The organism is Polyangium sorediatum, from assembly GCF_029946465.1.
Lineage (GTDB): Bacteria > Myxococcota_A > Polyangia > Polyangiales > Polyangiaceae > Polyangium > Polyangium fumosum.
In genome coordinates this window covers 173,015-221,253 of sequence record NZ_JARZHI010000013.1, presented here as the reverse complement: position 1 = coordinate 221,253, position 48,239 = coordinate 173,015, and the positions used below count along the sequence as shown (strand labels likewise).

34 protein-coding genes and 1 pseudogene (1 of these 35 cut by a window edge) are annotated in these 48,239 nt (G+C 68.9%); 16 read left to right on the top strand and 19 right to left on the bottom strand.

Features of this window, described 5'->3' with window-relative positions; genetic code table 11:
* Window positions 1-130 precede the first annotated feature (130 nt).
* From QHF89_RS17785 to QHF89_RS17745, 9 genes and pseudogenes are all read right to left on the bottom strand, one after another.
* Window positions 131-325 (bottom strand): annotated as a pseudogene (locus QHF89_RS17785) (class I SAM-dependent methyltransferase); the annotation flags it as partial.
* A gap of 134 nt (window positions 326-459) precedes the next feature.
* Window positions 460-1,629 carry a porin gene (locus QHF89_RS17780; protein WP_136969236.1) on the bottom strand — a complete coding sequence of 390 codons (1,170 nt, stop codon included), beginning with the start codon at window positions 1,627-1,629 and terminating at the stop codon, window positions 460-462.
* A 175-nt stretch (window positions 1,630-1,804) separates the two neighbouring features.
* Window positions 1,805-2,413, bottom strand: coding sequence for a hypothetical protein (locus QHF89_RS17775; protein WP_136969237.1), 609 nt, complete (start codon window positions 2,411-2,413; stop codon window positions 1,805-1,807).
* Window positions 2,410-3,009 (bottom strand): RNA polymerase sigma factor, encoded by a 600-nt coding sequence (locus QHF89_RS17770; RefSeq protein WP_136969238.1) that lies wholly within the window; start codon window positions 3,007-3,009, stop codon window positions 2,410-2,412. Before QHF89_RS17770 ends, QHF89_RS17775 begins: the two co-directional genes overlap by 4 nt.
* A 188-nt stretch (window positions 3,010-3,197) precedes the next feature.
* Complete coding sequence (locus QHF89_RS17765; protein ID WP_136969239.1) at window positions 3,198-4,724, bottom strand: complex I subunit 4 family protein; 1,527 nt, start codon at window positions 4,722-4,724, stop codon at window positions 3,198-3,200.
* Between the two features lie 22 nt (window positions 4,725-4,746).
* Window positions 4,747-6,309 carry a complex I subunit 4 family protein gene (locus tag QHF89_RS17760; protein WP_284720621.1) on the bottom strand — a complete coding sequence of 521 codons (1,563 nt, stop codon included), beginning with the start codon at window positions 6,307-6,309 and terminating at the stop codon, window positions 4,747-4,749.
* 2 nt (window positions 6,310-6,311) lie between these two features.
* Complete coding sequence (locus tag QHF89_RS17755) at window positions 6,312-8,477, bottom strand: NADH-quinone oxidoreductase subunit 5 family protein (protein ID WP_136969240.1); 2,166 nt, start codon at window positions 8,475-8,477, stop codon at window positions 6,312-6,314.
* Window positions 8,470-12,405 (bottom strand): putative inorganic carbon transporter subunit DabA, encoded by a 3,936-nt coding sequence (locus QHF89_RS17750; RefSeq protein WP_136969241.1) that lies wholly within the window; start codon window positions 12,403-12,405, stop codon window positions 8,470-8,472. Before QHF89_RS17750 ends, QHF89_RS17755 begins: the two co-directional genes overlap by 8 nt.
* A 7-nt stretch (window positions 12,406-12,412) precedes the next feature.
* Entirely contained in the window at window positions 12,413-13,873 is a 1,461-nt protein-coding gene (locus QHF89_RS17745; protein ID WP_136969242.1) for a complex I subunit 4 family protein, read from the bottom strand.
* 193 nt (window positions 13,874-14,066) lie between these two features.
* Here QHF89_RS17745 and QHF89_RS17740 point away from each other — a divergent pair, with 193 nt between their 5' ends.
* Entirely contained in the window at window positions 14,067-15,707 is a 1,641-nt protein-coding gene (locus QHF89_RS17740; RefSeq protein WP_136969243.1) for a SulP family inorganic anion transporter, read from the top strand.
* Window positions 15,708-15,817: 110 nt separating this feature from the next.
* On the opposite strand, the gene QHF89_RS17735 is transcribed toward QHF89_RS17740, so the two are convergent.
* The gene (locus QHF89_RS17735; RefSeq protein ID WP_136969244.1) at window positions 15,818-16,480 is read right to left on the bottom strand and encodes a hypothetical protein; all 663 of its coding nucleotides are present in this window, start codon (window positions 16,478-16,480) and stop codon (window positions 15,818-15,820) included.
* Window positions 16,481-16,752: 272 nt separating this feature from the next.
* Here QHF89_RS17735 and QHF89_RS17730 point away from each other — a divergent pair, with 272 nt between their 5' ends.
* Entirely contained in the window at window positions 16,753-17,877 is a 1,125-nt protein-coding gene (locus QHF89_RS17730; protein ID WP_232379819.1) for a diacylglycerol/lipid kinase family protein, read from the top strand.
* A gap of 49 nt (window positions 17,878-17,926) precedes the next feature.
* Window positions 17,927-18,250: a TMEM165/GDT1 family protein gene (locus QHF89_RS17725; protein ID WP_136969245.1), complete on the top strand. Its 324-nt coding sequence runs from the start codon at window positions 17,927-17,929 to the stop codon at window positions 18,248-18,250.
* Here the strand turns inward: QHF89_RS17725 and QHF89_RS17720 are convergent.
* The gene (locus QHF89_RS17720; RefSeq protein WP_136969246.1) at window positions 18,241-19,554 is read right to left on the bottom strand and encodes an inositol-3-phosphate synthase; all 1,314 of its coding nucleotides are present in this window, start codon (window positions 19,552-19,554) and stop codon (window positions 18,241-18,243) included. The two genes, QHF89_RS17725 and QHF89_RS17720, sit on opposite strands and share 10 nt — an antisense overlap.
* Window positions 19,555-20,244: 690 nt before the next feature.
* On the opposite strand from QHF89_RS17720, the gene QHF89_RS17715 reads away from it, so the two are divergent.
* Complete coding sequence (locus QHF89_RS17715) at window positions 20,245-21,081, top strand: phosphocholine cytidylyltransferase family protein (protein ID WP_136929774.1); 837 nt, start codon at window positions 20,245-20,247, stop codon at window positions 21,079-21,081.
* A gap of 7 nt (window positions 21,082-21,088) precedes the next feature.
* Here QHF89_RS17715 and QHF89_RS17710 read toward each other — a convergent pair whose 3' ends face one another.
* Complete coding sequence (locus QHF89_RS17710; protein ID WP_284720620.1) at window positions 21,089-21,820, bottom strand: TIGR04282 family arsenosugar biosynthesis glycosyltransferase; 732 nt, start codon at window positions 21,818-21,820, stop codon at window positions 21,089-21,091.
* Between the two features lie 214 nt (window positions 21,821-22,034).
* On the opposite strand from QHF89_RS17710, the gene QHF89_RS17705 reads away from it, so the two are divergent.
* The 5 genes from QHF89_RS17705 to QHF89_RS17685 all read left to right on the top strand — a co-directional run bounded on the left by QHF89_RS17705 (window position 22,035) and on the right by QHF89_RS17685 (window position 30,325).
* A complete protein-coding gene (locus tag QHF89_RS17705; RefSeq protein ID WP_284720619.1) occupies window positions 22,035-23,306 on the top strand; it encodes a hypothetical protein in 1,272 nt (423 codons plus the stop codon).
* Window positions 23,307-23,362: 56 nt separating this feature from the next.
* Window positions 23,363-25,942, top strand: coding sequence for a HEAT repeat domain-containing protein (locus QHF89_RS17700; RefSeq protein ID WP_136969249.1), 2,580 nt, complete (start codon window positions 23,363-23,365; stop codon window positions 25,940-25,942).
* A 241-nt stretch (window positions 25,943-26,183) separates the two neighbouring features.
* Window positions 26,184-27,752 (top strand): vWA domain-containing protein, encoded by a 1,569-nt coding sequence (locus QHF89_RS17695; protein ID WP_136969250.1) that lies wholly within the window; start codon window positions 26,184-26,186, stop codon window positions 27,750-27,752.
* A gap of 271 nt (window positions 27,753-28,023) precedes the next feature.
* The gene (locus tag QHF89_RS17690) at window positions 28,024-28,899 is read left to right on the top strand and encodes a hypothetical protein (protein WP_136969251.1); all 876 of its coding nucleotides are present in this window, start codon (window positions 28,024-28,026) and stop codon (window positions 28,897-28,899) included.
* 7 nt (window positions 28,900-28,906) lie between these two features.
* Window positions 28,907-30,325, top strand: coding sequence for an RCC1 domain-containing protein (locus tag QHF89_RS17685; RefSeq protein ID WP_136969252.1), 1,419 nt, complete (start codon window positions 28,907-28,909; stop codon window positions 30,323-30,325).
* A gap of 39 nt (window positions 30,326-30,364) precedes the next feature.
* Here the strand turns inward: QHF89_RS17685 and QHF89_RS17680 are convergent, their stop codons facing one another.
* The 3 genes from QHF89_RS17680 to QHF89_RS17670 form a co-directional block, all read right to left on the bottom strand.
* Window positions 30,365-31,585, bottom strand: coding sequence for an MFS transporter (locus tag QHF89_RS17680; protein ID WP_136969253.1), 1,221 nt, complete (start codon window positions 31,583-31,585; stop codon window positions 30,365-30,367).
* Window positions 31,586-31,647: 62 nt separating this feature from the next.
* Window positions 31,648-32,559, bottom strand: coding sequence for a hypothetical protein (locus QHF89_RS17675; RefSeq protein WP_136969254.1), 912 nt, complete (start codon window positions 32,557-32,559; stop codon window positions 31,648-31,650).
* 159 nt (window positions 32,560-32,718) lie between these two features.
* Window positions 32,719-33,834, bottom strand: coding sequence for a hypothetical protein (locus QHF89_RS17670; protein WP_136969255.1), 1,116 nt, complete (start codon window positions 33,832-33,834; stop codon window positions 32,719-32,721).
* 50 nt (window positions 33,835-33,884) lie between these two features.
* Between QHF89_RS17670 and QHF89_RS17665 the strand changes: the two genes are divergently transcribed.
* Both QHF89_RS17665 and QHF89_RS17660 read left to right on the top strand, forming a co-directional pair.
* Window positions 33,885-34,850: a serine/threonine-protein kinase gene (locus QHF89_RS17665; RefSeq protein WP_136929784.1), complete on the top strand. Its 966-nt coding sequence runs from the start codon at window positions 33,885-33,887 to the stop codon at window positions 34,848-34,850.
* Window positions 34,851-34,890: 40 nt separating this feature from the next.
* Entirely contained in the window at window positions 34,891-35,277 is a 387-nt protein-coding gene (locus tag QHF89_RS17660) for a hypothetical protein (RefSeq protein ID WP_136969256.1), read from the top strand.
* Between the two features lies 1 nt (window position 35,278).
* Here the strand turns inward: QHF89_RS17660 and QHF89_RS17655 are convergent, their stop codons facing one another.
* Genes QHF89_RS17655 through QHF89_RS17640 form a run of 4 tightly spaced genes read right to left on the bottom strand, consistent with a single transcriptional unit; the run spans window position 35,279 to window position 39,591 of the window.
* A complete protein-coding gene (locus QHF89_RS17655) occupies window positions 35,279-36,229 on the bottom strand; it encodes a hypothetical protein (protein ID WP_136969257.1) in 951 nt (316 codons plus the stop codon).
* A 10-nt stretch (window positions 36,230-36,239) separates the two neighbouring features.
* A complete protein-coding gene (locus QHF89_RS17650; RefSeq protein WP_136969258.1) occupies window positions 36,240-36,920 on the bottom strand; it encodes a hypothetical protein in 681 nt (226 codons plus the stop codon).
* A gap of 46 nt (window positions 36,921-36,966) precedes the next feature.
* Complete coding sequence (locus QHF89_RS17645; protein ID WP_136929788.1) at window positions 36,967-38,415, bottom strand: GuaB1 family IMP dehydrogenase-related protein; 1,449 nt, start codon at window positions 38,413-38,415, stop codon at window positions 36,967-36,969.
* A gap of 48 nt (window positions 38,416-38,463) precedes the next feature.
* Window positions 38,464-39,591: a hypothetical protein gene (locus QHF89_RS17640; protein ID WP_136969259.1), complete on the bottom strand. Its 1,128-nt coding sequence runs from the start codon at window positions 39,589-39,591 to the stop codon at window positions 38,464-38,466.
* 243 nt (window positions 39,592-39,834) lie between these two features.
* Between QHF89_RS17640 and QHF89_RS17635 the strand changes: the two genes are divergently transcribed.
* The 5 genes from QHF89_RS17635 to QHF89_RS17615 form a co-directional block, all read left to right on the top strand.
* Window positions 39,835-41,667: a hypothetical protein gene (locus tag QHF89_RS17635; RefSeq protein WP_136969260.1), complete on the top strand. Its 1,833-nt coding sequence runs from the start codon at window positions 39,835-39,837 to the stop codon at window positions 41,665-41,667.
* Complete coding sequence (locus tag QHF89_RS17630) at window positions 41,664-43,424, top strand: acetyltransferase (protein ID WP_136969261.1); 1,761 nt, start codon at window positions 41,664-41,666, stop codon at window positions 43,422-43,424. Before QHF89_RS17635 ends, QHF89_RS17630 begins: the two co-directional genes overlap by 4 nt.
* A gap of 23 nt (window positions 43,425-43,447) precedes the next feature.
* On the top strand, window positions 43,448-44,899 hold the full coding sequence (locus tag QHF89_RS17625) for an OmpP1/FadL family transporter (protein ID WP_232379569.1): 1,452 nt from the start codon (window positions 43,448-43,450) through the stop codon (window positions 44,897-44,899).
* Window positions 44,900-45,090: 191 nt separating this feature from the next.
* Entirely contained in the window at window positions 45,091-46,041 is a 951-nt protein-coding gene (locus tag QHF89_RS17620; protein WP_136969262.1) for an alpha/beta hydrolase family protein, read from the top strand.
* Between the two features lie 156 nt (window positions 46,042-46,197).
* On the top strand, window positions 46,198-48,239 hold the start of the coding sequence (locus QHF89_RS17615) for an AAA family ATPase (RefSeq protein WP_136969263.1). Its footprint extends 2,935 nt past the window's final position; only the first 2,042 of its 4,977 coding nucleotides appear in the window; the start codon lies at window positions 46,198-46,200; its stop codon lies beyond the right edge, outside the window.

Below are 48,239 nucleotides of genomic sequence, written 5' to 3'. Positions count from 1 at the left end.
GATGGCGAAACAGGTGGTCACGATGGCGAAACAGGTGGTCACGATGGCGAAACAGGTGGTCACGATGCCGCGAAACAGGTGGTCACGATGCCGCGAAACGGGTGGTCACGATCGCGCGAAATTCGCAACGCGAGCGCATCGCGTGCGAGCCGTCGGGCTTGCCGAAGCTCCGTTCGAAGTCGTAACGAACGCTCTCGTAGATCCGAATGGCGTCCGGATCACGCAGGATCGCGTCGGGCCGCTTGGCCTCGCTGGCGCGATTGTGGAGCGTCCATAACATCGTCTCCGGGATGCCGGTCAGGTTCACGGGTGCGCGCTCGGTCATGGTGTCATCCCCCCCAGACCCCGAGGTCCGGAAGCCTACGACCAAGCTCTACCCTGCCTAGATGAACTTGACAATGAAAATCGTTTTCAACTACGGTTGGGATCTTGCTGGGGCGGGCAGCCGCCCCGGGACCCCTAGATCCAGAGCTGCACCTGGAAGGTCAGCTTGTGGTTTGTCCCGGCCGCGTAGCCGTCGGCCGTCTTCGCGTCGGTGCGGAGCCACATGTAACGCAGGCCCATCTTGAGGTGGTTGCCCACGACGTAGCCGTTGAGCAGCCCCTCGACGCTCCGCTCGGTGTCTGGCTTCGACGTGTCCGGATCCATCACGCCTGCACGCGCGGCGATCTCGAAGCGCTTCGGCACCACGAAATACCCCGCCTGTGCATATCCCCCGAACCCCTGGATTCGCTTGCCCTCGTCCGGCTGCACCTGCCGCGCGTATGCCTCGGCGAGGAACGTGAACCGATCCCACGCAATGAAGACATCGGCGCCCGCGGTGAGGCGCGTCTCGGCCGGCAGGGCCACGGTCGTCTGCGCGCCCGTCGCGGGGTCCGTCTGCTGCTTCGTGGGGTGCGCGCGATCGGCGATGCCATTGACGCCGATGGAGAGCCCGAACGGAACGGCGCCGCGCAAGGAAGGCGTCTCGTCGTACGGCATGGCGCGGACCGGGTTCACCGCGAGGCGGCCGATGCCCATCACGGACGTGTCGTCGTTGCCGCCCTTGTCGATGCCGTTTCCATTGAATGCGCCCGCGTAATACTCCAGGCGCCCCTTGCCGGTCGAGCCGAAGAGCATCATGCCGGTGTCGCGTCCTGCCCTGAATTTCTCGTTCACGCGCGAGAAGTCGGGGAACTGGAGGATCGGGACGGGCGTGAAGAACGCGCGGCTGAACGGAGTCAAAAATTGGCCCACCTTGATGCCGAGCTCCGGCATCGGCTGCCACGCGATTTCGAGGTCGAGCAGCTTTGGCGTGGCCGTGGCGAGCTCGGGCTGCACGAAAAAGCGGACCTGATCGTGGAACGCGCGGGCCCGGATGTACGGGCGCACGACGGCGACGTTGAAGCCGTCGCTCGCGAGACCGTCGCTGTTCGAGATGGCGTCGAATCGCATCTGGCTGAGCACGCCCGCGTCGAGGACGAATTTGTCCTGCTCGGTGCGGAATCCGAGCCCGTCCGCGAGCGAGGCGTGGAAGACGAAGGTGTCGCTCTTCGCAGGCGCGTCGGCGCGGGCGGCGGGGAGCGCAAACGAAGAGGCCATGGCGAGCGAAGCGAGTCCGCTCGCGAGCGCGCGAATGCGATGAGACACGATACCTCCAGCGGTCCGCAGCGCGGACGTACCAGGACGAACGATCGCGCCGCCAAACCCGGGTCGACGCGGAGCACGAGCCGAAGGCGTCGCGCGGCGAGGCGCGGCGTCCGGGGCTCGGAAGGCTATCTTTCAATCAATGGGGCGCTGGGATGTTCCCCGGCGCTGAAAACGTTCAATCGCGGCTGGCCGTCAACACGAATTGCTCGCGGAGGGCGGCTTTTTTCGATTCGTGACGGACGTGAATCTCGTACCGGCCCGGATGCGCGACGGCCACGCGCAAGGGCACGCCCTTGCCATTGTGGTGCGTGAATTTGTGCACGCAGAGCGTCTCGGCACACTGCCGTTCGAGCTTCACGTCGCTCTCCGACGGGAGCTCCACGCGCACGTGCGTGGGCACCTCGAGGTGCACGAGGGCCGGCAAATCGTCGTGGTGGTGCGTTTGCAGGTAAAGCTCTGTCCAGGCGTGCCCCGCCTCCGGCAAGGCGACCGCGCGCTCCTCGACCCGCACGACCTCGGAGCCCTGCGAGCGCACCTGACCCCAGATGCCATACGCGAGCGCCGCCGCGAGGGCCATCGCGGGCGCGATCCGCACGAACGCCGAGCCCCCGTTCTGGCGGGGTTTGGCCGGGACATCCTTGCTCGTGCGACGCTCGGAGGCCGAGCGCTCGGGCAAGCTGGCGAACGCGCGATCGACGAGCGATTGCGGCGGCTTTACCTGGCGGAGCGCGCGGATCTCCTCCTCCAAACTTTCGGGGAGCGGGGGCAGGTCTTTCGAATTCATGTCGACTCCTCCTCCTCCCTCGTCGGCGCTTCGGACTTCGCCGCCACGAGCTTTTCATAAGCCGCGCGCAGACGCACGCGTCCGCGGGCATGTCGGCTCTTCACCGTCCCTTTGGGGACGCCGAGGATCTCGGCCACCCGATCGTATCCGAGCTCCTCGATGTCGCAGAGGACCACCACCGTGCGGAACTCCTCCGGCAACGTCTGCAAGCACGCGAGGAGCTGGCCCGCGTGCTCGTTCTGGATCACCAGCGCCTCCGGGCTCTTCCGCTCGTCCTCGGCTCCGAATCCGAACGCCGAAGCACAAGCATCGACGAATTGCTCGAAGAGCCCGCGCCGCCGCGCCTCGGTGCGCCGCGCCTCCAGGTGCTCGTGCCGGGCAATGCCGCAAATCCAGACCACGAGGTCGCTCCGGCCCTCGAACGAGGCTGCGTTCGCGTAGGCCTTGATGAGCGTGTTCTGGAAGAGGTCGTCGGCGCGGTCGCGGTCCCCCGAGAGGGCGAGGCAAAAGCGATAGAGCCGTGGCAGGACCGGGCGAACCGCCGCCTCGAACTGCGCGCGGCCTTCCCCGAGGGACGTGGAGTGCGGAGAGGCCATGGAGAAACCGTCGAGCGTGGGCGACGACGGGGCCACTCTAGCGTAGCCGAGACGCGGGGCCACCCCTGGCAAGCGGAAGAACGATCCTCCCGCGGAGAACGCCGTTGATTCGGTGGTGGCGCGCATGTCCGGAGTGGGACGGAACGACCTCGGCCTGGGTTCCCGGGCGAGCACGGCGGGGACCGAGATCACGGGTGCCCAGCGACGACGGAGGGGACCGGGCGCGCGAGGGCCTCGGCGCTCGGGCCCACGACCGCGAGCAGAGGGCGCGGATAAAGGCCGACCACGAGGACGAGAATGGCCAGACAGCCGACGACGCCCCATTCGAGCGGACGGAGGTCCTTCATCGCGGCGACGCGCGGGCGCGTGACGGGGCCGAGGAAGACCTGCTCGAAGACACGGAGGACGTACGCCGCGCCGAGGATCGTGCCGAGGAGCGCGAGCCCGAGCCGCGGGAGGCTTGTCTCGTACGCCGAGAGCAAGACGAGGTGCTCGCCGGGGAAGCCGCTCGTGCCGGGGACGCCGATGCCGGCGAGGCTCAAGAGCAAGAACATCACGGCCGCGCGCGGCGCTTTTTGCGCGACGCCGCCGAGCGCCGAGACTTCGGACGAACCCACGCGGCTCTGGAGGAAGCCGGTCAGGAAAAACAGCCCCGTGGCGGACAAACCGAGGTTCAGCATCGCGAGCACCGCGCCCGTGAGGCCTTCGGCCTTGCCCGACGAGATGCCGAGCAGGACGATGCCCACGTGGCTCAGGCACGCGAACGAGAGCATGCGCCGGAGGTTTGGCTGGACGAGCGCGACGAGCGCGCCGTACACGATGCCCGTGGCGCCGACGGCGCCGAGCAGCCACGCATAGTGCGCCGTGGCCTCGGGCAGGAGCGGCACGAGGAAGCGGAGGACGCCGTAGCTGCCGAGCTTGAGGCCGGTCAAGAGCACGCCGATCCCCACGGGGCATTCGCGCAGCATCGTGGGCATCCAGGTGTGGAGCGGGACGAAGGGGCCCTTCACGGCGAAGCCGGTCAGCATCGTGAAGAAGACGATGGGCCCGATCGCGGCCGGGACCGGCCTCGCGCGGAGGACGAGCCAGTCGAACGTGTACGGATCGGCCGGGCTTTGGCGGCCCGCGACCGCGAGCAAGACGATGCCGAGCAGGAGCGGCCCGGAGGCGGCGAGCATCGTGAGCACGAACTTCGTCGCCGCATACCGGCGCTCGGGGCCCACGCCCCAGAGGCTCACGAGGAAATAGATGGGGACGAGCGACGCCTCCCAGAACACGAAGAAGAGGACGAGGTCGAGGGACGAATAGATGCCCACGACGATCGCGGAGAGCGCGAGGAGGGACGCGCAAAAGCCGCGGGCGCGGGTCTTCACGTCGTGCCACGAGGCGACGAGCACGAGCACCGTGAGCATCGAGGCGACGGGCAAAAAGAGCACGCTCATGCCATCGACGCCGACGTGATAACTCGCGCCGAGCGTGGGCATCCATGCGCGCCGCTCGGCGAATTGCACGTCGGGCGTCCCAGGCGTGAACCGCGCGAGCACGAAGAGCGAGAGGAAGAGCTCGATCAGGGCGCCGGTGAGCGCTGTCCATCGCGCGCGTTTCTCGTCGCCGATCGCGAGGACGAGGATCGCCCAGGCGAGGGGGAGGAAGATCAACGTGGAGAGGACGGGAAAACCGACCTGATCTGCGGCGAAGATCTCGCGAATTTGCACGACGAACGCCTCCCGAGCGCCCTTACGGGGCGCCCTCCCCGTGCATCACGAGGGACGAATGCGGTTTGGCGTGCTCGAGCCGCGTGGACATGGCGCGGACCGAGCCGTCCACGACCTCGAGCAGGGGGTGAGAAAAGAGCCCGAGGCCCACGATGAGCGCGCCGACCGCGCCGGCAATGACGAGCTCGCGCGGGCCGAGGTCCCGGACGCTCTTGCCGCGCGTCGATTTCGCCTCGGTCGCGGGCGAGCCCGGCGCGGAGGCGGCGGAGGCGAGGAAGGCGCGCTGGAAATAACGCAGCAGATAGGCGGCCCCGAGCAAGCTGCCGAGGCCGACCGCGATGGCCATGATGCCGTGCCGCGCGCCGAGCGCGCCCACGACGACGAGGTGCTCGGCCTCGAAGCCGCTCGTCCCCGGCATTCCAATCGTCGAGAGGCCGACGAGCAGGAACGTGAACGAGAGCAGAGGCGCGTGGTGCGAGAGCCGCGCGGCGCGCTCGATCTCGGTCGAGCCGAGGCGCCGGTGCAAGAAGCCCGCGACGAAATAAAGCCCGGCCGCGCTGAGCCCGACGTTCAGCGTGACGAGCAAGGCGCCCGAGAGCCCCTCCACGTTGAGCGCCGAGAGACCCACGAGCACGGCGCCCGTGTGCGCGAGGCAAGCGAACGCGACGAGGCGGCGCAGGTTTGTCTGGACGAGCGCGAGGAGGGCGCCGTACAGCATGCCGACGACGCCGAGGATGGCCAGAATGGAACCGTGTCGGTGCGCGGCGACGGGCAGGAGCGGTACCACGAAGCGCAAGAGGCCATAGACGCCGAGCTTCGCGCCGACGAGGAAGACGCTGACGCCCACGACCGGGCCCTCGGCCATGACGGGCGGCAGCCAGCCGTGGAAGGGGAAGAGCGGGATGCGGACGGCGAAGCCGAGGACGAAGAGCCAGAACGCGAGGGATTGCGCTTTCGCCGGCGCGGGCATGTCGACGAGCGCATCGAGGGAGAATCGACCGCCGGTGGCGCGGCCGAGGACGAGCGCGCCGGCGAGGACGAGCAGGACGCCCATCGCATTGAGCGCCGCATAACGACGCGCTGCCGCGTGCCTTCCCGGCCCCGTGCCCCAGCTCCGCACGAGCAGCGTGCCCGGCACGAGCTCGAGCGCGGCGAACGCCCAGAAGAGCAGGAGATCGAGCGCGACGAACGCGCCCATGAGCGTCGCCTGGAGGCAAAAGATGGCGGCGAGGTAATGGCCAGGTCGCTCTTTCGAAGCGACCTGCGCGTGCAGGATGACGAGCAGCGCGAGCAGCGCGGTCAGCGGCAAAAAGAGGACGCTGATCCCGTCGACGCCGACGTGATAGGCGAAGGTGCCGAAGAGCGGGACACGCTCGACGAGCTGGAGCGCGGAGGTGTGCCGCTCGAACCGGGCGACGACGAGCACGGCGAGGACGAGCTCGAGCGCGGCGCCGCCGAGGCCGATGGAATAGACGTGGCGCGCATGTTTCAGAGAACGGACGAATGCCGCGGTGAGGAGCGGCACGAGGATGAGCGCGCTCAGGACCGGGAAGGGCAAGGCCGAGGCGTAGGGGATTTCGTTCATGATCAAACGGCCCAGCGGACGACGACGAAGAGCGAGAGGACGACGAGCGCCCCGACGACGACAGGCCTTTCGAGCAGCGCCTCGACGTGATCGAGGGTGCGCCCGAGGAGGTCGCCGGTGATCGGGATGCCGCGGCCGATCGCGCGCCGGACGATGTGTTTCTCGATGAGGTTCGCGAGCGCCGCCGCGTATTGGACGATCCGGCCCGCGATGCCCCGGCCCCGGGCGAAATCGTCCTCGGCGCCGGGCGCGGGCGGAGGTTCGTCCCCGTGCGCCATCGCCGCGCCGCTCGTGGTTTGGCGTTCGAGGGCCACACGTACGGCCGCAAAAGGATCGGCGTCGTCGATCTCGCCGGCGAGGACCTTTTCCTGGAAGGTCGCGAGCGGCGCGGGCGCGTCCTCGGGCGAGAGCGGGCGGCCGAAGGCGCGATCGAGGAGCGAGCCATCCAGGTGATCGAGCGCGCGGCCGAGCCGGAGAATGGGCGCGAGGAGGAGGCGCTCGTACAGGGGTTCGAGCCAGAAGCGCGCGAGCGCCGTGACGTAAAGGCCCCGCAGGCGCGTCGGCAAAATGCCCGGTCGCTCGGGCGCGGCGCGGTGGAAATAAAGCGCCGTCGCCCAGCCCGCGACGAGCAGGCACCCGAGCAGGAGCATGAGGCCAAAGGCCCAGAAGGGATGCGCGGCGCGGCCAAGTCCACCCCGCACGAGCAAGGGGTCGAGGACGAGGTGAAAAAGGCCGTGCGGCCGTCCGCCGGGCGCGAGGCCGAGCGAGAGGCTGACGGCGCCGACGACCGCGGGGGCGATCCACGCGGGGCCGAATTCGACGAACGAGGAGACGGTCTTCCACTCGGCGCCATTTCCTGCATTCGCGAGGCCCCGCTGCGCGAACCGGAGGAGATAATGGCCGCCGCAGAAGAGCGCCATGCCGGCGCCCGCCGCGGAGAGGAACGCGCCGGGCGAGAGGGGTGCGTCCGGGCCTGCCCATATCTCGGTGAGGAAGGGCAAGGCGAGGACGCCGAGCAGGCCCGCGAGCAAGAGCCAGAAGGCCGGCTCGACCTCGCCCGCGACGGGGCGCTCTTCGCGGGACGGCTCGTCGCGCGTGACGAGGAGCAGGGTGCTCGGCGCCGTGAGGAACTGCGCGCCGCGGAGGAGCGCATGCGCAAAGAGGTGAAACAGCGCAATGCCGCGGGCCCCGAGCCCGACCGCGAGGAACATGAGCCCGAGCTGGCTCACCGTCGAGAAGATGAGGCCGCTCTTCACGTCCGTCTGCACGAGGCTGACGAGCCCGCCATACAGCGCAGTCGCCGCGCCCATCGCGGCCATGGCGCGGAGCACGTCGGGCGCGTGCACGAGCACGGGGTTCATGCGCAAGACGAGGAAGAGGCCCGCCGTGACCATGACGGCGCCGTAAAAGAGCGCGCTCGAAGGCGTCGGGCCTTCCATGGCGCGCGAGATCCACGGCGAGAACGGGAGCTGCGCGGATTTCGCGGCCGCCGCGACGAGGAGGCAGAACCCGAGCGCCGAGAGCGCCCCATGGTTCGTGGTTTCCGCGGCGCGGAACAGCGACGCATAGCGGACCGTGCCGAGCTCGTGCCAGGCGATGAAGATCGCGCAGAGGAACGCCGCGTCGCCGATGCGGTTCGTTACGAACCCGTACGTCGCGGCCCGCGCCGGTGCTTTGCGATCGTAATGATATCCGATGAGCAGGTACGACGCGAGCCCCGCGCCCTCCCAGCCCACGAACGTCATCACGAGGTTACCGCCGAGCACGAGCAGGAGCATGGCGGCGAGGAAGAAGCACATCACCGCGAAGAACCGGGGAAAGCCGGCCTCGCGGTGCATGTAGTTCGTCGAGAACTTGAGGACGAGCGCGCCGAAGCCGGTGACGAGCAGCGCGAGCGACGCCGAGAGCGGATCGAGCAGGAACTCGAGCGGCGCCTGATACGCGCGGGTCTCGATCCAGGGCGCGAGGAAGATCGTCGCGGGGGCGGCGCCGAGCGTGGAGCGCACGAGGAGCGCGCCGGCGCCGAGGAAGGAGAGCAAGGTCGCGCCGAGCGCGAGCCGGCTCGTCGTGCGCTCGCGGAGCGGGCGTCCGCCGAGGGCGCAGAGGCCGATGAGGATCGCCGCGACGAGCGGCAGCAGCGGAATCAGAACGGCGAGACGTTCAAGCATGGGCCGCCTGTCCACGCGCGGGGGGTTCGTCCGGGCGAATGAACGCCGGGGGGAGGAAGTCGAGCGTACCCGAATACCAGGCCGCGGAGGCCTTCACCGTCTTCACGGGGAGGTCCTGCGGCTCCCACGGGATGAAGCCCTTTCCAGGCTGGAACGACATGCATACGCCCGTCTCCGGATCCATCGCGATGAGGTGGACCCACGCGTTGCCCACGAGCTCGCGGATGGCCGGCTGCTTTTCGTAGATCTTGCCGAGGATCTCGGTCTTCGCCACGACGAGCATCTGGAGTCGCATCGGCTCGTGGATCTCGATCATCTGCCGGGGCAAACCCGTGCGCAGATCCCCCGATGCGCCTTCCATCACGCCGATGAGCCCCGCGACGTTGTGGGGGACCTTCGTCCCGCAGCCGTACGTCGTGTTGTCGACCGTGGAGAAATAGTATTCGAGGTTGATGCCCGCGCCGACGGGGCCGGCGGCGAGCAGGGTGCCTTCGAGGATCGTGCCCTCGGGGTCGATGGACGGATCGTACGAGATCAAAAAAGATCGGCGGTCGAGGAAGACGCCCTGCGAGATCGATCGAGGTCCGATGACCGCGAATGCGATCGTCGCGTGGCCGAGCTCAGGGCGCGCCTGCGAGAGGTCCGCCGTGCGGCCGACCACGTGCCGGAGCGCGCGGGCCGGGGTGGGGTTTTTCGGGGCCGATTCGAACTTGCGGCACCGCTCGTGCGCCGAGCGCTCCCGGGCGCGTTGAAGCACGCCGCGGAGCTTTTCCACGGCGGGGCGGACGTCGTGGGGGACGTCGCCGAGGTCGAAATAAAGGATCTCGTCCGTCGCGGTGTTGTGCTCGGTTCCCAGGAACCACGTGTCGTCCGGGATGTCGATGCCCCGCTCCCGCACAAGGGCGCGGACCTCGGAATCGTTCGCCATGCGCGCGAAGACACGGGCATTCGGGCCGCCGTGCTTGCCGCCGCACGCGCCGCAGTCGTACGCGGAGAGGTGCGGGTTGTTGCGGCTCTCGGAGCCGTGGCCGGAGAGCATGACGACCGGCGCGAAGTCGCGGACGAGGCCGATGTTTCGGAGGAGCGCCGCCACCCGATCCGCCTGCTCGGTGAGGGTGAAGTGGGTCTTCTGGAGCGAACCTTGTTTCGGCGCCGAACCTTTTTCGCGTTCCCGATCGAGCGGCACCTCGGTCTCGACGGCGGGGAGCACGGCGTCCTTCGCGCGGCGCGACATGCGATCGAACGCGCGCGGGAAGAGCAGCCGTCCGAGGACGGGGAAGAGCGAGAAGAACCCGAGGATGTCGATGACGAAATAGGACGAGACGGGATTGCGGGTGACCTCGCGGATGACGTCGCGGAGCGCCGCGAGGGCGCGCGTGCGGAGCGAGCGCGAGGCCCACGCGTGCATCGCCTCGGGGCGCGGGACCTCGCAGAGCTGCGCTGCGGGCGTCGCGACGATCGGACAAAGCGGCACGGCCTCGCGCGCGCCAAGCGCCTCGTACGCGATCGCCACGCCGAAGAAGCCCGCGACGCCGAAGGTCTCGTACGAGGGCCGCATCTCCTCGATGTGCCGGCGGATGGACTCCTCGCGGTCGTCCATGCAGAAGACGATCTGCGCCTCGCGCCGGCCCGCATACGGTTTGTGATCGCGGACGTTTTTGGTGAGCGCTTCGAGCACGCCGTCGCGGTAATGGATCTCGTAGGCACACTGCCAGAGCGGCGTGAGGGTGTCGGGGTCGCACGCGTCGAGCGCCGCGAGCAGACGCGTGGCGCCTTCGAGCGAGGTCGCGCGGAGCTCGCCCGGGGAGATGCCGAGGTGCTGCGCGAGCAAGAAGAGGCGGAATGCGTGATGCCGCGCGGAATGCCCGCCGTTCACGTGTTCGGCGCTTTGCTTCAGATCAAAGACCATGTCGGCGAGGCGGAGGAGGGCCCCCTCGTCGCTGGCCGCGGCGCCCGCGGAGCGCGCCTCGAACAAGGCGCGCGCGCGCTCGGCGAGGAAATCGGGCAGCTCGCCGAGGAAGAGCGCATGCCGGACGAGCAGCTCCGGCAGGTGGTTCGAGAAATAATGGCGGAAGGCGTCGACGTCGCCGTCGTGCCCGAAGGCGCGCAAGGACGCGCGCCGCACGAAGAGCACCTCGTAGAAGAGGCGGACCGCGAGGAACTGGAGGAGGTCGATCGGGTGCGCCCGTTGCGCCGGGTAATCGGGGTGGGTCTCGCGCCAGTGCACCATGCCCGCGAGCCCGGGCAAACCCACGCAGATGCGGCGGAGATACGGCCCCCAGTGCAGCTCGGGCACGCCGAGGCGTTCGAGGCTCTGGAGGATCGCGTCGACGGCGAGCGGCGGCAGCTCCCGCAGCGCGTCGCGGGCCCCCGGCAAATCTTCGAGCTCGAAGAATCGGTCGTGCTCGGCCATCTTGCGGAAAGCATCGTAAAAGCCGAGCGAGCGGCCCGCGACGTGCCAGGCCGCGAGGCCCTCGTCGAGGAAGGCCATCGTCACGCGCATGATCTGCGGGTGAATCTTCTCGTGGATGTCCTCGCCCGTGAGCGCGAGGAGCAAATCGCGGTGGCACGTCTCGGGGCCGACCTTGCCGATGTGCTCCTCCCATCGGCGCGCGGCGTGCTCCATCATCTGCCGGCGAGGATCACGCGTGGTGAGCTCGGCAATCAGGCTCTCGCTCGACGGCGGGCCGCCGAACGCGGATTCGAGCGCCCGGAGCGCCTCGAATCCACGCCGTCGCAGGTGATCGGGGCCGAGGTCGTGGACGACGGTGAGGCAGAGGCGGGCGATTTCGCTGGTGGCTGCGCCGGCGTGTGGACCGAGCGCGCCGTCCCGCTCTTCGAGGTGCGCGCGGACGGTGTCGCGGACGCGCGCGGCGAGTTCGGCGTCGAGCGGAATGGCCGGGCCGCCCCAGGCTTCGAGGTGCTCGATGCGCTCGAAGAGCGCCTCGATTCGCGCGCCCACGGGCTCCTCGGGCGTGAGGTTCTCGGCGTGGATCGGCGAGAAGGGATCGGACAAACCAAAGCTCGCGAGGCTCGCGCGGAGCAAGGAGAGGACGGCGAGGCCCTCGGGATCACGCCGCATTCGCTCGGCGATCGCGGGGAGCGTGCCCTCGACGCCGAAATGCGCGAGCAGCACCCGGCGCACCTTGCGGACCTCGGCTTCGAGCCAGCGCTCGGGGCGGTTTTTCGCGGGACCGGAGGCGAGTTTGTCGCGGACGAGGTCGAGGTAGCCGGCCCGCGCGTCCTCGGGGATGCCGAGCGTTTCGAGCGCGCGGGGGATGGCGTCGGGATCGGCGCTTTCGTCCGTCGAGCCGTCGAGGCAAGCCTCTTCGAGCACGGCCGCGGGGACGGGCGTGGCGAGGAGATCGGCGAGCAGATCGGCGACGGTGAAATCGCGGCCGACACGCGCGAGCGCGGCCTCGAACTCACGTTTCGCCGCGGCGAGCAGGTGCCCGCGGGCGTCCGCGGAGAGCTCGGGCCGAAGCACGGAAAAAACCTTCGGCCCGAAGCGTGGCTCGGCGCCCTCGCCGGGTTCGAGCGGGTCGAGGCCGTGGAGCAAGGCGAGGCGCTCGACGTCGCGCGTGGTGACCGTTCGATTGCCGATCCGGAGAAGAGGCTCGGGCTCGGTCGCGCCATTCCGCTCGTGGCGCGCGCGTTCGAGGTCCTCGTCGGTGATCCGGCCGATGGCGTAGAGCCGTCGATACTCGTCGAGCGGCAGGTATCCGCGCCCGCCGAGCACGCGGCGCGCCTCTACGACGGCTTGCTCGAAATGCAGGTGCTGGAAGCCGTGGAGCGTGTTGTGGTGGATGAACGTCTCGATCGGCCCCTGTCCGGGCAGGACGTGGGCGATGTGGTGGATCTCGTGTTCGAGGTGTTTCCTCGATTCGACCGAGATGCCGCGCGGGACGGCGGAAGGCATTGCGCGCATACGAGACTCATCCGTGGAAGAGCGTCGCCATGTGCGAGACCGTGGCGGCGACGAGGTCGAGGGCGGCGCGCGGGGCGACGCCGAGCGCGACGATGAGGAGCCCGAGCGGCGCGGCAGCGACGAGCTCCCGCGGTTCGAGGTCCCGGAGGTGTTTCCAGCGGGGATTCAAGGGGCCGAAGAAGAGGCGGCCGATGGCGCGCATCGAATATCCGGCCGTGATGAGGACGCCGATGGTCGCGATTCCAGCAAAATATTCGTACCGCTGGAACGTGCCGACGAGCGTGGACAGCTCGCTGACGAACCCGGCGAGCCCGGGCAAACCCATCGAGCCGAGGAGCGCGAGGGAGAGCGCGACGAAGAAGCGTGGCGTGACGCTCGCGAGGCCGCCGTACTGGCGCACGTCGCGGGTCTTCGTGCGGCGCTCGAGCGCGCCGACGAGGAGGAAGAGCGCAGCGCTGGAGACGCCGTGCGTGCACATCTGCATCGTGGCGCCCGTGAGGCCGGCGTCGTTCAGCGAGGAGACGCCGATCAAGACGAAGCCCATGTGGCTCATCGAGCCATAGGCCACCATGGTCTTGAGGTCGGGCTGGCGGAACGCGAGGAGCGCGCCGTAGACGATATTGACGAGGCCGAGCAGGAAGAGGAGCGGCACGAGCGACTCCGCGCCGGCGGGCAAGAGCGCCGTGAGGCGGAGCAGGCCGTACGCGCCCATCTTCGCGAGCACGGCCGAAAAGACCATGCTGACGGGCGGCTCGGATTCGACGTAGGCGAGCGGGAGCCATCCGTGCAGGGGGAAGACGGGGATCTTCACCGCGAGGCCCGCGAAGAGGCCGAGGAAGAGCAGGACCTGCGTCGCGCGGCCGAGGCCGGCGCTCGCGTTCTGCATTTCGACCATCCCGAAGCCGTGCTTCGGCACCGAGAGGTGCAGCGCGAGGATGGCGACCAGCATGAGGACGGAGCCGGCGAGCGTGTACAGGAAGAAGCTCATGCTCGCGGCCGAGCGGTTTTTCCCGCCCCACACGCTGACCAGGAAAAACAAGGGGACGAGGGTGAGCTCCCAGAAGACGTAAAAGAGCGACCACGAGAGCGAGGTGAAGACGCCGAGGACCGCGAATTCGAGGAGCAGAAACCAGGCGAAATACCCCTTCACGCGGTGCGTGCCGTGGAGCGACGCGATGAGCGCGACCAGCATCACGAGCGTCGTGAGGAGCACCATGGGGAAGGAGATCCCGTCGACGCCCAGCGCGGCGGCGCCATCGGCATCCGGCGACCACGGGAATGGTGCGACGAACTGGAGCGCGGACGTCGTTCGGTCGAACGACGGGACGAGGCTCCACGACGCGATGAATGCCAGCGCCGCGTGGAAGAGGGCGACGCCTTTGATCCACCGGACGTTCCCGGGCGGGAGCAGAATGACGAGGATCGCGCCGAGCAAGGGCGGGAAAATCGTCAGGAGAAGGCTCGGCATAAATCAATGCTCACCGCAGGGACGAATCGTCCCTACGCGTGCTGCTTCTTGCTTACGTCGTGGGACGGGACGAGCCGCGAGTTGGTTCCCGGGAACCTGCCCGTGGCCTCGATCCGTCTTGTGGATCGGATCGCACGATCGACGTCGTGGGGAACGGAATCACGACGTCCGTGACCGATCCGCAAAGGGTTTTATGGACAAGCCGGACCAGAGCGCCGGTGTGCCCACGGGCGCGCCTTCCATCCGGAACGACCTCGTCGCCGGATTTCTCGTCTTTCTCATCGCTTTGCCGCTTTGCCTGGGCATCGCCATGGCCAGCGGTTTTCCGCCCGTGGCAGGCATCATCACGGCCGTCATCGGCGGCGTGGTCGCCACCTGGATAGGCAGCGCAGCGCTCACCATCAAAGGGCCGGCCGCGGGTCTCATCGTCATCGCGCTCGGCGCCGTGACGGAGCTCGGGAGCGGAAATGGCTCGGTCGGGTATCGCCGCGCGCTCGCGACGATCGTGGTCGCCGCCGTGCTTCAGATCGGGTTTGCCCTCGCGCGCGCCGGGGCGCTCGGTGATTTCTTTCCGTCGTCCGTGGTGCACGGGATGCTCGCGGCGATCGGCATCATCATCTGCTCGAAGCAGGTCCACGTAGCGCTCGGCGTGATGCCCGAGGCCAAGGAGCCGCTGCACCTGCTCTTCGAGATCCCGCGCAGCGTAGGCCGCCTGAACCCGGAGATCGCGATCATCGGCGGCGTGAGCCTCGCGATCCTCTTCGCGTTCCCGGTGCTCGCGAAGCGGTTTTCGTTCCTCAAGAAGATCCCGGCACCGCTCTTCGTGCTCGCGGTCGCGGTGCCGCTCGCGCACGTGTTCGACCTCGAGCACGAGCACACGTACACCTTCTCGATCAACCACCACGACTACAAGATCGGGCCGAACTTCCTGGTGAACCTCCCGGGAAACGTGCTCGCGGCGGTGACGACGCCGGATTTCAGCGCGGTGCTCTCGGGGACGTCGCTCAAGTACATCGTGATGTTCGCGCTCGTCGGCAGCATCGAGAGCTTGCTCAGCGCCAAGGCCGTCGACGCGCTGGATCCGGAGAAGCGCCGCTCGGACCTCGACAAGGACCTGCTCGCGACGGGCGTCGGCAACCTGGTCGCGGGCCTCATCGGCGGCCTGCCCATGATCTCGGAGATCGTGCGCAGCTCGGCGAACATCGGCTACGGCGCGCGGTCGAAGTTATCGAACTTCTTCCACGGGCTGTTCTTGCTGCTCTTCGTGGCGTTCTTGCCCGGCCTCATCCACCGCATCCCGCTCGCGGCGCTCGCAGCGATGCTGATCTACACGGGCACGCGCCTCGCTTCCCCCCACGAGTTCGTCAAGACGTTCCGCATCGGCCGCGAGCAGCTCCTCGTGTTCGTGTCGACGACGGTCGTGACAATCGCGACCGACCTGCTCGTCGGCGTGGCGGCTGGCATCGTGATCAAGATGGTCGTGCACGTGGTGAACGGGGCGCCCATCAAGAGCCTGTTCCGGCCCGACATCGAGGAGCGTTTGGTCGGGGAGCGCGTCGTGCTCCGGATCCGGCACGCCGCGGTGTTCAGCAACTACCTCTCGATCAAGGGGCGGCTCGCGAAACACGAGGCGAAGCACGTGGTCGTCGACTTCGACCATGCCCGCCTCGTGGATCACACCGTGATGGAGAAGCTCCACGAGCTCCGAGGTGAGTTCGAGCGGAGCGGGCGCACGCTGGAGCTGATCGGCCTCGATCGGCACCGCAGCCTGTCGGAGCACCCTCTCGCGGCGCGGCGGAAGGCCGTGCTGGAGCGCGCCGGCTCGACGCCCTGAGCTCGCCTCGTTGGACCTGAAAACGAAACGTCCCCCTTCCCGGAGCGCTCCGGGGAGGGGGACGTCGTGGTTTCGAAGCGAGGGCCGGGGATGCCCGGCCCGCTTCGATTTCAGCCGCCGGCGGCGCGCATCGGGGGCTTGAGGGGCAGCGGCAGCGGCGCCATGGGGCCCGGCGTCGAGGGCGCGGCCTTCGGCGCGGCTTCGCCGTCGAGCGCGGCGAGGGCCATCATGCAGCGGTCCATCCCGTGGTCGAGGGCGGCTTCGCGCTGGAAGACCTTCGACAGCTTCACGAGCTTCAGCGAGGTCTGCTTGCCGAAGTCGATCTCACGCTCGAGGAAGGCCTCGAACGAGCCGTAGCCCTTCGCCTGGTAGAGCTGCTGCTCCTGGATCTCGGCGAGGACCAGGCCGATGTCGAAGAAGCCCTTCTCCATGCGCTTGCGCAGGGTGCGGATCTTCGTGGTCTGGTTGTGGAGCTCGGCGATCTTCGCCTTGATCGCGTCGGCGCCTTCCGGCACGCGGATCGTGGCGCGCGCGCTGCCCGGCGGGGCAGGCTCGGCGGCCCGGGCCCGCGCCTCGGCGGCGTGTTTGGCCGCGTGGCGAGCGGCCCACGGCGCGGCTCCCCGCAGACCGAGCTTGCGCTTCGAGCCCTTGGCGTCGTCGTCCTTTTCCCGGGCTTTCGTCCCGGACTTCGGGGCGTCGCCGCTCGCGCGCGAGCTCGAATTTTTCTTCGCGGAGCGTTTCTCCGAGCTCTTCGTCTTTGTCGATTTCGCCATGTCGCTGCGTCCCGCTTCTGCGATAATCCCCGTCCCACGCGTATCGCCACGCGAACTGGGGCGCGCCGTACGGTTCGAGCCGGACGGCTGTCAAGTGCACGTGAAGGCTATACGCCCGTCGCCTTACCAAAATTTGAGCCAGTCCGTCCAGAAACTTCGGACGTATGGTCAGTTTGTGTCCGGGCAGGCGGACGGACAAGGCTAGATCTGGCGCCCCACGGGCGGAGGGGCCAGGCGGGGAAGAGGGCGCATTCGTGCTAGATCCGCCGCCCATGGCCTCTCGCACCGACGTGCCCCTGCCCGCTGGAACGGACCTCGAGGCAGCCTCCTCCAGGCCCTCGGAGGCGGCCCGGTCCGGCGGGCCGGCCCTGCCGCGCATCGCCGTGGTGGTCAACGGCAACGCCAAGAGCGTCACGGCCGAGGTGATCGAGACGCTCGATCAGATCCTCGACAGCGGCGATCTCTTCGTGTCGCGCAGCGTCGAGGAGAGCGAAGGCATCGCGCGGATCCTCGTCGATCGCGGCTACGGGACGATCCTCACGGGCGGCGGAGACGGGACGTTCACGTCGGTCGTCACGGCCGTCGTGAACGAGGCGAAGCGGAGGAGCGCGCCGATCCCGCGCTTCGGCCTGCTGCGGCTCGGCACGGGCAACTCGCTCGCGTGGGTGCTCGGCGCGAGCGGCGCGGGCGAAAAAGGCTCGGGCGGGTTCCGCGGGCTCGCGGTGGATCTCTCGCGCCTGCGCGCCGACGCGGGGAGCCGCTGGCTGCGCCTCGTCGAGGCCGAGGGCGTGCTCTCGCCGTTCTGCGGCTTCGGCATCGATGCGGAGATGCTCAAGGACTACACGCGGGTGAAGGGGCTGCTCGCGCGCGGCCCGCTGAAGCGGATCGCGCCGGGCATGGTGTCCTACGCGATCGCGGCGACGACGAAGACGCTGCCGAGCTACTTCGTGCGCCGCACGCCGCACTGCCGGGTGATCAACACGGGCAGCGACGCCGTGCGCGTGGGGGAGAAGGGCTCGATCCTCGGGGCGCCGATCCGCAAGGGCGGCGTGATCTACGAGGGACCGGCGAAGCTCGCGTGTGTCGCGACGATCCCGTACTACGGCTTCGGCTTGCGCATGTTCCCGTACGCCGAGGATCGACCGGATCGCATGCAGCTCCGGGTGACGAACCTTTCGCCCGTGGCCTTCGTGTCGAACTTCCAGACGATCTGGCGCGGCGAGTACGAGGACCTCGAGAGCACGTTCGATTTCTTCGTCGACGACATCACGATCGAGATGGACCCGCCGACGGCGTTCCAGATCGGCGGCGACGTGCGGGGCGATCGCAAGAGCATCCGGGTTCGTCTGACCGAACCGATCCGCATCGTCGATTTTTACGCGCCGCCGCGGGGCTAGCGGGCGCGGCGAGCTTGTTCGCGGCGCTCGCGCGGGTCACGCTCGGCGGATGGACTGGAAGCTCTTCGCCTCGACGTTCGCCGCCATCTTCCTCGCGGAGATGGGCGACAAGACGCAGATCGCGACGCTCTCGCTGGCCGGCAGCAGCTCGTCGCGCTGGGTGGTCTTCGCGGCCTCGGCGCTCGCGCTGGTCTCGACGAGCGCAGTCGCTGTGCTGCTCGGGGAGGTCGTGAGCCGCCACGTGCCGCCGGTCTGGGTCAAGCGCGCGGCGGGGCTCGTGTTCGTGGTGCTCGGCGTGATCTATCTGGTGGGCGCGAAGGAGGAGCCGGGGGCTCGTTCGGGCGAGCCCCCGTCGGCGCGTGATCAGTCGTAGTACTCGTTGCCGAGGTGGGTGATGAGGTCCTCGCCCATCATCCAGCGCATCGTGTTCTTGAGCTTCATCGACTGGATGAAGAGGTCGTGCTCCGGATAGAGGTTCGGCGCGGTCATCGGGCTCTTGAAGTAGAAGCTCAGCCACTCCTGTGTGCCCGAGAAGCCCGCGCGCGAGGCGAGGTCCATGAGCAGCGCGAGGTCGAGCACGATGGGCGCGGCGAGGATCGAGTCGCGGCAGAGGAAGTTCACCTTGATCTGCATCGGATAGCCGAGCCATCCGAAGAGATCGATGTTGTCCCAGCCCTCCTTTGCGTCGCCGCGCGGCGGGTAAAACTCGATGCGGACCTTGTGGTAGAGCTTGCCGTACAGCTCCTTGTACATATGCGGCTGCAGGATGTACTCGAGGACGCCGAGCTTCGAGACTTCCTTGGACTTGAAACTATCGGGGTCGTCGAGCACCTCGCCGTCGCGGTTGCCGAGGATGTTCGTGGAGAACCAGCCCGAGAGGCCGAGCATGCGCGCCTTGAGGCCGGGCGCGATGATGGTCTTCATGAGCGTCTGGCCGGTCTTGAAGTCCTTGCCGGCGATGGGCACCTCGAGCTTCTTCGCGAGGTCCCACGCGGCGGGGAAGTCCACGGTCAGGTTCGGTGCGCCGTTCGCGTAGGGCACGCGCTCCTTGAGGCAAGCCCAGGCGTAGATCTGCGAGTTCGAGATGCCCGGATCGTTTCGCGCGAGGCCGGCCTCGAACGCGTCGATCGACGCATGCACGTCGCCCGGCGGGAAGTAGACCTCGGTCGAGCCGCACCACACGGCGACGGCGCGCGAGCAGCCCTTGGTCTTCAGGAACGTGCGGATGTCGTCGCGCACCTGCTCGACCATGTCGGCCTTCGTGGCGCCCGTCTTGACGTGCGGGCCGTGCAGGCGCTTGACGTACTCCGGATAGAAGACCGCCTTCATCGGCGTGACCTGCGAGAGCTCGTCGCGCACCTGATCGAGGTGGCGTTGCTCGAGGACCTCGGCGTGTTGCGCGGATTCGTACGCGGTGTCCGGGAAGAGGTCCCAGCCGCCGAACTCGAGCTGATCGAGCGACGCGAGCGGCAAGAACTCGCGGATGAGGGGCGAGCGGTTGTCCGTGCGCTTGCCGAGCCGGATGGTCCCGAGCTGCGTCAGCGATCCGATCGGCAACGCCAGATTCTTGCGGGCCAACATCACGCCGGCGATCGTCGTCGTCGCCACCGCACCGAGCCCCGGCAGGAGCACGCCGAGCTTGCCCTCTGCCTTCGTGATTTCTTTCGGCTGCTTCACTCCCGCTCCTCCGTATGTCCCGTCGATCGCCCCGGGGGGGCATGTCTAGGCCAACGCCGCATGACACTCAAGCGGCGCTTGCAAACGTCGACCCACGGAGCATGACGTGCCGCGCGGCGTGTGCACGGCGTCTGCGCGATCCCCGCGGGGACACGAACGACCACGGCGCGTGGGGTCTGACCCGAACGGGGTGGGCACGGCGCAGGTCACGTCGCGGACGCGGGATCGTACGGCTCGGATCGGCTGACCGCGCGCCCCACGACGCTCGCTCGCGCGATGACGCGAACGTTCGCCGCGGGGTCTGGCAACGACGTCAGGCTGTCGCGCCACGCGCACGCCTCACCTTGCTCGTGTGCATGCGCGTGCATGTGCGCGTAACGAGGTTGCTGCGAAGTTTCAGCGCGATTTTCTGGAGCCACGCGCGTGAGGTGCGAACGCGCGGTAGCGGCGCCGCTGGCCTCCGGCTTGCTTCGAATGGAGATGCGTCTCCGTCGTGTCGCACGCCGATCCCCATCGGATGCGCGGTCATGATGGCGCTCGGCTCCGCGCGTCGGAATCGGGCGGGTGTTGCGCTTTTGCAACACTGTGAGGCGCCGGAACACCGCGTTTTGAAAGCGGCCCGAAGGGAATTGTTTCGCAGGTAGAAGGCGTGCTACGAGGGGCGCCTTCGGATTGGGCAACGCACCTTCCATGCTTGAAAAACGAACGATGGAGCGGGCGATCGTGCTCGCGGCAGGTACCGGCTCTCGTCTCGTGAGCGGCGAGATCGCACCGAAGCCCCTCAAGCCGGTCGCCGGGGTTCCGCTTCTGGTTCGCATCCTCCGCACGCTGCGCGCCGAGGGGATCCGCGAGGTCGTGGTGGTCACGGGCTACAAGGAAGAGCTCATTCGCCGCGCGCTCGGCGAGAGCTCCCTCGGCCTGTCGATCTCGTTCGTGAGCAACACGCAGTACGAGCGCAAGAACGGCGTGTCGCTGCTCGCCGCGCGTGAGCACGTCATCCCGGGGACGCTGCTCACGATGGCCGATCACCTGTACGCGCCGGCGATTGTGCGTCGGCTCGCCGCGCTCGACCTGCCGAGCCGCGCTGCCGCGCTCGCCGTCGATTACGACATCCCGCGCTGCTTCGACCTCGATGACGCCACGAAGGTGCGCGTCGAGCGCGGGCGCATCGTGGACATCGGCAAGGAGATCGCGGCGTACGACGCGCTCGACACGGGCGTGTTCCGCATCGGCCCCTCGCTCGTCGAAGCGCTGGATCGCGTGTACGCGGCGAAGGGAGATTGTTCGCTCTCGGAGGGCGTGCGCGCGCTCGCCGACGAGGGGATGTTTTTCGCGTGCGACGCGGGCGACGCGCGGTGGATCGACGTCGACACGCCGGCCGCGCTGGAGCAGGCCGAGGCCCTTTTGCGCATGTTCGGCGACGGGCTCGATCGCGACACGTATCCGCGTCCCTCGGATCGCGTGGCGCCGGTGAGCCGCTCGTGGGCCGCGGGCTATCAGCCTGCTTCGCCCGCGGACGCCGAGTAAAACCCGTTCAGCGATTCAGGGGGCGGAGGCCCGTGCGCGCCAGGAACGCGGCGCACGCGGGCACGGCCGTCCCCGGGCCGCCCGTGCCGCTCGTGAGATCCCGGGCGAAACGATCGAGAGCCTCGGGCGTATCGATCTCGTAGGTCGGCTTGAGGAGCTGCGTCTCCAGCCCGAGCTCCGCGGCGCGTTTCGTCGCGCGTTCGAGCACGCCGGGCGACGTCCAGTCGACGCCGTCGAAGAGCGCGGGCTCGGGTTGTGTCGTGCCGAGGAGGTAAAGGCCGCCCGGCCCCGTCGGCCCGAGCAGCAGGCGCTTTCGCTTGGCGGCGAGCCAGAGCAGGCCTTCGAAGATCTCGTCGAGCGGCATGAACGGCGCGTCGGTCGTGACGATCACCGCGGCCTCGGCGCCCGACGTGAAGAGGTGCGCGAGCCCGTGGCCGAGACGCTGTTCCACGCTCGTCGTGCCGGCCGAGACGACGTGTTGCCATCGTCCGGGCATGAGCTTTTGCAGCGCTGCGCTCTCCTCGTCGGACACGCTGAGCACCGCGCGATACGCCATCGGCAGGATGGCCAGCATGTTCAACGCGTCGCCGAGGAGCGCCGACGCGAATTCCGCTGCGGCCTCCGGGGAGAGCGGTGGAGAGAGGCGAGGCTTCGCCGTCCCCGCGATCGGAGCACGAGCGAGGACGCCGAGCGCGAGCCTCTGCGGGCGAACGGTGGGGCGGGCGCGATGGTCGGCCACGCCTCGTCGTACCACGAGTTTCGTGTCCTTGGCCAAGCGAGAGGAGGTCGATTCGAGGGCGGCCCCCGAGTGCGGCCTTTCTTTGTCCTGGCCTCGATTGCGTCGCGGCGGATCCTCTGAAACCATGAGCGTGTCGGCTCGGCGCCCGCGGTCATGGGGGGCAGGGGCGCCGGGAGGCCCGCGGCAGGGTGTCCCCGCCGGTGAGGAGGTAGCCGTGTCCATATCGACCATCCTCGACGTCGCGATCGGGATCTCCTTTGTCTTCATGCTGCTCAGCGTGATCGCTTCGGCCGTCACGGAGGCGATCTCCGGCTTCCTGTCGCTGCGCTCCGTCACGCTGCGGCAAGGCATCGAGCGGCTCCTCAAGGACCGCACGCTGACGGACAAGGTGTATGCGCATCCGCTCATCGACGGTTTGACGAAGGACGACGACAGCGACCCCTCGTACATCCCGTCGGACCTCTTCGCGCGCGCGCTCATCGACGCCGTCGCGGGATGGAAGGACGGCACGGATCAATCGCGGCGCCCGGAGCGCATGGGCCTGCTCCGCGGCATCTTCGCGATCCCGCTCCGCGCGCTTCGAGGCTTCTTTCGCAGGCTCTGGCCGAAGGTCGAGGGCGGAGGCGAGGGCACGACGAAGAGGGCCGCGGCGAGCCTCGACGATTTCAGGAAGCGCCTCGCCGAGGCCAAGGACTTCGAGGAGGACACGCGCGTCGCGCTCACGGCGCTCGTGTCGGACGCGAGCGTCAAGACGCTCGAGGATGCAAGCCAGCAGATCGCTGCCTGGTTCGATCGCGCGATGGACAGCGTCTCCGGCTGGTACAAGCGGACGGCGCACACCCTGATCGCCGTCGTGGGGCTCTTCGCGTCCGTCGCGCTGAACGTGGACACGTTCCTCGTCCTCGACAGCCTCAATCGCGACGCCGTGCTCCGTGAGTCCGTGGCGACGGCGGTCGCCGAGAGCGTGAAGTCGGAGTCGGCCGTGGTGAAGACGGCCGCGGAGGTCACGGCGGAGCAAAAGGCGAACGCGAACGCAAAGCCGTCCGAGGTGTTCGTCGACGAGAAGAAGACCGAGGAGCTCGTGCGCAAGCGTGTCGTCGCGGTGAAGCGGGGCCTCGACGAGCTCACGTTGCCGATGGGCTGGCCCGAGGGGCGTGCGTTCTTCTGCACGCCGACGGCCGAGGTCTCGTGTGATCGACGCTCGGTGCCGGCGACGCTCGGCGGGTTCGGGCGTCGCTTCGGCGGATGGATCTTCACGGCGATCGCGCTCGCGCTCGGCGCGCCGTTCTGGTTCGACCTCCTGAACAAGCTCATCAACCTGCGCGCGGCCGCGCCGACGCCCGAGAAGGCCCGTCCCAAGGAGCGCACGGCCACCGCCGAGCCGCAGCCGCAGCCGTCGGCCAGCGTGGTTACGCCCGTGCGTGAACAAGAGAGCGTACGTCCCGTCGCCACACGGAACAGTGCTCCGCCTCCTCCGCTTTCCTGAACCTCGCGCTTCGCGAGGAGCCGGCTCGACCCACAAAACATGGTACGGTGCGCGTCGTGCGTTCGGTCACGCGCTCGATCCGCATGCGTAGCCTCGTCCGAGCCGGCCTCCTTTCGCTCGGGGTCTCGCTCTCGCTCTTCTCGGGCGGAGCGGCCGACGGGTTCGTCTGGCCCAACGTGCCCGAGCGCATCGCTCGTTCGCTCGCCTCGCCCGACGTCTCCGAGCGGCGCGCCGCGGCGCAGCGGATCGGCGAGCTTCCCTCGGAGCTCGGCGTCCCGCTCGCGCAACGCGCGCTCGGCGATCCGGACGTCGAGGTGCGGCTCGCCGCGGCCGAGGCGGCCATCGCGCTGCGTTTGTCGCGCGCCGGGGACCTCGTCATCGGCTGGCTCGGCGAGGGCGACGCGAGGCTCCGTCTCGCGGCTTGTGACGTCATCCGCTCGTCGCCCACGGATCGAAGTGTCGTGGCGCTCGGCCGCGTGCTCGGGGATCCCGACGCGAAGGTCCGCGTCGCCGCGGCGTCGGCCATGGGCAGCTCGGGTTTGCCCGATGCGGTCTCGCCGCTGCTCGGGCACCTCGACGACAGCGCGCTCGAAGTGCGCGTCGAGGTGGCGCGCGCGCTCGGTAGGCTCGCCGATCCACGCGCTGTCGTCCCGCTGATCGGCAAGGTGCAGGACGCCGTGCCGGAGGTGCGTCGCGCCGTGGCGCGTGCGCTCGGCGAACTCGGCGACGCGCGCGCCACGAGCGCGCTCATGATCGCCCTGCAGGACGGCTCGCAGGACGTACGCGTCGAGGCCGTCACCGCGCTCGGCAAGCTGCGCTCGGACGAGGCCACGGCGGCGATCGCGCCGCTCCTCGAAGCGAACGCGGGGAGCGACGCGGTCCTCGCGCCGACGACCATGCCCGGCGTGAGGCCGGGGCAGGGGAGCGCGGGCGCGGGGGAGGTGCGCGCCGCGGCGCTTCGGGCGCTTGGCCGCATCGGCTCGGAGAGCGCCGTGCGCGCGCTCATCGGCGCGCTCGCGAAGGATGATCCTTCTGCGCCGCGTTCGCCGGTCCGCGAGGCGCTCGTCGCGGCGGGCAAGAGCGCGGCGCCGCAGCTCGTCGCGGTGCTGTCGGGCTCGCCCTCGCCGCCCACGGCGGCGGGCGCGGCGCTCGTGCTCGGCGCGCTCGGCGCGAAGGAGGGGCTCGATCCGACCGTGCGCGCGATGCAGCGGGGCGTCTTGCCGCTCAAGCACGGGCTCCGCGCACTCGCGGTCCTCGGCGCATCGGAGGCGCTCCCGGCGGTGCTCGAGCTTCTCTCGGACGCGGATCCCACCGTGCGACGCGAGGCCATCCGCGCGGCCTCGGAGCTGCTCGATCCGGCGCGGCCCGACGGGCGCGCGGTCGATCCGGCGCGCGCCATGCTGCTCGACGCGGCGACCCCGCCCGACGAGAAGATCGAGCTCGTGCGGCTCCTCGGTCGCACGGGCTCGCCGCGCGCGCACGACGTGCTCTTGCCGCTCGCGACCACGAAATCCCGCTCGTTCCGGCTCGCGGTCCTCGAGGCGCTCGGCGCGTACACGCCCGCGCCGCCGAAGGTCGAGGCCGTGCTGCTCGAAGCGATCGCCGACGACGCGGCGGACGTGCGGCTCGCTGCGGCGGCGTCGATCGCGCGGGCGGGCGGCCCCTCGGCTGCGGCGAAGCTGCTCGAGCGGCTCCAGGTCGCGGCCGAGCAAGATCGCGGGGCGATTGGCCTCGCGCTCGCGGGGGCGCTCTCGCGCGTGACGGATCCGGCGCTCGCAGCGCGTGTCGGCGCGGCCCTCCCGTCGTCGCCCGACGTCGCGCGGGATGCCTTGCTGGAGGGCCTCGGCCGCATGCGCGGCGAGGCGAGCAGCAAGGTCCTGCGCGGGTTCGTCGCGTCTGGCATCGACGATCGGCGCAAGGTCGCCGAGGCGCTCGCGGGGCATCCGGAGGCCGCGTCGGTGCTCGTCCCGCTGCTCGGCGACGCCGATCCCGGCGTACGCGCGAACGCTGCTTGGTCGCTCGGCGCCGTCGGCAAGAAGGACGCCTTGGCGGCGCTCACGCGTGCCGTGACCGATCCCGACGTGGCCGTCGCGGGCAACGCGGCGGGCGCGCTGGGTCGTGTGGCGGCGCGCGAGGGCGCGGCGGCCGACGTGCAGACCTCGCTCTGCCGCGCGGCCGCCGATCCGCGGCCCTACGTGCGTGCCAACGCGGTCGTCTCGCTCGGGCTCGCGGGTGCCTCGTGCGAGGCGGGGCTCGTGGTGGGCCTCCTCCAGCGGGATCGCTCCGAGGCTGTGCGCCTCGCGGCGGCCGAGGCGCTCTGGCGGGACGTCGCGCGGACGCAGACGGGCAAGGAGACCGAGCGTCGCGCGCTCGCGCGATGTGCCGGCGAAGATCGCAACGCCACCGTGGCGAACCGTTGCGCGCGTCCGCCTGTGCGAACCCCTGGCACCGACGACGTCCTCGTGTTCGTCGCGCCCGACGGCAAGGACGAGCCGCTCGCGCGCGCGCCTTACGCGCTCGTGCGGGAGGACGGGCTCCTCCGCATGGGCATCGCGGATCGGCGTGGCGCGTTCTTCGAGTTCCAGGTCCCCAAGGGGACGATCCGGCTCGCGGTCCCGGCGCAGCTCGCGCGGTAGGCGAGCGGCCTCCGCAAAACCGGTTTACAGGACGAACCATTCCGTCGACCCGGCGCCCGTAGATGCGAGCGCGTGAAGCACCGGCGCCGAGGCCCTGCCCTTCGCGTCGGCCCTGTCTTTTTTCCGTGGATCTGTGTCATCTTGGGCCGGGGCGCGGCTCGTTTTTGGGGCCGCGCGGCAGAGATGCCGGGTGCGGGAGGGCACGGACCTTGCCACGCTTCCTTTCGCCTGGAGGTCTTCCATGAAGCGATCGTCTTCTCTTTCCTTCGTCTTCTCTGCGCTCTGCGCCGCCTGGATCGGTAGCCTCGGCCTTGGCCTCGCCGCGTGTGCAGCCGAGGAGCCGCCCCGTTACGACACCTCGCCGCCGGGCCTGGGTGGCAGCGGGGGCGATGGCGGCCAGCCGGGAGGCAGCACAGGCGGCACGACCAGCGGCGGCAATGACGAGCCGCCTCCGCCTCACCCGGACGACACCCTCGTCGCGGTCTTCGACGGCCCCGCCACGCCGCCCACCGGCTGCATGGGCGTCGATCCGTCCGAGCCGGCCACCTTTTTCGTTTCGGCCGACGACTCGAACTCCATGGCGTCGCCGGTTCACGTCCGCGATCTGCTCCGGCTCGGCATGGAGCCTTTCCCGAGCGAGATCCGAACGCACGAATTCCTGAATTACTACCGGATCCAGTATCCCGCGGCCCCGTCTGGCCAGCTCTCTCTCTTCCCCGAGCTCGAAGCCGTCGCGGATGCTTCGACGAAGCTCTATTTCCAGGTCGCCCTGCGCTCCTTCAACGTGATCCAGCCGCGAAAGCCGATGAACATCACGTTCCTCGTGGATACCTCGGGCTCCATGCAGGGCCCGGGCCTCACGCGTGCGAAGGCCACCGTGCTCGCCATTGCGTCACAGCTCGCGGCCGGCGACCTCGTGGGAATCGTCACGTGGGGCGCGGAGAACAACGTCTTGCTTGCCGATCACGTGGTCACGGGCTCGAACGATCCGGCGATCCTCTCCGTCGTCGATGCCCTCACCGCGAGCGGCGGGACGGATCTCGCGAGCGGCCTGAATGCGGGCTACGACCTCGCCCAGAAGCATTATGCGCCGGGGCGTTTGAATCGCGTGGTCCTGATCAGCGACGGCGGCGCGAACGTCGGCGTCACGGACGGCACTCGTATCGCGATGGCGGCCGCGGACGCCGACAAGGAGGGCATCTACCTCCTCGGTGTCGCCACGGGCCCCGCGCTCACGCACAACGACGCGGTCATGGATCCGCTCACCGACAAGGGCAGGGGCGCGTACGTGTACCTCGATTCCGTCGAGGAGGCCTCGCGCATGTTCGCCGAGCGATTCGACGAGACCATGGACATCGCAGCCCGGAGCGTGAGCGTCGAGTTCAAGCTCCCCTGGTACTTCAAGATCCACAAGTTCTACGGCGAGGAATACGCGACGGAGAAGCCGGAGGTGGAGCCGCAGCACCTCGCGCCCAACGACGCGTTGATCTTCAGCCAGGTCCTCGAAGCCTGCGACGCGTCGGTCATCAACCCCAGCGACCCGGTCACGATTCGCGCCGTCTGGACCACGCCCATCACCTACACCAAGCAGACGACGGAGGTCACGACGACGCTCGGCGAGCTGCTCGACGCGCAAAAGATGGGGCTGCCGAAGGGCAAGGTGATCGTCATGTACGCGGAGGCCCTGAAGCGGCCGAGCAAGAAGACCCTCACCGCGGCGCGCGACGCGGCCCTCGCGTATGACCCGGAGCTCGCCGATCCGGTCATCGCCGAGATCGTCTCGCTCCTCGAAAAGCACCCGCAGTTCTGAGCGGGTCACGTCGGGGCGTTCCCTCCTCGCCGCCGTCCCAACCTTTGCGGCGCGTGAAGGGGCCGCCCCCTCCGCCTGCCCCAACGCGTGGGGCGCGTGAGCCCCGAGGCCCTCCCCGCGCCCGAACCGTTTTCGCCCGTCGACGCCTTTCCCCTGCCCGCGCCCGAGGCGCTCGGGCTTGTCAGCCCATCGACGCCCCTGTACGGTCCCTTTCTATGCCCGAGCCCAGTCTGGAACCTTCATTCGGGCGTTGAAACAAGGAGGTTGAACGATGGGGAGCGAAGATCTCGTAAGCCAGCCGATCGCGGCGACCCCCGGGGATTCGGACAGCGCGCACAATCTGGTGAACGGCCGGCACCTGAACCCGATCCACGTGTGGGCAGCGGGCAAGGGGGCGCCGCTGCGTTTCAACGACAATGACGCGCGGCTCCCGGACCGCGGCGGCGGCGACAAGCCGTTCGGTCAAGACAATTGGCTCGTCGGGCTCGACTTCGCGAACTTTGCCGATCTCGGGAACAAGCTCGGAGGGGGTCAATTCCAGCTCCCCAGCTTCGTATGCAAGAATTTGATGTTCGCTTGTGGCCCGATCGAGGAAAATCAGATCACGCGCCTCGCGATCCTCGCGCACGGCGCGCCGGGCGGCGTCGACATCGACAATACGACAGGGTGGGATCTCAAACTCGACGTCGCGACCGCCCCGGAGATGCTGAATGCGGGAACGTTCTCGAAGTATGCGGTGCCGCTCGATCAGATCCTGAGAGTGCTCGCGTTCCGCGCGACGGTGTTCTTCATGTGTTGCAGGACCGCCGCCGACAAGCCGGGCGAAGAGTTCTTGAAGGCCATCTCCGCTCGGTGGGCGTCGAAGGAGGTCTTCGTGGTCGGATACAAAACCATTCTCTACTGCGGGTCACAAGGCAAGAAAGGAGCCTTCGGGGGTTCGTGTTATCCAGGAGCACGCGAAACACATTATGGCAATCATAAATACGGAAACGTCGTGAGGCCTTACGAGACGCTGTCGGGGTGGAACGACCTCGTCGCAAATCCTTGGGCGACGGAGATCACGCCGCATGCGACGATGGCCTGGAGGGGGCGGATCATGAAGGATGGCGCTGCCCCGCTCGATGGCGGGTCCTTTCCGGGTCAATAGGCGTCCGATGCTCGACAACGTTCTGTTTTACCTGCCGCTCATCGTCGCGCTTCTCGGCCTTTTGTTCACGGGCGCGTTTGCACTTTGGAGCTTTCGGCGCAGGCGCTTGGCCTGGCTCGCGTTCGGCCTCGCATCGCTCGGAGCGCAGGTGACCTCGGCCCTTCAGTATGCGTCCGCCTTCGTATCCATGGCGGCGCAAGCGGCGAGACCCAGGCCCATGGACCGTCACCCGCACTCGGTCGAATTCTTGCCGCCGCGCGTGCTGGTGATTGTCGCGTGGAGTTTTTGGGTCCTCGCCGTCGTTCGTCTCGCGCGAGCGGCGCGCATGGCGGAGCCGGCCGAATCGCGGTCGTGGCGGCGACCGGCGCTCGGGCTCGTCTTGATCGCCTGCGCCATTGCAATGCTCCAGCGGGTTGATGAGCGGCTGGATGAGCTCGTGGCCGAATCCCAGCGTGCGCTCTTCGACGGGACATCCCAGCTCGCGTATCGGCCTGTCGAGGAGCCCGAGGACGTCGACGCGCTCGCGTCGATTCCGGTGCGCCGGATTGAGCTCAGCCATCGGGGAGGTGGCGTCGTCGGCGTGGCCGTGGACAAGGACGGTCGCGTCTTTCAGTGGAATGCATACGCGCGCCATGCCCCCGCAGAAGCGATCCCGCTCCCAGGCCCTCTCGGTGCGGCATTTGCGAACGAATGGCACGCATGCGGCATCACGCCGGAGGGGCATGCCTCGTGCGCGCCTTTCCCCTCATGGACGGGCACGCTGGGCGTCACAAAGCGCCTTGGAGACGGCCCCGTGACCCTGCTCGACCCGGCGCCGGACATCGAGAATGGCGCGCGGATCTGCGGGCTGCTCGCCGATGGAACGGCCCGCTGCTGGGGCGCCAAAACGGTGGGCGACCTCGTGGAGATACAAGGCTTGCCTTTCGGCGCGGGCCTTCGCGCGATGACGTCCGCGTTTGGGCATGTCGGCTGTGCCGCGGGGCAAGACGGGCACGCTCGATGCTGGAGATTGCAGAGGGAGGTGCTTGGAGGCGAGGTGGCAGGGCTCGAGGACGTGATCGCGTTGTCGTCGTCCATCGAGCGAGCGTGCGCCATTGACCGGAAAAACGCCGTGGCGTGCTGGGAACTCGAGCCCGCGCAGGGACGTGTCGGGTGGACGGCTCTGCCTGTGGCAGGGCTGCGCGCCGTCCAGGTTTCCGTGGCGCCGACGCATACGTGCGCCGTGACGGTCGAGAGGAAGGTCGCATGCTGGGGGTCGAATCGGTGGGGTGAGCTTTGTGATGGCACCACGGACGATCACACGCAGCCCGTCGCCGCGGTCGGGGTTTCCGACGCCGTCATGGTGTCCACGGAGGTGGGGACGACGTGCATCCTGCGCGCGTCGGGGGCTGTCGCGTGCTGCGGACAGCAGCGGCGCTTCGATTGAGCCCGGACAGCTCGACGGCTCCCGAGGGCGTCGTCGAAATCACCCCCGCACCCTCACCGGCTCCATTCCTCGAAACATCACCCTGACGAACACCACCGCCAGCGCCGCGAGCCCTGCCGCCAGCGCGAAATGCCCCGCATACCCGAGCGCTCCAGCGGAGAACCCGCTCGCCGCCGCCGCGACGCCGGTCGCCGCGACCACGACCGAGGCTTGCACCGTGTAATCGGCCGCCGCGTGCTCCGGCCGGCACGATTCCATCATCGCCGTGAAGAGCGACGCCGTCGCCATTCCGCTCGTCAGGTGCTCGATCCCGCACACCACCGAGAGCGCCGAAATGGAGACGGGCCGCGACGCGACGAGCGCGTAGAGCAGCACCCCGATCGCCTGCAACGTCCCGAACCCGAGCAGCGCGCGCCGGTATCCGAGCCTGCGCACGAGCCCGCCCCCGAGCATCGCCCCGACGAGGCCCGCGGCGAACCCCACGCCGCCGATCATCCAGCCGACCTCCCGCATCCCGAGCCCGGCGCCGCGCGGGTCCACGAAAAAGGGCTTGAGCATGCCCGAGGCGAAATGCTCCCCCGCCTTGTAGACGAAGAGCAACCCGAGCCACGAGAACGCGCCCGGGCGCTTGAACCAGTAGGACAAACTCGGGCTCTCGCGGGGCGGCGGCGGCGCGGCGGGTGGCTCGCGAAAGACCCCGATGGGCAGCGTGGCGACGAGGAGCATCACGCCGAGGCTCGTGAGCGTGATTCGGAAGCCCGCCGCGTCGAAGACGAGCAGCAAGAGGCTCCCGCCGAGGATCATCCCCACGCGATACGCGGCTACCTGCACGCCATTGCCCCAGCCGAGTTCGTCCGCCGAGAGGAGGTCCACCGCGAGGCCGTCGGTCGCCACGTCCTGCGTGGCGGCGAGCAGGTTGATGCAAAGCACGCCCGCGCAGAGCCAGGGGATCGTCGGGCCGCCCGCCGGCACGGCGAGCGCGAGGAGCAAGAGCGCCGAGAGGAGCTGGACCGGCAGGATCACGCCGCGTCGCCGCCCGAGCCTCCCTGGGGCGCGCCGGTCCATGAGGGGCGACCAGAGGAACTTCAGCATCCACGGGAGCGCGAGCAGGTGGCTCAGGCCAATGGCCGGGAGCGACAACCCCATTCGTTGGAGCAGCACCGGCAGCGCCTGCGTGAAGAAGCCGAAGGGGAGCCCCTGGGAGAGGTACAGGCTCGAGAGCAGGCCGAGCTTCGTGAGCGTGCCTTTCGTGAGCGTCACGTCCGACCTCGTGGGGGCACTACGCGCGAGGGGCAAGGGCGCGAGCGCCCTCGCCGCGTCGATCAGAGCAAATTCATGTGGAAATGAGGCTCCGGCCCATCCCGCTCGTCCATGAGCGTCACACCGGGCTCCTGCTTCACGGCGTCGCGCAGCGCCTTCTCCAGCGCGCCGTCCATGTTCCACGACCGCACGTCCACCGCGCCCGATTTCAGGTGCTTCGATACGTACGTCCCGCGCCCGATCTGCGCGTCGATCACCTCGCGCATCGCGCGGATCGTCCCTTTTCGCTTCTCCCCGCGGGCGACGGCCTCCCGATAGGCGTTCCGTACCTCGGTCGCCGCGGCCTTGTTTTCGTAGAGCGCCACCACGTCGTCGCCGCGCTTCAGCTTGTCGAACATGAGCTGCGCCTGCCTTTGCGGCGTGCGCGTCCCGCCCGTCACCACGAGCCGCTTCTTCGTCGCCTTGTGATACCGCGTCGCGATGCGATCGAGCCGCTTTGCGTTCGTGTCCGTGAGGCGCAGATCGCGGGCCAGCACCTCCATGTGGTTCGTGCCCGCCACCTTTTGCAAGGGCTCGGGCGCAGCGTCCTTGCCGCCCTCGGCGGCGCCTTCCTGCGCCGTGACGCGGAAGCTCTTCACGTCGTCGTGCCCGCGGCACGCCTTGCACGTCCCGGCCGCGTTCTCGCCGTTCTTGAGCTTCACGTCGAGCTGCTCGACCGTGCCGCCCTTGGTCACGAGCTCGACGCGCACCTTCAGCGCGTCCTCGTAGCCGCTCTTGATCTCCACGGCGGACGCCGCGTCCTCGTCGTCGCTCTCGTCGCTCGTGTCCTCGTCACCCTCGGCGGGCGCGCACGTCCGCAATTCGAGCTTCTCGTAGCCTTTGCCGGCCGCGCGCCACGCCGAGCAGCGCGGCGCGTCCCCCGCCTGCGCCTCACCTGACGAGACGACCATCCCCACGAGCAGCGCCGCGGACATCCCCCACGCACGCAACCACGTTTCCCGGCGACCGAGCACGACGACAACCCTTCCCGCCGGGCCCTTCCGGCGCCGGCACAGACGCTTTCGCGCGCTCGCCCGCTGCCACAAGGGCCGACGCGTGTCAAGCGTGATAGCCGCGACCCTTGAAACCGCGGCTCATCGACCGACCTTCATCACGCTCCCGCCGTTCGTCGCGTCCACCCAAAAAATACACGCTTTTCCCAGCGCGAAACGCGAAAGGCCCGTCCGCCCGCTCGCATGCACGCGCGGCGCCTCGTCCCCGCAGCCGGCCGTGGGACAGCTCCGGATCGCGCCGCTCATCGTGTCGCTCCAGTACACGCGCCCCCCGGAGACGGCCACGTCGAAGGGTTTGTCCCCGGCCTCGCCGGGCGTGATCGCCGTGGGTCCGCTGCAATACCCACCCTTGGGACACCGCTGGATCGTGCCGCCCGGCTGCCATGACGGGTAATAAAATGAATCGTTGTCCACGGCGACGGACGTGGGGAAGACGAGCGCGCCTGCGACGGACGTCGCGGCTCCCCCGGACGAACCCTGGTAGATCGCGCCGTTGCCGTTGCCATTGCCGAGCTCGACCCAGAAGAGCTGGCCGCCGCTCGTCAGGATCGTGTCCGATCGAAAAAGCCCGGTCGCATACTCCTTCGGCGCCGCGCAGTCGCCCGGCGCGCAGCCGTACACGCGGCCGTCGCTGTCCGCCGCGCCGCGATCCGTCCAGTAGACCGAGGCCCCGTCGAACGCGACGCGCCCGATCGTACCTTGCGCAACCGAGGTCGCGAGCTTTTGCCGGCTCGCCATGCAGTCCTCCGCCGCGCAGGACCAGAGCCCCTCGTCGTCCCCGTAAAACACGTTTCCGTCGCGCACCACGAGACAACGCGGCGCGACCGCGCTCGCGAGCATCTCTGGCGCCTCCGCGCCCGCGACGAACCGCATGACCTCGCCGCCCTCCTGGTTCACCCAGTACACGCCGTCGCTCCCGACCACGAGATCCGCGGCGCCGAGCGCGAACGACGGCCCTTCCGCGACAGGCACGGGCGCGCATCCGCCCTCGGGACACGGATCACAATCGAGCACGAGCGACCCCGGACCGCCGCCGCCGCTGCCGCTCATGGTGCTGCTCGTGGTGCCGCTCCCGCCGCCGGCCGCGGCGCCCGGCAGGCCCGCGCCGAGGCGGTCGAGATCGAGCCAGCAGGCGGCCGTCGGGAGCGCGATCGGCGCGAGCAAGAGGCCGGAAAGGAAGCATGGGCGCGGAAGCATCGCCGCAGTGTAACCCGCTCGCGGCGCGGTCGTGGTAACCTCGGCCCCGCATGATGTCGGAATCGGACGAGGAGATCGCGGCGCGGCGCATCGGCACGTCGGTCGGGACCTGGACCCTCGAGCGCCTGCTCGGCATCGGTGGCATGGCGAGCGTCTTTCTCGGCCGTCGCCCCGATGGGTACGTCGCGGCGATCAAGATCCTCCATCCCTACCTGCAAGACATCTCCGAGCTGCGAAAGCGATTCCTCCGCGAAGGGCCTATCGGCAGCGCGCTCGCGGCCGTCGGCCCGCTCTGCGAAGGGCTGCCCGCCGTCTACGAGTCGGGCGTGTCCGAGGACGGCGCGGCGTTCATGGCGATGGAGCTGCTCGACGGCGAGACCGTCTTCGAGCGCATGGCGCGCAAGGGCGTGCTCTCCGTCGACGAGGTCTTGCGGATCGCGCACAAGGTCCTCGACGTGCTCGTCGTCGCGCACGCATTCGGCATCGTGCATCGCGACCTCAAGCCCGAGAACCTGCACAACGGCAGGGATGGGCGGATCAAGGTGCTCGATTTCGGCATCGCCCGCGTCGACACGCTCCCCGAAGGCACGGCGGAGCTGCCCGAGAAGACGGCCACGAAGACGGGCGTCGCCATCGGCAGCTACGAGTACATGGCGCCCGAGCAGGCGATGGGGAAAAACCAGGAGCTCGACGGCCGGACCGACCTCTTCGCGCTCGGCGCGACGATGTTCCGCCTGCTCGGAGGCCGCTACGTGCACGGCGACGCCGAGAACGCGCTCCTGCTCGTCGCCGCGGCCACGCGCCCCGCGCCTCCGCTCGCGACCATCGCGCCCCACATCCCCGCGCCCGTGTGCCGCGTCGTCGACATCGCGCTCGCGTTCCACAAGGAAGCCCGTTATCCCGACGCCGCGACGATGCGCTTCGACGTCTACTCGCTCCGGGCCGGCAAAACGCCGCCGTACGCGACGGCCGTCGCCGAGGGCCGCATTCGCGCGGGCGACAGGCCGCCCCGCTGACCTTGACATCCCGCGCCTCGCGCGGTCCCATCGGCGTCCCGTGGAAACGTTCAGGTGGTGCGGCTGGCCCGCGTGGGTGATTCTGCTGTTCGCGATCCTGGGGCTCGGCCTCGCGGCCCTCGGCTTCTTGCTCGCGCTCATGAAGAGGCCGCTCGGCGGCGCGATCGTGGGGGGTGTCGCGATCCTCGTGTCGCTCGGTTCGATCGGAATGGGGCCCGTCGGCGCGATGCTGGGCCGATCCATGACGGACGAGGCGCTTCGGGGGGATTACATCGACGCGTCCCAGCGGGCGCTCATCCGCGAGACGGGGTACGCCGAGGCCGACGGGTGCAAGGACGTCGGCTTGGCCCTCGGGACCACGCCGTTCCTTTTCTCCCTCGGGGCCCTCGTCCTCGGGATCGTCCTCCACAGCCGCAAAAAGAGCTGATTCAGGCCGCGGCGTCGATCCCGAGCGCCGCGACGAACCTTTGCGCGAGCGCCTCCGCCTCCGCCGCGTCGGGCAAACCCAGGACACGTAGCGCCTCGTCGCGTCCCGTATCCCGCGCCCGCGGGGCCTCGAGCGCCTGTGCCGCTTCCCTGCGCGCCGCCTCCACGCGCGCCCGCGCGGCCGGATCGAGCCGCCGCTTCGCCCAGGCGTCGATCGCATAGGCGAGCGCCGCGTGGCGCGCCTCCTCGTCGGCAATCCGCGCCATGGCGGCGCGCACCTCGGCGTCCTCCGCGAACGTCGCCTGCCACCGCGCGACGAGCGCGCCGAATGCCTCCCGCACGCAACCCTCGGCCGCGTTGTGTGTCGCGAGCTCCTCCAGCGCCGCGCGCCGCGTCGCGCCGAACGTTTGTCTCGGCACACACGCCCCGTACCGCCGCGCGAGGGCCCGTGTGCGCCGCGTGTGCCGCCGCTCCTCGTCGGCCGCCCGCGAGGCCGCCCGCAAGAGCCTCCGCGGCGCCCCGAGCGCGGCGAGATCCCGCCGCAACTCCCGGAAGGCGATCACCGATCCGGCTTCGAGCGTGGCCGCGTCGACGAGCCATGCACCCGCCGGCCCGAGATCCTTGGTGTCCAAACGTTTTTCCGGACCGTACCCTCCGAGCGGCCGCCGCCCCGCGCCGCACTCCGACATTTGTGTGCACTCGATCGCGGGCATCGTGCCTCCGTCTTCGAGGGGGATCGACGCCGGCACGCACGAGATCCCGTTCGGGCATTTGCGCTGGCATTCGTCGGCGATCCAGTCGCCCGCGTCCTCGACGCCCCCGTCGCTGCTCGGCGGCAGGAGCGGGATCTGCGACACGTTTTCCGGACACGGCCCACACGCGAGCCCGCGCGCCCCGAGCGCCGTCGTGGCGATGATCATGACGAAGAGCTTGTCGAGGTGCCTCATGTTCATGGCGTCGTCCTCAAGGGGAGGTGGAGATTGAAACCGAGCGTATTTGAAGTCCGCCGGGCGCGGGGGACTCGCCGAACCCGGGCGCGATGGTCCCGCTCGACGCCGAGCGCGTGACCCACACGCGGAAATCGCAGCCTGCCGTCCCGGGTTCGATCGCGAGGTCCGCCGGCTGGATCGCGTACACGCCGGGATCCTCCGCGAAATAACGCGTAATTGGCCATAACAAACAGGGGGCCGTCACGTCGACCCACGTCTCGAACGCGCCGTCCGCCGCGTCCCAGTTGATCGGGATGGGAGACGCGCGGGAGGCGGGCGCGCTCGGGACCACGATCGAAAAAGGCGGAGGCGCCACGAGCTTGCTCACGAAGAGCTCGGTGCCGCGCAAAAAGACGAGGTCGAGCTCCGTGGCGCTCGTCTCGAGCTGCGCCACGTATCCGAAGCCGCCGGCGACGAGGGCCTGCTCGGGGCCGCCCGGCTCGATGAGGCTCAAGTGATCGGTGTTATCCAGCGTGATGCTCGTCCCGTCGCCGAGCAACGTGACCAAAACCTGGGCCGTGCCGCCGTTCGTGCGCAGCTCGGCGAAGAGCGAGAGCTCGTCCGGCGTGAACATGCTCGATCCGCGGGTCTCGGAAGGCTCGCTGCACGCGGGAGCGGAGGCGAGGAGCAAAACGGCGAGGAGCGGCGCGCGCATCCCCGGAGCTTACCCGAAACTCGCCTCCGCCGGGAGCGCCCTTGCGTCAGCGCCGCACGGCGCCGTGGGGTTTGCCCTCACCGTATCCCGCGAGCGTCTGCACCCCGATCACCGCCTTTTCATGGAGCGCGGGCAAGCTCCGCGCGCCGGCGTACGTGCAGGCCGATTGCACGCCCGTGATCATGTCGATGAGCAGCGCGCCCACGCTCTCCTTGCCCTCCTGGATGTAAATGCGCGACGTCGAAATGCCCTCCCGGAAGAAGCTCTTTTTCGCGCGCTCGAACGGATCGATGTCGGCGGTCCGATCGTGCACGGCGCGGGCGCTCGCCATGCCGTAGTTCTCCTTGTAGAGCGCGCCCTCGCGGTCCTCTTTCACGTCGCCGGGGCTCTCGTACGTGCCCGCGAGCGCCGTGCCCACCATCACGCGTGACGCGCCCGCGGCGAGGTAGAGCGCCACATCGCGCGGGTATTTCACGCCGCCGTCGGCCCATACGTGTTTTCCGTGCGCGTGCGCCTCGCGCGCACACGCGAGCACCGAGCTGAACGTCGGCCGGCCCGCGCCCGTTTGCATGCGTGTCGTGCACATCGCGCCCGGCCCCACGTTCACCTTCACGATGTCCGCACCCGCCTCCAGCAAATCACGCGTGCCTTCGGCGGTGCACACATTGCCCGCGACGAGCGGCACGGCGCTCCCGATGGCCTTCCGCACGGCCCGGATGGCGTCGATCATGCGCCGCTGATGGCCGTGCGCCGTGTCGAGCACGATCGCCGAGACCCCGATGTCCACGAGCCGACGGGCAAACTCGGGCGCGTTCGCCGAAATGCCCACGGCGGCCGCGACCATGAGCTCGCCGCGCCCGGACAAACTCGGCCGGAGCAGCTCCAGCCGCACGGCGTCGTCGCGCGTCAAGACCCCCACGAGCTTGCCCTGGGCGTCGAGCACGGGCACGGCCTTCACGCGCGCCTCTTCCATGAGGAGGAATGCGTCGCGGTTCGGCGTGCCCGCGGCGATCGTCACGAGGCGCGAGGACATCAGCGCCGAGGCGGGCGTGTACTGATCCCGATCCCGCAGGTCCGCGTGCGTGACGATGCCGAGGACGCGGCGCTCGTCATCCACGACGACGACCATGTCATGGGATCGCTTGCGGATGATGCCTTGCACGTCGCGCAGGCTCTCGCGCGGCGAGACCACGAGGGGCGTGTCGTACCGGGGATCGGCGCTCTTGATGTGCCCGACGATGCGCTCGGTCGTATCGAGGGCCATGTCCTGGGGCAGCACGCCGAGACCGCCGAAGCGGGCCATCGTCTCCGCCATGCGTTTGCCCGTGACGGCATTCATGTTCGCCGAGACGATCGGGTGCGACCCACCCGGAAAATCGACCGGCCGGAGATCGACGTCGAGGCGCGAGACGCCCTCGAAATACCCTGGCGTCAAGAAGACGTCTTCGAGCGCGAGCTCGAGGTTTTCGTCCCGCTCGGGATGGAGAAATCGCATGCGGCAACTCTAGCCGAATGCGGCGAAAACGACGAGCGGAGGCTCGGTTTATTGCGGGCTGGCGGCGTCGGGCGAGGCGGGGGCCGCGGGCGCAGGCTCGGCGGGCGCGGGCTCCTTGGCCGGCTCCGGCTCCTTCGCAGGCTCGGGCGTGGCCGGGGGCTCGCTCGACGTGGGCTTCGTGGCCTCGGGCTCGGCCTTTTCCTTCGGCGGAGCGGGCAGGAGGTCTCCTGTGATGTTCAGCGCGAGGATGATGTAGGGGACAGCCTGCGAGACGTCCTGGCCCGTGCGGTAGGGCGACTTCAGCCACCAGTTCGCGACGAGCAGGAGCGTCGGTTCGAGCCCCGCGCCGTCCGGCTTTTTGAACGTCCACGCCGCGATGGGCCCGAGCCGGTGAATCGCGCCGGGCGCGCGGGTCTTGTCGTCGCCGGGCGCGAAATGGTCGTCGTTGTAAAACGCCTGCCCCGTTGTCCAGCGCAGGCCGACGCTGAGGCGGTTGTCGAGGCCCTGGAAGAGGAGATCGGTGTCGTTCGAGTACCAGAGGCCGCCGTCGCCCACGAGCAGATCGTAGAAGATATCGTAAAAGACGCGGTCGCCCTGGCGTAGCTTCATGTCGGGCCGGCCGAACCGGAAGAGGTTGCGCGCCGCGACGGGGCCGAACTTGAACTGCAGGTTCGCGCCGGCGATGAGCTGCGTGCCGGTCGTCGAATAATTTTTCTGGGGGTCGCCCTTTTCGAGGTCGCCGCGCCGCGCGAGCTCGGTGTCGCTGTAGTTCACCTTCGTCGCGTCCGCCGTGGGGTACGATTGCAGGAAGTTGAACGCGCCGAAATACGCGATTCCTTCGTAGAGCGCCCAGAGCTGGAGGAAGCTCGCCGGCTGGATCTGGATCGTGGGTCCGCCGCGGGCGAACGCGCCGCTCAGGGACGGCGCGAGTCCAACGCCGATGAAATTGTCCCGGAGCGCCACACTCTCGCTCTTGTAAAGCCGGTATCGGTAGACGAAACGCGCGTCCGTGATGAGGCCGAGCGGATTCCACCGGAACAACGTCAAATCGTTATAGACGATCCGGTGCTGCGGGGGCGGTCCGTCGCGGTACGCCTGGGCCTCGGCGTCCTGGGCGGTCGATAAAGTTACCAGCGCCGCGAGGGCGGCGAGCGAGGGGGCGAGAAAGCGGCGCATGGAAGAGCTCCGTGGAGAGGCGGTCGCCTATGAAATGGGCATCCTATGGCTTTCCTTCGTTGCAGGTCAAGCGTTCAGGACGGCCCCGTTCACGCGCGGCGCGCCTGCCGTTGACGGCGCATGGCGTCGCCCAACGATCTCGTTTGGAACGGGAGAAGGCGATCGTGTCTCCAGGCTTTGCCGCATCGCGGCAAGCGTCCCGGGCGCTCTCGCCTCGTTTTCGTTCCGACGGAGATGCGCTCCATGCGGACCTCGACACGCACCCGTTTTTGGCTCCTCTGCCTACCGCTCGCCGCTTGTGGTGGCCCCGCGGCCACCACCGAGCTCTCCGGCGTCGAGCCGCCGGCCGAGGGCGAGGAGGCCCTGCCGCCGCCGATTCTCGCGAATCGGGTCCTCCTCGCCCGGCCCGGCCCCGAGGCGCCCGAGGAACTCACGCTGGAGCTCGACAAGGCCAAGGCCCTTCGAATGTTCGGAGAATCCGCGCGGCGCATCCGGATCCTCGACGTCGACTCCACCAGGCTGCTCGGCAACGTCCTCGACGCCATCCGCGACGCCTGCGGCGATGGCTGGAGGCTCGATCAGAAAAACCCCGGCTACGATTGCACGCAAACCACGCTCGGGCGGACGTTCGGGTCCGCATGGCGCACTTCGGCGGAGTTCGGCCTCGTGCGGTTGCTCGGCATGACGCCGGCGAATACGGTTCTTTCGGGGACGAGCCTTTCGACGTTCTCCGAGCTCGTCGACCAAAACCCGACCACGTTCCGCTTCGATTTCGCCGAGGTGCTCGCCGAGACCCTCGGCATCGGGCGCACGGATCCCGTCGTGCCCACGGCGGCGCTGGTGCGCTCGCTCCAGGAAAACTTGCTCGGCACGCATCCGGGAATCGACGACCCCTCGGGAAAACTCCCGGTGACCCTCTATGACGCGCTGAAAGACCTCTCGACATTGCCCGAAACCTTCGGCCCCGTGGGCAGGAGCCCGTTCGCGGGCTCCGGCGAGCATCCCGGCGTGCTCGTGCCGGACGACGGGTATTTCGCCACGCGGAGCGACGTGCTCGGCCCCGATTTCCGCATGCGTGTGGTCGCCGAATCGAACCTGCGCCGCGTGCGCGGGATCGATCTCTCGTCCGGCGGCGGTGACATGTTCTTGATGGAAGGCCGCGCTCCGCTCTCGTTCGATTTCGAGGATCCCGAGCGGCTCGTCATCCGGGGCGTCGCAGACGTCCCCACGGTCGACATGCGTTTCTCGACCGTCGAGGCGGACCATTTCGTCCCCTCGTGTGAGGCCGATCCCGGCTGCCGTCCGTTTTTCCTGGAATCGATCGTGACGAGCAGCGCGCGGCGCGCGTACGGGCAGCGGTCGTACGATCGTTGTTACGTCGGGCTCAACGGCGAATGTCTGGTCGGCGTGACGATTGGACGGGGTCGTGCGCCGGGGTGGATCACGTTCGCGAATGCGATCCGGGGCGTGACCGTGCCGGAGCCGCGATTCTTGTGGGAGCTCCTGGCCGAGGTCGCGCAGATTTCGCTCCACGATCCGACGGGCGACGGCGCCGCGGACATCCCCGAGGGCGCGGCGAGGCCCGTGTTCGCGCTGCGGAACGTGCCGATCGGCCCGCGCGGCGCCGAGCTCGTCCAGGCGATGCGACCGATGTTGCAATCGCAGGCGGACCTGATGGCGAACGTCATCGTCGGGCGGTTCTGGGTGAACAACCACGACCTCGATTTCTACGTGCGTCGCGACGCGGAAAGCAGGCGGTCGCTCTTGTATTTCGTGGCGCCCTCCGATCCAAAGCCAGACCTGGCGGGCTCGGACCAGCCCAAGCCTTATCGCTACGAGCGCCCCGGGTTCTTCGAGAGCCCGGATCTCGCCGAGGAGAGCCGCCTCTCGAAGCGGCAGATCCCAGGCGTCGCCGACACGGAGCACGAGAAGGTGCCGCTCTCGCCGGGGGAGCTCGTGCTTTATGCGGAGGACGACACGCGCGACGTCTACGAAATCCGGATCCTGGTGCCCGAGGAGGAGGGACGCGACATGATCGTCGATTTCGAGAAAGTCGCCTCGCGGAGGTCCCAATGACCCCGCGACGATGCGCTGCCCTGCTCGCCCTCCTTGGTGCAGCGGGATGCGTCGAGCCCGTCACGCTGGAATCGCCCCCGCCCGAGCACGAGCTTGCCGTGGGCGAGAGCCGCGCGATCACCTTGCGGTTCCTGCGGCTCGACGTGGAGGATTTCGCGCAGACGCTCGGCCCGGAGGAGCTCCGCCGGTTGCCGCGAAAAACGCTCGAAGAGACCTGGCTCTTCGACATGGAGCTTCGGCCGCTCGTGGAGAATGCGCTCGATCGATTCATGCGTCTCCCCGAAGGCGAAGCGAATGCGCTCCCGCAGCCGACGTGGAACATGTTCGCGCTCCTCCACATGACGCCGGCGAGCGCGCGGCTCGAAGGCACGTCGCTCGCGGGGCTCACGGCCGTGGGCGAGGCCGTTGGGATCTCGCCGTCGCGGATCCTCGCGGACCTCGCGGGCGTGGGGCCGAACGAGCCGCTCGCCCCGCGATCGATCGTCACCGACGTCGTGCTCGACCAGGTGATTGCGACGCATCCGCGCGCGCGCGTCCGCAAGGGCCCGGTGAGCGCCGATCACCCCGAAGGCCTTTACGACGTGGAGAAAGGGAAAATTGCCCTGACCCTCCACGACGTGGCCACGGATTTCGCCTCGCTCTCGGAGCGGTTTGGCCGGGCGCCGCTCGATCCGACGCGCCCCGAAGGCCCCGCGCATCCCGGATTTCTCCAGTCCGCCTCCGGCCTCTCGACCGCCGACGGGGGTTTTCGGATGACGGTGCGGCTCGACGTGAATGCCTTGCCGTATCGAGGCATCGATGCCTCCCATGCGCGCGTCGCCAGCGTGAACTCGATCGGCGGGCAGATCGGCCGCGCCTTCGATTTCACGGATCCGCGGTGGCTCGAAGTGCAGGGGCTCGCGGAGGACCTCGCGATCCGGGAGATGACGATGACGATCGACGAGGACCCGGCCTACCTCGCGCCCGGGACGCGCAGGGATCCGCGGCCGCTCGGCAATTCTCCTGTCTGGAATGCGGCGCCTTGGGTCGAGGAGCGTGTCCTCGCCGAGGCGGGTCGGCGCCTCGCGGCGCGTATCCCGCCCCATTGCACCACGTATTCGCCGGCGGGCGAGGTCTCCGATCCCTTCGAGGCCGTGCGGGTGTGCATCGATGGTGCAGGATGGGTGCAGATCGACATCGATCCGAGCGTGATCCTCGACCAGCCGCCGCCTCGGCCGTCGTATTACTGGGACATGCTCCTCGAAGTCGCGCAGGCGCGAATGCACGACGGCGGGCTCGCGGAGGGCGAGGCGAACGTGGTGATGGCCGTGCACGACGTGCCCGTGGGCGTGCGAACGGAGCAAGTCGTCGCGCGAATTCGCGAGAACATCGAAGGGAACCCCGCGACGCTGCGGGAGATCGCCGAGGCGCTGACGCAAAACACCCGCGGCGACGCCGATGTCTTCTACGTGCAGCCCGAGGGGAGCGCCGAGGATTGGCTCTATTTCGTGGCGCCCGAGGATATCCGGAAGGACGCGGAGGGCAATCCCGTGCGGCCGTACGCCTACACGCGTCCGGGGTTCTTCGCCGACGCCGCGCTCACGCAAAAGGTGTCCTCGCGCGTCGAGATCGACGGGGACACAGCGCACGAAAAGGTGCCGATTGCGCCGGGCGATCGGCTCTACGTGGAGGACGCCGAGGGGCGCGTCTTCGAGATCGTCGCGGAAGAAAAGCCGAGCCTGCACAGGCTCGTGCTCGTCGTGACGCGCGTGTCGTGAATCGATCGAAGGGGGAGAGCACCATGTCACGTCGTCCGCTGCGTATCGTGTCCTTGCCCCTCCTTTTCGGCGGGCTCCTCGCGTCACGAGGCGCGGGCGCGTCCGGGCTCGACGCGCCGCTCGTGGGGAGCGGACAATCCGGGCCGACGATCTCCGACGGCGCGGCCATTCACTGGAACCCCGCAGCGCTTGCCGATCTCGATCGCCCCGAGCTCTTCGGCGGCGCGGGCCTCGTCGCAGGGCGCGTCGGGTATCGCCGCGAGCGGCGGGGGACGTACCAGACGCCCGACAGCCTCCGATTGCGAGGGCCCATGGCGGCGGGCGAGACGGACCCAGGAAAACATGGTTTTGCCAGGGAGGTGATCGCGACGCCGCTCGCGCCGACGGGGGATCTGTTTTTCGCATGGCCCATGGCCGAGCGGCGGCTCGTCCTCGGGCTCGGCGCGTACGTGCCTTATGCGGCGGCGCTCGATTTCCCGGCGAATGGCCCGCAGGCGTGGCAGCTCCGGCAGGCGTTCATCGTGGCGTCCTACGTGACGGCGAGCGCGGCCCTGCGCGTGCTGCCAACCCTCTCGTTCGGCGCGGGCGTCTCGTACGTCGGCGGGCTCGCGAGCCTCTCCAAGAAGCAAGACTTCGCGGAGCTCCCCGAGTTTCAGCGCGCGTTCTCGGATCCGCCGATTGGCCAGCCAAACGAGTTCGGCCCGAACGCGCCGAGCCACGTGCGCGAGCTCGACGTGCTCTCGCGGCCGATTTCGATCACGAACGCCCTGAGCCATGGGATCTCGTTCAACGTCGGCCTTTTGTACCAGCCTTCCGAGGACGTCCGCCTCGCGCTCGCCTATCAGCACGGCGCGCAGATGCGGTACCGGGGGCGCTTCGCGCTCGACATGAACGATCCGTTCTTCACGCAGGACCTCGCCGCGCAGGGGCTCCGGTATCCGCCGCTCGTCCAAGGGGATGCCGAGCTCGCCTTCCGGCTCCCGAAGCGAATCACGGCAGGCGCGTCGTATCAGGCGACACGGGCCTTCCGTGTCGACGGGTTCGTCCAGTACGTGACCTACTCGGACGTGGATGCGTTCGTCGTGACGACCCGATCGCCCTCGCTCGCGCAGCCGAAGCTCGGGATCGGGCCCTCGGTGCGGGCGATCTTGCCCCGGACGTGGAACGACACGGTGTGGGTCGAAGCCAATGGGCGCTTTGCGCTCTCGCGGCACTTCACGATGTCGGCGACGGTCGGGTATCAATCGCCGGCCTCGCCCGACGAGACAATTGACGTGGGTTCGCCCGACGGGCACCGGCTCGTGGGCGGTCTCGGCGCTGTCGTCCGGGCGACGTCGTGGCTCGATCTGCATGCCGACGCGCGCGCGCAAGGGATCCTGCCGAGGACGGTGACGACCTCGCGGAGCGACGTCGGCAATGGCAGGTACACGATGGCGATCGGATACCTCGGCGGGCACGCGAAGGCGCGGTTTTAGTCTCGAATTCGCGCGTCTGCACGACCTCGTCGTCGCGCCGCCCCGCCCCCGCGTCGCGGCAGCGTTGCGATCAAACGAGCGATTTTGTCAAATAAACAGCGTGGAATCGCATTCCTCGCCCATGGAGGGGCCTGTCGTGGTTTTTGCGTCAGGATCTTGCGCCTTCTCAGCATACCTGCTGGGATTTAACCATGACGTACGTTCTACCTTCCCCTCGTCGCGTTCTCCACGTCGCCCGCGTTCTCCGTCGTATCGGACAGATCGGAGGGCTCGCGCTCTCGCTCGCGAGTCTCGTCGGTTGCGGGGGTGATCTGGGGGACCCGTCCGAGGAGCTCACAGCGGAGGCGCAGGCCGCCTCCTGCGTGGCGGAGCCCATGCTCATTTCGTACGGATCCGAGCCGGACCAGTTCGGCGAGCTGCGCGTGCCTAAGGGGCGCGGCCCGCATCCCGTCGCGGTGCTCCTCCACGGCGGCTGCTGGACGACCATCTTCGGGCTGGAGCAAATGAGCGACATGGGTGAAGACCTCACGCAGAGGGGCATCGCCACCTGGAATGTCGAATTCCGCCGCATCACATACGGCGGCACGGATTCAGGACATCCGGAGACGTTCCTCGATGTCGGCGCGGCCATCGACAAGCTGCGCACGCTCGCCCCGATCTACGATCTCGACCTCGACGAGGTGGTGACCGTGGGCCACTCCGCGGGCGGTCACCTCGGCGTATGGGCCGCCGCGCGCCCGAATCTCCCCACGACGAGCCCCATCCGCGGCACCAATCCGCTCCCGCTCTCGGCCGCCGTCTCCCTCGCCGGCGTGCTCGATATCGCCGATCCCGTGGCGCGCGGCGCTTGCGGGACCCTCGCCGATCAGCTCCTCGGCGGCACGCCCACGGACGTTCCGGAGCGTTATGCAGAGAGCAATCCGAGCGAGCTCGTGCCGATCGGGGTGCGGCAAGTGCTCATCCACGGGACCGCCGACGACATCATCCCTCTCTCGTCGAGTGAGAACTACCGCGAACATGCGCGCGATGCAGGGGACCACGTCTCCTTGAAGAAAGTGCACAACGCCGACCATTTCGACGTGATTACACCCACGTCGCCCAAGTGGCCGCAGGTCCGTGGCCGAATTCTCAGCGCATTCTAGGAGGATGGAAGGGCTTCCGTCAAAACCCCGGCGCCCTTCCTATTGTGTCGTTGGTCTGTATCCTGGGTCTCGAAGGGCGCGTCGGTTCAGGGAATTCCTGGGCGGATGCGTACGATCTACCGGTTCGCCTGCATTTCATGATACGACGGGGGCCGCATGCAGCACCCTCCGTACCCCGCGCAGCCCGTCCTTGCCCTCGAGCCCTGGCTTCGGGCCGCGATCGCCGCTGCCGACGCCCTCGCGAAGCTCCACCAGAGCGGGATCATCCACCAGAACATCCGCCCGCAAACGCTGCGGATCGAGCCCGCGGGCGAGGGGGTCGAGCTCGTCGGCGCCGAGGGGTACGAACTCACCGCGTCCATGGTGCTGACGCTGCCGCTCGACGCGCTGCCGTACATCGCGCCCGAGCAGACGGGACGGCTCGAAGCCGCGATCGATCATCGCGTCGATCTGTATTCGCTCGGCGTGGTGCTCTACGAGCTTTGCGCAGGGACTTTGCCATTCCACGCCGACGATGCGGTCGGCTGGGTGCATTGCCACGTCGCGCGGGCCCCGAGGCCGCTCGCGGACGTGACGCCCGAGACGCCGGTGATCGTCTCCGAGATCGTGATGCGGCTGCTCGCGAAATCGCCGGAGGAGCGCTACCAGAGCGCCCGCGGGCTCACGCACGACCTCGAGCGGTGCCTCTCCGAGCTCACGGCGCATGGCCACATCGAGCCCTTCCCCCTCGGCGCGCAGGACGTATGGGACAAACTCCGCGCCGCGAGCCGGATGTACGGCCGGCGCGCCGATCTCGCGGCGCTGCACGAGATCCTCGAGCGCGTGCGCGAGACGGGCCTGCGCGAGGTGGTGATCGTCAAGGGCCCCTCGGGCATCGGCAAATCCGCGATTCTGCGCGAGCTCCAGCGCGAGGCCGGGAGCGCGCGCGCGATCTTTTTGTGGGGGACGTTCGAGGAGCAGCGGCGCGATATCCCGTATGCGACCCTGGGCCAGGCCTTCGAGGGGCTCATCCGGCATACCATCGCCTCGACCGACGCGGAGCTCGCGGCCGTGCGCGAGGAGCTCGCGGCGGCCCTCGGCGACAATGGGCAGCTCATCATCGGGCTCGTCCCACAGATTCAGCTCGTGATCGGCAAACAGCCGCCGGTCACGCCGCTGCCCCCGGCCGAGGCTCGCGCCCGCCTGCACCAGACGTTCCGGGCATTCGTCTCCGCATTCGCGTGTCGGGAGCGGCCGCTCGTCCTCGTGCTCGACAACCTACAATGGGCTGATTTCGCGAGCCTGGAACTCTTGCAGCACATCCTGACGCACCCCGAAGGCCGGAGCTTGCTCCTCATCGGGACCGAGCGCGAGGAAGAGGACGAGGCGTCGCAGCCCGCCCAGGCCATGCTTCGCGAGGTCCAGAAGGCCGGCGTCGCGGTCCACGAGCGGGTGATTCGCCCGCTCGGGCGCGTGGATTTGATGGATCTTGTGGTCGATCTCTTTGGCTGCGATCGCAAGGACGCGGAGCCGCTCGCGGCCCTGCTCTGGACGAAGACCGGGGGCAATCCGTTTTTTGCGGGGCAGCTCCTCGGCGCGCTGCACCAGGACCAGCTCATTCGATTCGACACGCGCCGGTGGGCGTGGGTGTGGGACATCGCCGAACTCGAAGCCAAAGAGATCACCGACGACATGGTCGAGCTGGTCCTCGGCAAGCTCCGGCGTTTGCCCCAGGATACGCTCGACCTCTTGAAGCTCGCGGCCTGCATCGGCAGCGAATTCTCGGTCACGCTCCTCGGCACGTTGAGCGAGCGGACGCCCGAAGAGGCGCGCCGCGCGCTCGAATCCGCGCTGACCGAAGGCCTGCTCCTGCAGCGCCCGGACGGATACAAGTTCATGCATACGCGGGTGCATCAGGCCGCGTATTCGATGATCCAGGAGCAAGAGCGGGCCGGGCTCCATTTGCGCCTCGGCTGGCTCCTGCTCGAGCGTACGCCCGAATCCGGGCGCGACGCCCTGCTCTTCGACATCGTCAATCAGTTGAACCTCGGCGCGAACCGCGCGCTCTCCGCCGAGGATCGGCGCCGCATCTCCGAGCTCGACCTCGCGGCCGGGCGAAAGGCGAAGGCCACGAGCGCGCCGCGCTCCGCGGCGGCATACCTATCCACGGGCGTGTCGATGCTCCCGCCCGATCCATGGGACGTCGAATACACGCTGAC

What these genes read in the sequence shown, in the direction of transcription:
- QHF89_RS17775 (WP_136969237.1), bottom strand. Translation starts at nt 2,413, where the DNA reads ATGAATTCGAAAGACCTGCCCCCGCTCCCCGAAAGTTTGGAGGAGGAG.
- QHF89_RS17770 (WP_136969238.1), bottom strand. Translation starts at nt 3,009, where the DNA reads ATGGCCTCTCCGCACTCCACGTCCCTCGGGGAAGGCCGCGCGCAGTTC.
- QHF89_RS17760 (WP_284720621.1), bottom strand. Translation starts at nt 6,309, where the DNA reads ATGAACGAAATCCCCTACGCCTCGGCCTTGCCCTTCCCGGTCCTGAGC.
- QHF89_RS17755 (WP_136969240.1), bottom strand. Translation starts at nt 8,477, where the DNA reads ATGCTTGAACGTCTCGCCGTTCTGATTCCGCTGCTGCCGCTCGTCGCG.
- QHF89_RS17750 (WP_136969241.1), bottom strand. Translation starts at nt 12,405, where the DNA reads ATGCGCGCAATGCCTTCCGCCGTCCCGCGCGGCATCTCGGTCGAATCG.
- QHF89_RS17745 (WP_136969242.1), bottom strand. Translation starts at nt 13,873, where the DNA reads ATGCCGAGCCTTCTCCTGACGATTTTCCCGCCCTTGCTCGGCGCGATC.
- QHF89_RS17740 (WP_136969243.1), top strand. Translation starts at nt 14,067, where the DNA reads ATGGACAAGCCGGACCAGAGCGCCGGTGTGCCCACGGGCGCGCCTTCC.
- QHF89_RS17735 (WP_136969244.1), bottom strand. Translation starts at nt 16,480, where the DNA reads ATGGCGAAATCGACAAAGACGAAGAGCTCGGAGAAACGCTCCGCGAAG.
- QHF89_RS17730 (WP_232379819.1), top strand. Translation starts at nt 16,753, where the DNA reads ATGGCCTCTCGCACCGACGTGCCCCTGCCCGCTGGAACGGACCTCGAG.
- QHF89_RS17725 (WP_136969245.1), top strand. Translation starts at nt 17,927, where the DNA reads ATGGACTGGAAGCTCTTCGCCTCGACGTTCGCCGCCATCTTCCTCGCG.
- QHF89_RS17715 (WP_136929774.1), top strand. Translation starts at nt 20,245, where the DNA reads ATGCTTGAAAAACGAACGATGGAGCGGGCGATCGTGCTCGCGGCAGGT.
- QHF89_RS17695 (WP_136969250.1), top strand. Translation starts at nt 26,184, where the DNA reads ATGAAGCGATCGTCTTCTCTTTCCTTCGTCTTCTCTGCGCTCTGCGCC.
- QHF89_RS17690 (WP_136969251.1), top strand. Translation starts at nt 28,024, where the DNA reads ATGGGGAGCGAAGATCTCGTAAGCCAGCCGATCGCGGCGACCCCCGGG.
- QHF89_RS17685 (WP_136969252.1), top strand. Translation starts at nt 28,907, where the DNA reads ATGCTCGACAACGTTCTGTTTTACCTGCCGCTCATCGTCGCGCTTCTC.
- QHF89_RS17675 (WP_136969254.1), bottom strand. Translation starts at nt 32,559, where the DNA reads ATGTCCGCGGCGCTGCTCGTGGGGATGGTCGTCTCGTCAGGTGAGGCG.
- QHF89_RS17670 (WP_136969255.1), bottom strand. Translation starts at nt 33,834, where the DNA reads ATGCTTCCGCGCCCATGCTTCCTTTCCGGCCTCTTGCTCGCGCCGATC.
- QHF89_RS17665 (WP_136929784.1), top strand. Translation starts at nt 33,885, where the DNA reads ATGATGTCGGAATCGGACGAGGAGATCGCGGCGCGGCGCATCGGCACG.
- QHF89_RS17655 (WP_136969257.1), bottom strand. Translation starts at nt 36,229, where the DNA reads ATGAACATGAGGCACCTCGACAAGCTCTTCGTCATGATCATCGCCACG.
- QHF89_RS17650 (WP_136969258.1), bottom strand. Translation starts at nt 36,920, where the DNA reads ATGCGCGCGCCGCTCCTCGCCGTTTTGCTCCTCGCCTCCGCTCCCGCG.
- QHF89_RS17645 (WP_136929788.1), bottom strand. Translation starts at nt 38,415, where the DNA reads ATGCGATTTCTCCATCCCGAGCGGGACGAAAACCTCGAGCTCGCGCTC.
- QHF89_RS17640 (WP_136969259.1), bottom strand. Translation starts at nt 39,591, where the DNA reads ATGCGCCGCTTTCTCGCCCCCTCGCTCGCCGCCCTCGCGGCGCTGGTA.
- QHF89_RS17635 (WP_136969260.1), top strand. Translation starts at nt 39,835, where the DNA reads ATGCGGACCTCGACACGCACCCGTTTTTGGCTCCTCTGCCTACCGCTC.
- QHF89_RS17630 (WP_136969261.1), top strand. Translation starts at nt 41,664, where the DNA reads ATGACCCCGCGACGATGCGCTGCCCTGCTCGCCCTCCTTGGTGCAGCG.
- QHF89_RS17625 (WP_232379569.1), top strand. Translation starts at nt 43,448, where the DNA reads ATGTCACGTCGTCCGCTGCGTATCGTGTCCTTGCCCCTCCTTTTCGGC.
- QHF89_RS17620 (WP_136969262.1), top strand. Translation starts at nt 45,091, where the DNA reads ATGACGTACGTTCTACCTTCCCCTCGTCGCGTTCTCCACGTCGCCCGC.